The sequence below is a fragment of the Brevibacterium linens genome, assembly GCF_003999335.1.
GTDB classification, from domain to species: domain Bacteria; phylum Actinomycetota; class Actinomycetes; order Actinomycetales; family Brevibacteriaceae; genus Brevibacterium; species Brevibacterium linens.
Genome location: NZ_CP026734.1, coordinates 1,379,003 through 1,436,673, shown reverse-complemented (window position 1 = coordinate 1,436,673; position 57,671 = coordinate 1,379,003). Strand labels below are relative to the sequence as shown.

Below are 57,671 nucleotides of genomic sequence, written 5' to 3'. Positions count from 1 at the left end.
CGATCCGCGCCTACCCCGATGTCACTGCACGCCGCCTCGACGCTTCGGGCATCCTCGAAGTGGACGGACAGGTCATCGGCTGGACGAGCTCGGAGACGACCGCCGAGCCCCGCCCGCAGGGACTGCTCGTCGCGAACTCGACCCCGCTGCCGGGCGAGTGGCCGCGCTTCCTGCAGCACCTCCTCGGTGGTGGTGAAGTCCTGCTCACCAGCAGAGTCGACGATGCTCGCATCACGGACCTGGCCGCCGGGCTGGGAGTGGTCCATGGCACACTGGGCACATGGACAAAGTAGTTGATACCCCCGCAGCAGCGGTGGCCGACATTGCAGATGGATCATCGATCGCCGTGGGCGGCTTCGGTGTCGTGGGCGTGCCCGAATTCCTCATCCGGGCGCTCCAGGACCAGGGAGCGAAGGACCTCGAGGTGATCTCGAACAACGCCGGCGTCGACGGCCGCGGTCTGGGCATTCTGCTCGCCGACGGGCGGCTTCGCCGCATCATCGCCTCCTACGTCGGCGAGAACAAGGAATTCGCCCGTCAGTACCTCTCCGGTGAACTCGAGGTCGAACTCACCCCGCAGGGCACCCTGGCGGAGAAGCTGCGTGCAGGAGGTGCCGGAATCCCGGGCTTCTACACCATCACCGGCGCAGGCACCCAGGTCGCCGAGGGAGGCATGCCCTGGAAGTACGACTCGGACGGCAACGTCGTCACGGAGTCCCCGGCCAAGGAGACCAAGGTCTTCGACACCTTCGGCGAAGAGAAGGAATACGTCCTCGAGAAGTCCCTGGCCCCCGACTACGCACTTGTGCGTGCGGCAATCGGCGACCGGCACGGCAATCTCGTGTTCCACTCCTCGGCCAGGAACTTCAATCCCCCGGCCGCACAGTCGGCTCGCATCACCATCGCCGAGGTCGAAAAGCTCGTCGAACCCGGCGAGATCGATCCCGACATGGTCCACGTGCCGGGCGTCTTCGTCCACCGCGTGGTGCCGCTGACGCCCGAGCAGGTGGCGGACAAGCCCATCGAGAAGCGCACCGTACGAGAAGCCTGAGGAGACACAGAAATGTCATTGACACGCAATCAGATGGCGGCCCGTGCCGCCCAGGAACTCGAAGACGGCAGCTACGTCAACCTCGGCATCGGCATGCCGACCCTGGTTCCGAACTTCCTGCCCGAGGGCGTCCATCTCGTCCTCCAGTCGGAGAACGGGCTGCTCGGTGTCGGCCCCTACCCGACCGAGGACGAGATCGACCCCGACCTCATCAACGCGGGCAAGGAGATCGTGACGATGAACCCGGGCGCCGCGTACTTCGACTCGGCGGCGAGCTTCGGCATGATCCGCGGCGGCAAGATCAACGCCGCGATCCTCGGCGCCATGCAGGTGGCCACGAACGGCGACATCGCGAACTGGATGATCCCGGGCAAGATGGTCAAGGGCATGGGCGGCGCGATGGACCTCGTGCACGGCGCCCAGCGCGTCATCGTCATCATGGACCACGTCGCCAAGGACGGCTCGCACAAGTTGCTGAAGTCCTGCGACCTGCCGCTGACCGGAAAGGGCGTCGTCGAACGCATCATCACCGATATCGCAGTCCTCGATGTCAGCGGTGACGCCTTCACCCTCGTCGAGCTCGCCCCGGGCGTGACCGTCGACGAGGTCAAGGAGAAGACCGGCGCCGAGGTGATCGTCCCCGCCGACGTCCCCACCGTCGAGGTCGCCGCCTGAGCTCCAGGTGACCGGCAGGCGGCTCTGCCGTACGCGAGCAGTGTCCGAACGAGGACACCTGCCGATCGAACAGTGGTCACGTTCGGATGCTCTGAACGCGCAGCAGCATCCGTTTGTGACCACTGTTCTGTGTTCCGCCGCCGCAGAGGAGTCCGGTCCGTTCGCCGCAGACTCAGCGGCCGGCTGCTCCGGAGTTCAAGCCGGTGGTCGCCACGAACAGGTCGCCGTGGCCGTCTGCCGTCACTGTCGGTTCGTTCGCCGCGATGAAGGCGCTCTGCCCACGCTCGAGGGTGAGCGTCGAACCGAGCGAGCTGAGAGTGACAGTTCCCGCGGTGCACAGCGCGATCGCCGCACCGCGCCGCTGCACGGTCGTCATGCGCGGACACCGCAGCGCCTGCAGAGCGAAATCATCGGTGGGTCCGAGCAGCATTCTCGAGTGGTCGGGCTCGACCATGCGCGGGGTGCCGGCGCGGAAGTCCGTGATCGTCGCCAGCTGTTCGATGTCGATGTGCTTCGAGGTCAGCCCGCCGCGCACGACGTTGTCGCTCGAGGCCATGACCTCGATGCCTGTGCCGAAGAGGTAGGCATGCAGCACCCCGGCGTCCATGGTCAGCGCCTCACCCGGCTGCAGGTGGACCCGGTTGAGCATGAGTCCGACCAGAGTGCCCGGATCGTGGGGGTAGTCGGTGACGAGCTCACAGAACGTCTGCGCCGGGTCGACTTCGCTGCCGGATCGGCTGATGTGCCCGACCGGCTGTTCGTCGATTCCGTGGGCAGCCACCTCGTCGACGAGCCCGGGCGTCCGTGGGTCGCTGAGGATGATTTCGACGGCACGGGACAGCGCCTTGGACTCGCTGAAGGACTTCAGAGCGCCGATGATCGCGCCCAGGACGTCCAAGGACGGCGGAGTCAGCGGTTGAGAGAGCATCCGTTCGAACGTCGCCCGCACAGCCTTGCGCGGGCGGAATCCCGTGAGCGCGTGGAAGTCCGTGAGCGCGTAGATGAGCTCAGGTTTCGCCGAGGCGTCCTTGAAGTTCCGGTCGGGAGCGTCCAGAGCAGGACCGTTCGCTTCCTCGGCGGCGAATCCTGCCCGCGCCTGCTCGCGATTCGGGTGCACCTGGATCGACAGGGCCTTGCTGGCCGAGAGCACTTTGAGCAGGAACGGCAGTCGCGAGCCGAAGGACTCGAGGGAATCGTGGCCGAGCAGGCCCTCCGGGTCCCCCGCCAGATACTCGATGAGGTTGGGCCCGAGCCGAGGTTCGGCCTCGGTCGCGATACCGCCCGCCGTCCCCTGAGCGCCGAGGCGGTTCTGATGTTCCAGCGGAGCCTGGGTGCAGGTGCGACTGACGTCGAGCCGAGAGGGGCTGACCGGGTGAGCCCCGAGCCAGAGTTCAGCGCAGGGGGTGCCGTCCGGAGCAGTGCCGAGGATTGCGGGAATCGCGTCGGTGCTGCCCCATTCGAAGTTCTTGACCGTGTTGTGCAGACGATGCACTGCGGGCCCCCTTCTGACAGATGAGAGTCGTCATCACATCCGGTGTGTTCCGGGTGTGCTTCGACAAGCCTAGTCCCACCATCACACGCCGAGGCGGCACTTCACTGACTGTTCAACCGAAGTCACGATCAATTCACCGCTTGTCACCTGGGCTGATGCTTTCACCCGGTCACCATCGCCCGCAGGATCGTGGGGAGAACCAGAGAGTGCCCCGAGGGCAATCCGCAGTGGGATCGTCCTCGGGGCACTGTCTGGCAGACGCTGTCCGCCCTGTCCTCGAAGCCAGGTGTCAGCCGACGACGCGGATGACCTTGGCTCCGCGGTTCAGCATCCAACTGTAGCTGCGCTTCGTGGTGTTCGTCCGCGACGAACCGGCGTCGTACATCTGGCCCTTGGTCTCGGAGATGATTCCGATGTGACCGGGGATCCAGATGAGGTCGCCGGCCTTGGCGTCCTTGAGAGAGATCTCTTTGCCCGCGTAACGCTGCTGGCTGGTTGTGCGCGGCAGTTTGATGCCGTTCTTGCCATAGACGTACTGGGTGTAGCCCGAGCAGTCCCAACCGGTCTTCGGCGACGTGCCGCCCCAGACGTACCTGACGCCGAGGTTGGCCTTCGCGTCCTTGATGATGGACGCACGCTGGGCCGCGATCTTCTCGGCCTTGGACGGCTTGTCGTCCTTCTTGGAGTCATCCTTGGACTTATCATCCTTCTTGGAATCGTCCTTGGACTTATCATCCTTCTTGGAATCGTCCTTGGACTTATCATCCTTCTTGGAATCGTCCTTGGACTTATCATCCTTCTTGGAATCGTCCTTGGACTTGTCATCCTTCTTGGAATCGTCCTTGGACTTGTCGTCCTTCGAGTCCTTGTCGTCTGCAGAACCTTCCCCGGAGTCTGCAGGCGACTTGTCATCGGTGGAATCGTCTCCTGGCGGTGTCGTACCGCCCGGAGAGTTATCGTCGCTGACTCCCCCGGCGATCGACCCCTTGGGAGAGAACTCGGTGGTTCCGTAGCCTTCGGCCCAGACCAGACGTGCGCCCTGGAAGAGCTGCTCACCGCGGCCCTTCTTGTAGACCACGTCCTCCTTGGGGTAACCGAGGTGACCCTTGACGGTCCCCTTGTCACCCCAGTACTTCATGATGGTGCCGGAGGTGTAGTGAGCACCGGTGTCCTTCGACCAGTAGAACGAGCCCTTTTCGAAGCGCTGCGCGGCGCCCCCGCCCTTGAGGCCGCCCTTCTCCGCAGAGGTGGGCAGCCCCAAGTCGGTGACTGCATTGCCCTTGTACGCCGAGGCGATCGCCCCGGACAGGTGGTAAGCGCCGGTCTTCTTGGACCAGTAGACGGTGCCCTTCTCGAACTTCTGCGCCTTGGCGCCCGAGATGCCCTTGACGTCATATTCCTTGCCGAGAGCCTTGCCGAGCTTGTTCTTCTCGGCGTACTTCTCGATCGTGGTCTTCGCCTTCGGCTTCTCAGCCTTCTTGTCGTCGTCCTTCTTGGAGTCGTCCTTCTTAGAGTCGTCCTTCTTAGAGTCGTCCTTGCTGTCGCTGGGCTGCTCGCCGGTCTTCAGGATCGTGTTGACCGTCGAACGCATCTCGCCCAACTTGGCGTAGAAGGCATCACCCGGGCACTCGGTCTGTCCCAGGTCGCGGTGTCCGACCAGGCTCGACTTCGTCGCCTTCGAGATTCCGTTGATCGAGAACTTCCACGCGATCGCCGAGGCGACGGCATCGCGGGTCTTCTTCGGCGGAGCCGCGCTGTTATAGGTACCCAGCACGGAGATGCCGAAGGTTCCGGTGTTGTGCCCGGCGACGTGTGCGCCGATGACGGCCTTCGAGATGTCACCGCCGCGGGCCTGCCAGAGCCGACCGTACTTGTCTGCGACGACGTTGTATCCGATGTCGTTCCAGCCGCGACCCTGCTGGTGGTAGGCCTGGATACCACGGATGATTCCGGGAACGTCGGCCGCCGAGTAGCTGTTCGAGCCGGAGGTGTGGTGGACGACGGCCTGTTTGATGCCGCTGGCGTAGTCGGGGCTGCCGCGGTAGGCCTTGGCACCCCACGAGCTGCGTGAGCCGATCTTCGGCTTCGACACCTTCTTCGCCACGGTGTCGACCGTCGACGATCCGGGTACATAGTTCTGATTGGTCACGGTCGCACCGGCGGCCGCGTCGACGTTCTCTGCGGATGCCGCCTCGGCGTCGGTCGAGTTCTCGGTCGACTGCTCGGGCGCGGTTTCGGTGCCGGCGGTATCGCCGCCGACCTGATCGTCGAGTTCGACAGGATCGTTCTCGGCCACGGCCTGAGCATCGCCGGCGTCTCGCTTCGGGTCGACGAGCACGAGCTCGGCCTCACTCGGCGCGGAATCACCGAGGATGCGCATCTGCACAGCAGAGGCGTTCGAGACCGTCATCGGTTCCGAGCCCTGGTTCTGTGCCTCTTCCTGCTGCTCTTCGTCCAGGGTGTTCCAATTGCCCCATTCCGAGCCCTGCTTGGTGCGGACCTGGATGCGGATAGTGGACTTCGCCTGCGAGAACGTGAAGCCGATGAGGCTCGGGTTGTTCGCGGGAACGTCGAGGACATCGGAGATGAGCGCGATGTTCACTCCGTCTTCGGTCTTCTGACGGACCGAACCGGAGATGTCGTCTTCGCCCTCGGACTTCGACTCGTCGGACGAATCCTTCGCACCCTCGCCCCCGGCATCGTCGGACTTCTCGTCCTCGGACTTCGGGGATTCGTTCTCTGCGCCTTCGGCGGGAGCCTGTTCGGTCTCGGACGGAGCCGATCCCTCGGACGGCACGGCCTCGTCGGCTCCGGAGGTCAGTCCGGCGGAGACATTGTTGACTGAACCCGCAGACGCCGACGCCGAGGCGTTGACGATATCGGGCACCTTGGCCGATGCCAGGGCAGTCTGCGACTTGAAGATGTTCGGCAGATTGCTCGTGGCGCTCTGGTTGGCGGCAGTGGCCGTGGAATCACTGGAATCGCGGGCACCGGGGACGTTGAGTCCCTCTTTGCTGACGTTCAGCGCCTCTTTGGACACATCAGGCGACGTCGTGGCTGCGGTAGCCGACGGTGCCGTGACCGCTAAGGTGCCGACCAGCGCAACAGAAGCGCAGCCCGCAACAGTGGGCAATAGATATTTCATCGTTACAGCCTTTTCGAGGAAGACAGGGAAGTTCAGGCCTCGAGGTCTCCTTCACCGTTGGCAGAACGGTGGGCAACCCCAACATCTCAAAATTGTTACACATTTTCGGCGTGTCAGACTAGCCACAGAGCAGAATATTCTAATTACACGAGTGTGGTTCCCAGTATTGGCAAGGGACACACCGAGCAAAAGATTTTCGCGGAACGGTCATGGGATCGATCGATTCGGTCATCGGACTCGTCACGACCAGGCCCACAGCAGCGCCTCATGGCACGTAGCAGATCGCCTTTGCGTCGGCTTCTTCGCCGTTGTCAGAAGTGGAGTCGCCGGCACCCTGTGCCAGCAGCTGCGGCCCTGAACCGGGGTTCGGATCGAGTTCCGCATCGACTCCCGCAGCAGCTGACAGATCGCTTTCGGGAACCGAGAACGCGCCGTTGTCCTCGTCCGAGGATTTCGACGACTCCTCGATCTTATCGGCTACCAGCTGATGTGCCACATCGAAGTCGGGCCGCGACGGAGTGATACGCGGCGGGGTGAGATCAATTGATTCGATCTTCTGCGACTTCACCTTGAGTGCGAGGTCGACGAACGAATCCACCTGAGACGACGGGATGTCCGTCGACACGGCCCCCGGAGTGGCTTTCGCGATCGACTGATAGCGAGTGAGCACGGTGGCCGGGTCGAGCTGTTTGACCATCGCCGTCTGCACGCAGCGCTGACGGATCATCCGCTCATAGTCGCTGGAGAATTCCCGGGAGCGCGCGAACCACAGCGCGTGGAAGCCGTCGAGCTTCTGCTTGCCCGGTTCGATCCACCCCTTGACCGGCCCATGCTGGCCCGTGGTCGGATCGACCTTCGACGAGATCGGCACCCGCTCGCCGGAGACGAGGGTGATTCCACCGAGGGAGTCGATGAGGTTCTCGAACCCCTTGAGATTGATCATCGCGTAGTACTGGACCTCGAGACCGGTGACACCCGAGACGGCGTCCATCGTCGCCTGCTCGCCGGCTGTCTTCGGATCCTCGAACTCGTCCTTGTGCTGCTCGCCCTGCTGGAAGACGGCGTTGAGCAGACATTCGTCTCCGCAGTTGTACCCCTGCGGGTAGCGCTTGTGCAGCGGAGAGTCGTCGGGGAACGGCACATTCTCCATATTGCGCGGCAGACCGATGATGACGGACTTGCCGGTCTTCGCATCGATCGAGACCAGCGACAGGGAATCCGGGCGGATACCCGTCCGACCCATTCCGGCATCCGATCCCAGCAGCAGGATGTTGTACCGGCCGTCGACGGGCTTGAGCGCCTTGCCCGAGGCGAACAGGTCGCTCATCAGACCGCGCTGCGAGTTGAGAATCGTCGTCCCCCAGGCCAGGGGGCCCACAACGATGAGCAGGAGGGCGCAGAAGGCCGCCACGAAGCGTTTGCGTGCCTTCCGGGAGATCGTGACGATCCGGATGCGGCGCAGGGTGTCCAAGAGACACACCGCCCAGTTGATCGCGATGACGGGCACCCAGATGGTCAGGAAGGTGAGGATGAAGAGGTTCGTGCCGATCGTGAAGAGGAACGTCCGATTGATGAGGACGATCACACCGGCGATGAGAGCCAGGATCCAGCTGATGGCAGTGATCGACAAAGCGATCTTCGCCCAACGGCGGTTGCCGAAGAGAAGCTGCACTCCCCCGGGCACGAGGGCCGTGACGAGCAGCAGAAGCCACGCCCGCACATCACGCGTCGGCTGCGAAGCATACGACGGGTGGCGGATCGGGTCCACATATCTCGTTTCGGCCACTGACTTCCCTTCGCTTCGGGCTCTGCTCACGGACTGATTCCGGCGTCGACATCCGCGCGAAGCCACGCACAGGTCGCCTCGCCCCATCGAATGCCCACAGCAGACAACTGTGCCAAAGTCACTTCAGAGTCCACTGTGTTCACCTATTGTGTCGCGTGAGAACCGGCGTTTCCGGCACATCCGCGCCGCGCATGTCGCATTCTTCGCGTGTGCGATTCTTCACAGGCAGAAGAGCGGGCGCGACAGACTCCCACCCGGGGAATCTGCCGCGCCCGTTCGTCACCGACCGGCCGACACCGTACACGGCCTGCGGCGAAGAGTTCGGAAATCCGACTCAGGCGAGGAGCTTGCGCCCCATCACCATGCGCTGGATCTGGTTGGTGCCTTCGTAGATCTGCGTGATCTTCGCATCCCGCATCATCCGCTCCACCGGGTGGTCGACGACGTAGCCGGCTCCGCCGAGCAGCTGCACGGCATCCGTGGTGATCTCCATCGCGGCATCGGAGGCGAAGGCCTTCGCGGCGGCACCGAAGTAGGTGAGGTCGTCATCGCCGCGTTCGCTCTTGGCGGCGGCGGTGTAGGTGAGCTGACGAGCAGCCTCGAGCTTCATGCCCATATCGGCGAGCATGAACTGGATCGCCTGATTGTCGGCGATCGACTTCCCGAACTGCTGCCGGTCCTTGACGTAGGCAAGGGCGTAGTCGAGCGCGCCCTGAGCGACGCCGACGGCCTGCGCGGCGATCGTGACACGGGTGTGGTCAAGGGTGCGCAGGGCGATCTTCAGCCCCTCCCCGGGCTCGCCGACGATGCGATCACCGGGCAGGCGGACATTGTCGAAGAGGAGCTCCCGGGTGGGCGAGCCCTTGATGCCGAGCTTGCGCTCCTTCTCGCCGAAGGTGAAGCCCTCATCGGACTTCTCGACGACGAAGGCGGAGATGTTGCGCCCGCGTGCTCCGTCGGGGTCGGTCACGGCCATCACCGTGTAGTAGTCGGAGACTCCAGCATTCGTGATCCAGGTCTTGACGCCGTTGAGGATCCAGTCGTCGCCGTCGCGTTCGGCACGGGTCTTCATCGATGCGGTGTCCGATCCGGCTTCGCGCTCGGAAAGGCCGTAGGAGAATCCTGCTTCCCCGGCGGCCACGGACGGGAAGTACTTCTTCTTGATCTCTTCGCTCCCGCCGAGCTGGACTGGCATGCTGCCGAGCTTGTTCACAGCCGGAATGAGCGAGGACGAGACGCAGCCGCGTGCGACCTCTTCGATGATGATCGCCACTGCCAGCGCATCGGCGCCCATGCCCCCGTATTCTTCGGGGATGTGCGCCGCGAAGAAGTCCGTCTCGACGAGGGCCTCGTGCGCTTCCTGCGGGTAGCGGGAGTCCGCATCGACTTCGGCTGCGAACGGCGCGATCTTCTTCTCGACGACGTTGCGGACCGCGGCGCGGATCTCTTCGTGCTCGTCGCTGGGCTGGTACAGGTCGAACATCATTCTCCTCAGACTTATCAAACGTTCAGCAAGCTTTATTATTCCTGCAGCGCCCGCCCTTTGTCGAGAGCGACCTGCCGCAGCTGGCTCCGATATTCGTCGAGCCGGGTGCGCAGAGCCTCGGCTTCGACACCGTGACCTGCCCCGAGGATGCGCGCCGCCAGCAGGCCGGCGTTCTTCGCGCCGCCGATCGAGACGGTGGCCACGGGAACCCCGCCGGGCATCTGCACGATGGACAGCAGCGAGTCCATTCCATCGAGGTGCTTCAGGGGCACGGGAACACCGATGACCGGAAGCGAGGTCATCGACGCGATCATCCCGGGCAGGTGCGCCGCTCCGCCGGCACCGGCGATGATCACACGGATGCCGCGGTCGGCCGCGGATTTCGCCCAGGCGACCATGTCCTCGGGCATCCGGTGAGCGGAGACCACCTCGGCACTCGAGTCGATGCCGAGCTCGTCGAGGGCATCGGCGGCGGCCTTCATCGTCGGCCAGTCCGAGTCCGAGCCCATGACGATGCCGACGGCAGCCGCCGTGTCAGTGGAGCCTTCGTTCTCTGTGGTCATCTGTGCTTCCTTCGTTGCAGGCGGTTGGAATCCGTCGGTGCGGATGGGTGGCGGGTGATTCCGGAACTCAGCGTGTGCCGGATTCGCCCTCGGCCCGGAGGTCCTCCGGAGCGGGCATCTGCGGGTGCGGATCGACATCGACGCCGGCGATGAAGTCCGCGGCATGCCGCGCACGGGCGAGCACGAGCTGCCGATCCTCGCCGTAGGCATTGACGTGGCCGACCTTCCGCCCCGGCCGTACGCCCTTGCCGTAGAGGTGGACCTTCACAGCCGGATCGTGGGCCATGACGTGCAGGTACGGCTGATAGAGGTCGTCGTGATCGGCGCCGAGGATGTTGACCATCACGGACACGTCCTCCCGTGCCGCGGGGCTGCCGAGGGGAAGGTCGAGGACCGCGCGGAGGTGCTGCTCGAATTGGCTCGTCACCGCTCCGTCCTGGGTCCAGTGCCCAGTATTGTGCGGGCGCATCGCGAATTCGTTGATGAGGAAGCCCTCGTCGGTCTCGAACATCTCCATCGCCATGACGCCGGTGACCTCGAGGGTGCCGGCGACGGTGAGGATCGCTTCGGTGATGGCCCGCGCCTTCTCCCCGGACAGATCCGGCGCCGGGGCGATGGCCTCCTTGCACACGCCGTTCTGCTGCCAGGTCTCGACGACCGGCCACACGGCGGTCTGCCCCATCGGGGAGCGCCCGACCATGACGGCGAGCTCGCGGGTGAAGTCGACCTTCTCCTCGGCGAGCAGCTGAGGAACCTCGTTCAGCCATTCGACGGCCTCGTCGAGGTTGTCGATGACGCGCACGCCCTTGCCGTCATAGCCGCCGCGGGGTGTCTTGAGGATGAAGGGGTATCCGACGCGAGCGGCGAACGCCTCGACATCGGCGGCCGAGGTGATCTCCGCCCAGGCGGGGTTGGGCAGACCGAGTTCGTCCATCCTCCTGCGCATCCGGATCTTGTCCTGGGCGAAGATGAGGGCATCGGGCCCCGGGCGCACAGCGTGTCCGGCCTCGACGAGGGCCTGCAGGTGCTCCGGCGGGACGTGTTCGTGGTCGAAGGTGATGACGTCGACGGTCTCAGCGAAGGCCTTGAGCGTCGGATAGTCCGTGTAGTCACCGACGGTCACCTCACTGATGACCTGCGTGGCGGGGGCGTCGGCGGTCTCCGCGAGAACGGAGAAGCGGACGCCGAGGGCTTCTGCGGCGGGGGCGAGCATGCGTGCCAGTTGACCGCCGCCAATGACACCGATTCGAGGAAAAGTCACGTGCGCCATCCTATCGTGGGGGTTCAGACGAAAAGGAGCGGGATCTGCAGTTCCTGCTCCGTGGTGGAGCCGTGGTGGCCGATGAGCGCCAGCGCCGAGGCGGATTCCACATCCGAATCGACCACGGCGAAGCCGTCGGTGCAGATGACGAGGAAGTCCCCGATCCGCGGATGGACGTGCGGGGCGACGGGCCCGAAGTACCCGCGGGCGATCGCCGCGGACTTCGACAGAATGAGCCCGCGGTCGCCGATCGTCTCCTGCCAGGCCGAGAGCATGTCCGCCTCGGCGCCGACAGCGGCGTAGAGGTGCAGTGCTCGCGGCTCTCCGCCGACGTGGCGCAGACCGGCCTTGAGCTCGGGAAGCTCGGCGAGGTCGAGACGACGTTCGTGGTCGACGTCGACCATTCCGTGGTCGGCGGTGATGAGCATGGTCGCGTCATGCGGCAGGTCGGAGGCGAGTCGGGACAGAGCGAGATCGACGCGTTCGAGCTCTTCGGTCCAGGCAGCGGAGTCCGCACCGTGCACATGCCCGGTCTTGTCAAGGTTGCCCCAGTACAGGTAGACGAGGCGACGACCGGGAGCCTTCGCCTCGGCCAGGGCCTGAGCGCAGCGTTCTTCCAGGGTCTTCGAGTCCCGGAATCGGCCGCCGCGCAGCGATGCCCGGTTGAGCCCGCGCCCGGCGAACTTCTTCTCGCCGAGGCTGACCACATCGATCCCGGTGTCCGTGAGGCGCTCGAAGAGCGTCGCATCGGGAACCCAGGCGACCGGGTCGACATCGAGGTTCCACGTCAGCTGGTTGAACACTGCGTCCTTCTCCGGGTCGAGCACGCGGTAGCCGACCACCCCGTGTGCACCGGGCAGGCGGCCCGTGGCCAGAGATGACAGGGAGTTCGCCGTCGTCGACGGGAACCCGGCGGACAGTCTCCGGCGTGCCCCGGCCTGTGACCGGAAGAAGGGAGTGTATCCGCTGTAGCGGCGCAGCTGCTGCTCGCCGAGACCGTCGATGAGCACGACGATCGTCGCCCGGGATTCCCCGTCGAGCCCGAGAGTTCGGGCACGATCGGACATCGGCCCGTCGAGGGCCTCGGCCGCACCGAGTCCCAGCGCCGCAGCGGGGACGACATCGGAGAGCATCGGTCCGGCATAGTCCGGAGGCCCCAAGGGCTCAGCACCGGTTCGGGACGGCAGTCCGTGCCGCGTCGAGTCCTCGATCATCAGCGACGCGACCGCAGCCGGGCGTGGAAGACCGCGGCACGCAGCTTCCCGGCGAAGTCGGTCATGCGGTCGACGGCGGCCTGCCCCTCGGCTTCGGCCGAGACCCGGAGCATGACATCCTCGGCGAAGATCGATCCGCCGTATCCGTGATCGCCCACGCAGTTGGGATCTCCGCAGGTCTCGGGGAACGCCTCGATGCGCTTCGACGCGCCCCAGGACATCGTCAGCGAGACCTCGACTGGCTTGTCACCGGGTTCGAAGGCGGCGGGATCGGCGAAGGTGCGGCCGACCATCACGGTGCCGAGGCGATCGAGTTCGATGTCCTCGCTGCTCGTGACCGCGCGCGGCTTGGAACCGGGTTCCGCGTTCGGATCGTCATCGACATGGGCCAACAGCAGTCGGGTCTCGGTGAGCACGAAGGCGGTGACATGCCGGTGGATGGATTCGATGTCGACATGGGTGTCGATGTGGACGAAGTGAGCCAGCACCGGTTCGTCGTAGAGAGAGTCGGCGAGTATGCCTTGAGTGAGCTGCGGGTAGTAGCCGGCCGACTGCAGATCGTGAACGAGAACCTCGGGTAATGCCATGCCCACCATTGTGCCCCACTCCCCTGACACATCCCAGCGAGGACCGCCATAACCGGGCGTCCGACGCATATGCTGGAACCATGGAAGACTATCCTGCCGGGTGGGAAGCCGATGTCGTCCTCCGTGACGGCGGCACCGCCCATCTGCGTCCGATCACCCCCGACGATGCCGCTGCCCTGGCCCGCATGCACGAGGCCCAGTCACCGGAATCCGTCTATCTGCGCTTCTTCGCTCCGCTGCCCCGGCTGCCGCAGCGCGATCTCGATCGCTTCGTCAACGTCGACCACCGCGACCGGGTGGCGCTGATCATGCTCATCGGCGATGACATCATCGGCGTCGGTCGCTTCGACCGGATCAGCGACACCGACGCCGAGGTGGCGTTCAACATCGCTGATGCCCACCAGGGCCGCGGGATCGGTTCGATCCTGCTGGAGCACTTGGCCGCGGCCGCGCGCGAATCCGGGATCCAGCGCTTCACCGCCGAGGTGCTGCCCCAGAACCGTTCGATGCTGCAGGTCTTCCAGGCCGCCGGCTACGAAGTCTCCCGCGGATTCGACGACGGCGTCGTGGCCGTAAACTTCGATATCGATCCCACGGCACGGTCCATCGAAGTGCAGGCGTCTCGGGAGCACAGGGCCGAGGCCCTGAGCGTGCGCACGGTCCTCCACCCCACCTCGGTGGCGGTGATCGGCGCCAGCCGCAAACGCAACTCCACCGGCCATCTGCTCATCCGCAACATCACGGCCGCGAAGTTCACCGGCGACCTGTGGGTCGTCCACCCCGAAGCCGATCAGATCGCCGGAGTCCAGGCGTATCCGAGCCTCGACGCGCTGCCGGGCAAGGCCGACCTCGCGGTCATCGCCGTGCCCGCCGAATCCGTCACCGAGGTGGTCAAGGACTGTGCCGTGCACGGGGTCAAAGCCGTGCTCGTCATCTCCTCCGGATTCGCCGAGACCGGTCCCGAAGGGGCCGAACTCCAGCGCCGCATGGTCGCAACCTCCCGCGCCTACGGAATGCGCGTGGTCGGGCCGAACTCCTTCGGACTGGTCAACGAGGCCGCCGACATCTCGCTCAACGCCTCCCTGGCCCCGTTCCTCCCGGCGTCCGGTACGCTCGGGCTCTTCAGTCAGTCCGGGGCGCTGGGCACCGCCCTGCTCGCGGCAGCGAAGACCCGCGGACTGGGCATCTCCACCTTCGTCTCCGCAGGCAACCGCGCCGACCTCTCAGGCAACGACCTCCTCCAGTACTGGGAGGAGGATCCGGCCACGCAGACCGTCGGCCTCTACCTCGAATCCATCGGCAACCCGCGCAAGTTCTCGCGCATCGCCCGTCGAGTCTCCCGCGTCAAACCCGTCGTCGTCATCAAGTCCGACCTCACGGGGCGGGAGCTGCCGCCCGGGCATATCGTGCGCACCTCGTCCCTGGCGCCGAACACCCTCGACCAGGTGCTCGAGCAGGCGGGAGTGATCCGCGCGGATACGATCCACCAGCTCTTCGACCTCACCCAGGTGTTCTCGACCCAGAAGCTGCCGGCGGGCCGCCGGGTCGGTGTCATCGGCAACTCCGCGGCGATGAGCACCCTGATCATGCAGCGCGCCCGTTCCGAAGGTCTGCGCGTCGACACCGAGCCCGTGTCCCTGCACCCCGAGGTCGATGCGGAGACCTTCCGGACCGAACTCGATGCGATGTATGCCCGCGACGACGTCGACTCGGTCATCGTCACCTTCACCCCGTCGGCGGGAGCCGAGGAGTCGGAGATCGCCGCGCTGCTGTCCGAGGCCGCCGCACAGTCGGAGAAGACCACTGTGGCCTGCTTCCTCGGCATTCAAGGTGTCCGCGACGAACTGACCAGCTACCTCAAGGACCAGGACGGCAACCGCGTCTCCCGCACGGTGCCCAGCTACATCGGCCCGGAGGATGCCGTGTGGGCGCTGGCCAAGGCGACAGACTACTCGCGTTGGCGCGCCGCCGACCACGGTCGGTACGTCGAACTCGACGACATCGACGACAAAGCGGTACGTTCGATCATCGATTCGGCTCTCGACGGGGCGCCGCTGGGCACACCGGTTCGCCTCGAACGCGATGCAACGAGAGAACTGCTCCGCGCCTACGGGATCGAGGTCCTGCCTTATATCACTGCTTCCTCGGTCGACGAGGGGCTCGCCGCCGCCGAGAAGATCGGCTATCCCGTGGCGCTGAAGGCGGTGACGAACGTGCTCCGGCACCGCATGGAGCTCGGCGGGGTGCGCCTGAACATCGATTCGCCCGAAGAACTGGCCGAGGACTTCGCTGCCGTGCAGCGGATCATCACCCAGGTGATCGGCGACGACGAGCCCCTCGTCGACGTTCAGGCCATGGCCCCCCACGGTGTCCCGTGTGTCATCCGCGCCGGCGAGGACCCCCTCCTCGGACCGCTGCTGTCCTTCTCTCTGGCCGGGGACACGACCGAGCTGCTCGGCGACGTCTCGCACCGGGTCGCGCCGCTGACGGATCGGGAGGCCGACGACATGATCCGCACGGTCAAGGCCTCCCCGCGACTGTTCGGCTACCGTGGTCTTCCGCCGATGAACATCGACCCGCTCATCGACGTCCTCGAAAGGCTCTCGGTGCTCGTCGAACGTCATCCGCAGATCCTCGAACTCGTCATCCATCCGGTGATCGCTACGGAGACCGAGGGGCATGTGCTCAGCGCCCGTGTCGATCTGCTGCCCGACCCCACCCGCATCGACGGCACCCGCCGACTGCTGAGCTGAGACGGGGCGGAGCAGACACCCGCCCAGCTGAAAGGAGAATCCACGCCCGCCGCAGGACGCCTTCGACTTTCGGTGTCCCAGCGCCATATTGGCGCGTCTTATACCAATTCGCAGACTTGACGGGTAGTGTCTGTATCCGTTCACCACGAAATGTTATGAATTCGTGTTTTAATGAGTGGCCGCTCCGGCGGCCACTGTCTGTGGCCAGTCACTGGTCATCCACCGTCCCAGGCATTCGCGGTCAGCGGGTGTCCCACGAGAGCGAGGCCTCACAGTCATGATTTCGCGCAGAGACGTCGTCACCGACTCCGCGATCGCCGTAGTCGCCGAACAAGGAGTCCGCGGACTCACCCACAGGGCGGTCGACGCCCTGGCCGAACTGCCGGTGGGGTCGACTTCGAATGTCTACCGCACCCGCGATGCCCTGATCACCGGAATCATGGAGCGCATCGGAGAACTCAACTCCCAGCAGCTCGAACGCCTGCCGGAGCTTGTGCGCGTTCCGGGCGCGGACGCCATCGAAGTCGCCATCGACTTCTGCATGAACTGGCTGACCACCGACCGCAACCGGTTCTACACGATGACGATGCTCAGCCTGGATCCGGCGCTGCCGCCCGAGGCAGTGATCGCTAAGGAGAAGAACCTCCGCGCGATCAAGGAGTTCATCATGCGCTTCGCCGGCATCGACGCCGAATACGCCCAGCGGGTCAACAGCTCGGTCGCGGGCATGATGGTCAGCGAACTCGTCGCCGGCACCGCGGATCGTTCGCATGTCGAGGCGTACCTCAAGGAGTTCTTCCAGTGGCTGCGCGGCAGCCGCGACAGTGCCTGAGCTCCGACACGGACCCTCCGGGATCGCTCGATTGAGCGGGAGTTCGCAAATCGAACGCTAGAATCGACGGGTGCCCTCCCCCGCTGAGGTCCGGCTTCGGCGCGGGCGGGTGTTCGAATCGAACAGTTCGTGCGTCAAAGGAGTTCCATGCCCGAAGGCAGAGTCATCGAAGTCGACGTCTCCTCAGAGATGGAGAGCTCGTACCTCGAGTATGCGTATTCGGTCATCTACTCCCGTGCTCTGCCCGATGCCCGAGACGGTCTCAAACCCGTCCAGCGTCGAATCGTCTACCAGATGGGCGATATGGGGCTGCGGCCGGACCGCGGACATGTGAAGTCCTCCCGCATCGTCGGCGATGTCATGGGCAAGCTCCACCCGCACGGCGATTCGGCGATCTACGACGCTCTGGTGCGACTGAGCCAGGACTTCATCATGCGTGTGCCGCTCGTCGACGGCCACGGCAACTTCGGTTCCCTCGACGACGGTCCCGCTGCCCCGCGCTATACGGAGGCCCGGCTGACGACGGCGTCGATGCACATGATCGCCGGACTCGACGAAGATGTCGTCGACTTCGTGCCGAACTACGACAACACGCTGACCCAGCCGGAGGTTCTGCCCAGCGCCTTCCCGAACCTGCTCATCAACGGCGCCTCGGGCATCGCTGTGGGCATGGCCACGAACATGGCCCCGCACAACCCCGGGGAAGTCATCGCCGCCTGCGCCCACCTCATCCGCAATCCCGACGCCGGGCTCTCGGAGCTCATGCGCTTCATCCCCGGCCCGGACCTGCCCACAGGCGGACGGATCATCGGTCTCGACGGAGTGCGCGAGGCCTATGAGACCGGGCGCGGCACGTTCCGCACCCGCGCCACCGTCTCCATCGAGAACATCAGTGCCCGCCGCAAGGGCATCGTCGTCACCGAACTGCCCTATCTCGTGGGACCGGAGAAGGTCGTGTCGAAGGTCAAGGACGCGGTCGGGGCGAAGAAGCTGACCGGAATCGCCTCGATCGACGACTATTCGGACCGCAAGAACGGACTGCGGCTGGTCATCGGCATCAAGAACGGCTTCAACCCCGAGGCGGTGCTCGCCGAGCTCTACCGGCAGACTCCGCTCGAGGAGTCCTTCGGCATCAACAACGTCTGCCTCGTCGAGGGTCAGCCCTCGACCCTGGGACTGCGCGATCTGCTCATGGTCTACCTCTCCCACCGCATCGACGTGGTGCGCAGGCGCACGGTCTTCCAGCTGCGCAAGGCCAAGGATCGACTCCACCTCGTCGAGGGTCTGCTCATTGCGATCCTCGACATCGATGAGGTCATCCAGCTCATCCGCTCCTCGGATGATGCGGCCACGGCGCGCACCCGCCTCATGAACGTCTTCGAGCTCTCCGAGCTGCAGGCGACGTACATCCTCGATCTGCAGCTGCGTCGGCTCACGAAGTTCTCCCGTCTCGAACTCGAGGCCGAACGTGACGAGCTGAAGAAGAGAATCGACTACCTCGAATCGCTGCTGGCCGATGAGGCGAAGCTGCGTGAGCTCGTCGCCGCCGAGCTCGAGTCCACCGCCGAGATCATCGGCTCGCCTCGCCGCACCGTCCTCATCGAGGGGTCGATGAGGGAGCTGACCGCCAAGGGCAAGAAGGCTCCGACGAACCTCAAGATCGCCGATTCCCCCTGCCGGGTGCTGCTGTCGACCTCCGGACGCATTGCGCGGACCTCGGATGCCGCTCCGCTGGCACGCGAGGGTCGACGCTCCAGCCATGATGCGCTGGTCTCCGAGATCGTCACCACCACCCAGGGCAAGGTCGGTGCCATCACCACCACCGGTCGCCTGCACATGGTCGATGTCGTCGATCTGCCGGCCCTGCCGCCGGCCGCGGCACGGCCCAATGTCGCCGGCGGAGTGAAGATCGCCGAGTACGCGGCGCTGGAGAAGAACGAGAAGATCATCGGCCTGATCGACCTCGACCGCGAATTCGTGCTCGGCACCGCCGAGGGCGTCGTCAAGAGGGTGTCGGTGGCCGGTCGGCCGAACAAGAACGAGTGGGAGACCATCACGCTCAAGGGCAAGGACTCGGTCGTCGGAGTCGCTCAGCCCGAGGACATCGACGATTCCCTGGCCGTGTTCGTGACCTCGAATGCTCAGCTGCTCGCCTTCGATGCCTCCGGCCTGCGTGCGCAGGGCTGGAACGCCTCCGGTGTGGCCGGGATCAAGGTGGCCGCCGAGGCGAAGGTGATCTTCTTCGGAATGACCCCGAAGGCGGCGAAGTCCGACGAGGACGGTGCCGCGGATGCCGAACTCGGCAGTTTCGCCGTCGTCACGATCGCCAGCGGTGAGAATTTCTACGGCGCGCCGTCGTCCTCGATCAAGGTCAGCGAATTCTCAGAGTTCCCGACCAAGGGCCGAGCCACCTCCGGGGTGCGTGCCCACAAGTTCCTCAAGGGCGAGACCGAGCTGTCGCTGGCCTGGGTCGGCGACTCTCCCCAAGCCGCGGCCACCGCCGGCGGTGCACGCACGCTTCCGGCAGAACTGTCTCGTCGCGACGGAACGGGATCGCCGCTGGAGTCGAAGATCGATGTCATCGGCACCCTGCCCCGCCTCGGCGGCGCAGAAGCCCACGACCATTCTCCGAACGCCGACGATGACGCCTCCGCCGAGGCGACCGCAGAGGCCGCTTCCGGAACCGGCCACAAGGCGGCGACGTCAGGCGGAAAGCGATCGACCGGCAAGGGTCAGCGTGGTCAGCAGGGACTGGCCACGAGCCTCGATGAACTCGACCTCGACCTCGATGAGGCCAAGGATGAGATCGCCCGGTCGAAGTTCGACACCGACGGCGCCGTGATCGTCTCCCACGACGATGACGACGGAGACGACGACTCCGCCCTGTTCTGAGTTCTCTCAGCTCTCGGGTTCGTCGTCGAGGTCGAGGCGCATCTGAGCTGCGGTGCCGCGCTTCATCTCACCGATGGCGGTCTCACCGAGTCCGTGCAGCGAAATCGAATCCCGCGATTCGAAGACGTAGTCGTCCGAGGCCGAGAGCACCCGTGCGGTCTCCTCGTCGGTGAAGATCGTCCCGGGATCGGCCACGGCCGTCAGACGCGCGGCGAGGTTGACGCTGGATCCGAAGATATCGCCGAGGCGGGAGAGCACCCTGCCCCAGACGAAGCCGACGCGGGCCTGCGGCAGATCCTCGGCGGCGGTGACACGTTCCATCAGCGTCATGGCGATCTCGGCGCCGGCCAGCGGGGTCGACGCGGCGAAGAACACTTCATCGCCGACGGTCTTGATGACCCGTCCGCCGCCGGTGGCGACGATGTTGTAGGCCATGCCCTGGAACTCCTGGACCATGTCCGCCAACTGGCGCGGCTCCATCTTCTGCGACAGACGGGTGAAGGAGACGAGGTCGATGAATCCGACGGCGCGAGCCAACGGCATCGACGAGTCATACCAGCCCTGTCTGTTGTCCATGGCCAGTCCGTCGGAGACATTGACGTTGAGACGGCCCATGACGTCGGCGAGATTGCGCCGCCAGGAGTAGGTGAGCATCTTCTGCAGCGGGTCGATCATCTCCTCGACGACCGCTAGGGCGTCCCGTCTCGCTTCCGGGTCGGTCAGCCCCTTCTCCTCGGTGAGGAACTCGACGAGGGTCTCCATCTGCCAGACGACGAGGCGGTCCGTCGTCTGTCCGATGGCCCGGGCCAGGGACAGTGCGGTGGTCTGGTCGATGAGACCGTCGGCGACGGGTTTGGCCCAGATCCGCAGGGCATGCGCATCGCTGACGGTGTAGGCCTTGTCCGTCGGCTTCGCCTGGGACATGCCGAGTGCCCGCCACATCTTCCGGGCCGAGACCGTGGAGATCCCACCGAGTTTCGCGGCCTCCCGTCGGTCGAGCACGCGCTTGCCGTCGAGCAGGATCTCTTCGAGCCGTTCGGCCGCGGTCCTGGTCTCATAGATCGTGTCGTCGAAATCGGGACCGTCATCATCGACTGCATCGTCGGGGTCGTCGATGATCGGCAGCGCTGTGGTGCGCGGATCCTCACGCAGTCCGCTGAAGAAATCCTCATCGACGTCGATGCCGGGTTCCGCGTCGGCGGAACCCGTGTCGGCGGGAGCCGCACCGGCGGACGCCGGGTCCGGATCGGCCGTGACCTCGTCGGCGAGCTCAGCCCCGACCTCACCCGCCTGCGGAGCGGAGCCTGTCAGACCGCCGACAGGTTCGTCGTCGGCGACGTCGTCCAACAGGGCGTCCGCGCTCGACTCGTCGTCCTCGCCGGTGAGGGCATCCGCGGATCGGTCGTCCGCCTCGGTGCGGGCTGGGGATTCGCGCTCCGGCTGTGCCGCATCGTCAGACAGCTGGCCGTCCGTGGAGGCGCCTTCGCCGTCGGCGACCTCAGCGCTGCCCAGCTGGTCGGGTTCGACGATGTCGAAACCGGCGGTGAAGTCCGAAACCGCCATCAGCGATCGCTCCTTCCCGGAGCTGTCGGGGACGCTGCGGGACGCAGATGATGGACGTCTCCGGCGCTTAAGCACACACGATCGTCGATGATGAGGTCGGCACCGGAGTCCAGCCCCGTGGCGATGCCGATGATGTCGGAGCCGTCGGGCTTCTCCACGCGGACCTTCGAACCGAGCGTCACCATATGATCACGCACTCTCCGCGCTGTGCGGCTGTCGCGGAAATCCTCATCTCCAAAGTCGATCAGCTCTCTGTAGCAGGGGATCAATGTGCTCAGAATTGAGACTAGCAACGCTTCATGATCAATTTCTGAACCGTCGACTCCGGTTTCGATCGCCAGAGAGCTCGCGTCCTCCCGCGGCAGATCCGCCGGCTCCGAACGGGTATTCAGCCCCATGCCCAAGACGATCTGGGCACCGCCGGCCAGGGGTTCGACACGTGCGAGGATTCCGCACAGCTTCCTGCCGTCGGCGGTGAGCACGTCATTGGGCCATTTGATCGCGGCGGGCACCCCCGCCTCGGTGACGGCGGAGTGCACGGCCTCACCGGCGATGAGCGGGATCCATCCCCACTGGGAGAATTCGGCCGGTGGAGTGAGGAGTATCGACCATGTCAGGGACCGGCGGGCGGGCACCGTCCAGGTCCGGCCCAGACGGCCGTGTCCGGCGTTCTGAAAATCTGTGCCGCGGATGGTGAACTCGGCCGCCGGCGACTTCGTGCCGGCTGCTTCCCGAACCACTCGCGCAAGTTCGTCATTCGTCGAAGCGCAGGTATCGTCCCAGATCAGCGGTGGGAGCGAGAGACCACGATCCGCAGCGGTGCGGCGCACTGAGTCGACGTCGACGAGAAGAGAAGTGTGTTGGCTGTTCACCAGTCCACTCTAGATTCTTTTGGTGAGAGTGCACAATGAAGTCTCACGTCATCGTTATTGTGGAGACATGACGGATACTCCACGGACCACAGCCGAGCGCATCGACGCTTTCACCCAGCGCAGGGAAGCCGCCCACACGGGCAATCAGCGCTCGGTGGACAATCAGCACAAGCGCGGCAAGCAGACCGCCCGTGAACGCATTGCGGATCTCCTCGATGCCGACTCCTTCCAGGAGATCGACGAATTCGCCCGCCACCACAATCACCAGTTCGGGATGCAGGACAACCGCCCCGACGGTGACGGAGTCGTCTGTGGTCTGGGCACGATCGAAGGCAAGACCGTCGCGGTCTTCGCCCACGACTTCACCGTCCTCGGCGGGTCGCTGGCCGAGGCGAACGGACGCAAGATCGTCAAGGTCCAAAAGCTCGCACTCAAGCTCGGCTGCCCGATCATCGGCATCAACGACTCCGGCGGCGCCCGGATCCAGGAAGGCGTCGGGTCGATTGCGCTCTTCGCCGAGATCTTCCGCCTCAACGTCGCTTCCTCGGGTGTGATCCCGCAGATCTCGCTGATCATGGGTCCCTCCGCCGGCGGAGCCGTGTACTCCCCCGCACTGACCGATGTCACGATCATGGTCGACCAGATCAGCCACATGTACATCACCGGTCCCGACGTCATCAAAACCGTGACCGGCGAATCGGTCGGCCATGAGGAGCTCGGCGGCGGACGGACGAACAACACCGTGTCCGGAAACGCCCACTACCTGGCCTCCGATGAGGATGACGCGCTCAACTATGTCCGCGATCTGCTCTCGTTCCTGCCGCAGAACAACCTCGATCCGGCCGATTCCGACGAGTTTGTCTCCGACCTGTCGCTGACACCCGAGGACGAGGCGCTGGATACGCTCATGCCGGATTCGCCCTCGCAGCCCTACGACATCCTCGACGTCGTCACCACGATCCTCGACGACGGCGAATTCCTGCAGGTCTCGGAGCTCTTCGCCCCGAACGTCGTCACCGGCTTCGGCCGCGTCGAGGGCGTCAGCGTCGGCATCATCGCCAACCAGCCCATGCAGCTGGCCGGCACCCTCGACATCGATGCCTCGGAGAAGGCCGCCCGCTTCGTGCGCCTCTGCGATGCCTTCAATCTGCCGATCCTCACCTTCGTCGATGTGCCCGGATTCCTGCCCGGCACCGATCAGGAGTACGGCGGCATCATCCGCCGCGGTGCGAAGCTCATCTACGCCTATGGCGAGGCCACGGTTCCGCTCGTCACCCTCATCACCCGCAAGGCCTACGGGGGTGCGTACTGCGTGATGGGGTCGAAGCAGCTCGGTGCCGATATCAACCTCGCCTGGCCGAGCGCGCAGATCGCGGTCATGGGTGCTCAGGGTGCGGCGAACATCGTCTACCGACGCAAGCTCAAGGCCGTCGAAGAGGCCGGTGAGGATGTCGAAGCGGCACGTGCCGAACTCATTCAGGACTACGAGGATGCGCTGCTCAACCCGTATCTGGCCGCCGAGGAGGGCTATATCGACGCCGTCATCAGGCCGAGCGAGACCCGCAGCCGGATCGTCCGTTCCCTGCGTGCGCTGAAGAACAAGCACGTCGACGCTCCCGCGCGCAAGCACGGTAACATCCCCCTATGAGCGATGATCTGCAGACCGGCGCCGAGGCGAACCTGCCCGGCGAAGTCGACTCCTCGGTGACCGTGCCCGGTGAGGATTCCGTCGCCGAGGCGGCCTCGACCTCGGACGAGGCGCTGCGGCTGCCCTCGGTGGAAGGACGGTCACAGGTGCGCGCCGATGACGGCGAACCGATCAGTGACGAGATGGCCAGTGCGGCGGCTGTGGCCGCGGTCGTCGCGATCCGTCAGGTGGCGATCGCCTACGCCGCTCAGCAGGCCAGCGCGGAGGCCGAGTCCGAGACCCGCAAAGGCGATCGGGCCGGTTTCCGGGCACCGCGCCGCAATGTGCGCAGGCGTCTCCCCCAGACCTGGGACCAGCACCTGGGCCGCTGAAGCCCCGCCGCCGACCACCGTCGGACTCCCGTACCGGGGTCGGACTCGCGTGCCGACTGTCGCCGCAAGTGGCAGCGGCGACCGACGGCCTCAGTTCCAGTCGGCTGCCTCCCTAATCGGCTTCTTCGCGGAAGAGTGAGCGCAGTTCGTCGAAGAGTCTGTCGATCACGGGGCCCGGATCGCCGTCGACCCGCCGCATCCGGGTGAACGTCGCCTTGAGCGCCATCATCGCCAAGGCGGCGACGGCCTCGGCTCGCGGAGAGACTTCGATATCGTCGTCGACGCCGTCACCGGTTTGAGCCCCCATGACATCCACCGGCGCCGAGGAGGTCCCGTCGAGCCGGCGTTGGATGATCTGTCGGAAGAGCCGTTCGTTGTTGCCCATCCGCGACATCTGCAGCGGAATCAGCGACGGGTCCTGTTTGAGCATGAGATGGTACTGATGCATGTCGTCGCGCTTTTCCATCCGGGTGGCGACGATGAACGCGAGCAGATGTTCGAGGTCGGCGACGAGGCGACCATGGGGTCCCCCGGCCTCGAACTCCTCGATGGCCGGTTGGTCCTCTTCGTCGAAGACGGTGTCCGCACGACCGAGCAGCGCTTCTTCCTTCGATGAGTAGTAGTTGAAGAACGTTCGCCGCGAGACTCCGCAGCGCTCACAGATGTCTTCGACGGTGACGTTGTGGTAGCCCTTCTCCAGGGCGAGGTCGATGGCTGCACGGCGCAGTGCCTGCCCGCGCTCGCGCTTCTTGCGTTCGCGCAGACCCTCGACCGGCGGCGACGCTTGGACCTCTGAACCAGAACTCATGAGAACAGTATTGCAGTCGGCGCATTTTCACCGGAAATGCGTCGGCCGCACGATTCGCAGTCAGTACCCGAGTCTGGCGTTCGTGAGCACCGGAACCGTCTCTGCCGCGGTGTCGGCCGCACTGAGATCGACGTCGACGATCTCGAGCCGTTCGGCGCCGTCGAGTGAGTTGAGCACCTTACCCAGGGGGTCGGAGACCAGACTGTGGCCGACTCCGGTCGGCCCTTTCTTCGGCACCGGGACCCCGGTGACTTCGGGGTCGGCTTGGCCGAGTGCGGCGATGAACATGTTCGAATCCAGGGCCCGGGCCCGGGCGAGGATCTCCCACTGTTCGGCCTTGCGCGGTCCTGCACCCCAGGAGGCGGCGACGACGGTCAGGCGTGCGCCGCGACGGCTGAGTTCGGCGAAGAGCTTCGGGAAGCGGATGTCGTAGCACAGCGCCAGGCCGATGTCCTCGCCGTCGACGGTGAAGAGCACCGGCTCCTCCCCCGCCGCGACGGTGTCGGATTCCTTGAAGCCGAAGGCATCGTAGAGGTGGATCTTCGCATAGTCGCTGCGCCGGCCGTCAGGGTAATAGACGGCGAGCAGGTTGATGACCTTGTCTTCCGTGGCCGCGAATTCGCCGACGACGACGGTGATCCCGGTCTCGACGGCGAGCTCACTCAGCACCTGTCTCCACGACTCGGTGTGCTCCTCGGCGATGGCGCGCAGTCCGGATCCGAAGGCCGACATCGTCGCTTCTGGGAAGACGACGAACCGGGCTCCCGTCGCAGCCGCCTGACGGGCATGGGAACGGACCTTCTCGAGGTTGTCGGCCACCTCGGTGGTGGTGTTGATCTGAGCGAGCGCGAACTTCATCCTCATCCTCCCGGGGCGGCAGACTTTGGGGACTCAAGCCTATCGCGACCACCCCTCCCCGTTGCTACCTGACGGCGGCTCAGCAACCTGGCGCGAGGTTGCTGAGCCGCCGTCAGGTAGCAATAAGGGGTGTCAGGTGAGGTATTCGCGGCCGGGGCGACCGCCTCGGCGACGTCCGTGCACCCACACGTACACGCCGATGGCGACCACGACGAGTCCGGCGCAGACCAGGAACATGCCGTTTCCACCGGTGAACGGGTAGAGGAAGCCGAGGACGACGGGGCCGATGCCGGACCCCGCGTCGAGGAGCAGGAAGAACGACGCGGTGGCGACGGGGACGCGGTTCATCGGCACGGATTTGACGGTGATGGCCTGCATGCATGGCATCAGGGAGCCGAAGCCGAGACCGATGAGCACTCCGGCCAGGACGATGCCCGTCATCGTCGGCCACAGCGCCAGCAGGACGTTGCCGGCGATATCGGCGATGAAGACGGGGAAGATCACCGCATTGTCTCCGAGCGTGTCCTGCAGCCGGCCGACGAACAGGCGGGCGAACAGCGACGCCACGGCGAAGGCCACGAAGAACAGGGACGCGGCCGAGGCGACGCCGTGTTCGGCCGCATATCCGGCGAGGAACACCAGCGCCGCGGCGTAGGCGGTGCCCGCCAGAAGCATGACCGAGCCGATCCGCAGTCCGTCCCGGTCGACGAGGGTGCCGAGCTTGAGATGCCATTTCGTCCGCCGCTGGTAGTCGCTGATCTCCTGCACCGGAAGCCGAATGAGGAGACAGCAGATGAGGGCGAGGACGGACATGAACGCCGAGGCGACGAAGAGCATGACGAAGTCGAACTCACGGGGCAGGATGACCCCCAGGTACGGTCCGAGCGCCGTCGACAGGGTCGTCGCCGTGCCGAAGTATCCGGTGCCCTCGCCTCGGCGAGAGGCGGGGATGATGCTCTGGATCGCCGTCATGATCGCCGTGTTCCCGGCACCGAAGGCGATTCCGTGGACGATGCGCAGCGTCAGCAGCAGAGTGAGGTCGCCGGCGAAGATATAGGCCAGTGAGGCGAGCACGGAGACCGCCATGGTGATGATGAGCAGCTTGCGGCGACCGATGAAGTCGAGGTACTTGCCCGTCAGCACGCGAGCGATCACGGCACCGACGACGAACGATGAGGAGGCGAAGCCGGCAGCGGCCTCACCGGCGGAGAACCGTGCCACCGCGTACCCGGCCATCGATGTCATGAGCAGGTAGAAGACCATCGACATCGTCAGGTTGAGCCCGATTCCGACGATGAAGTCCTTCGTCCACAGCTTCGCTCGTGCCACGGGAATTCGGTCTCTCTTTCTGCTGTCGGCGGGGAACAGTGACACATTAGCGGGTTCCCCGCGATTGCGCGGTCCGGTCCACCGCGGATGTGACTCAGCTCGCGATAGGGTGGTCATCATGACTGAGAAGAGAACCCCCTCCGCCGTCGATGCGGTCGCCGAAGACTACGTCGATGACATGCTCGCCCTCTCCCCCTCGCTCGCCCTCTACCTCGGACTCGACGGTGCGCAGGGCTTCGACGACTTCTCTCCGGCCGGGCTCTCCGCGGTCAACGAGGTCACCGTCCGGACCCTGGCCCGCCTCGATGAGGTTGAGGCCGGCTCCGACCTCGACGATGTCGACCTCGTGACCATCGACGCGATGCGTGATCGTCTCGGCGTCGATCGGGACTATTTCGCCGCCGGGATCAAGCACGCCAGCCTCAATGTCATCGAATCCCCGCTGCAGCAGGTCCGTGACTCCTTCGACCTCATGCCCACGGAGACCACGGCCGATTGGGAGACGATCTCGACCACTCTGGCCGCTGTGCCCGGCTCGCTGGCCGGCTACCAGGAATCCCTGGCGATGGCGCGCGACAACGGCCGCGTCGCTGCCCGCATCCAGGTCGAGAAGGTCATCGAACAGGCCCGTGCCCTGGCCGAGCCCGGCAGCAACTTCGATCGTCTCGTCGCCGGAGCCGAGGTTCCCGACGCTCTGCGTTCGGATCTCGACACCCACGCCGAGGCGGCCCGCAAGTCCGCCGCGGGACTGGCCGATTTCCTCGGCGAAGAGGTGCTGCCTGCCGCCGGCGAGGACGAAGCGTGCGGTCGCGACGCCTATGCGCTCTACTCCCGGGACTTCCTCGGTGCGCAGGTGGACTTCGACGAAACCTATGCCTGGGGTCTCGGCGAACTCGAGCGCATCGATGCCGAGCAGCGCGAGGTGGCTGCGACGATCATGCCCGGCGCCGATCTGTTCGAGGTTATGGACGCGCTGAACAACGATCCGCAGCGGACCCTGAACGGCGCCGAGGCGCTGCGGACCTGGATGCAGGACGTGGCCGATGAGGCCATCCGCGAACTCGGCAAGTCCCATTTCGATATTCCCGAACCCGTGCGCACGATCGAGTGCATGATCGCGCCCTCAGCCACCGGCGGCATCTACTACACGGGCCCGACCGACGACTTCTCCCGCCCCGGCCGCATGTGGTGGTCGGTGCCCGAAGGCGTCACCGAATTCGCCACCTGGCAGGAGAAGACCACCGTCTACCACGAGGGTGTGCCCGGCCACCATCTGCAAGTCGGCCAGGCCACCTACGTCTCCGACACACTCAACCGCTGGCGCCGCCTCATGTGCTGGGTGTCCGGCCACGGTGAGGGGTGGGCACTGTACGCGGAGAAACTCATGGCCGATCTCGGATTCCTCGACGACCCCGGCGATTATCTGGGCATGCTCGATTCGCAGCGGCTGCGTGCCGCTCGCGTGGTCCTCGACATCGGCTTCCACTTGCGTCTTCAGGCACCTGAGAGCCTCGGCGGAGGAATCTGGAACCGGGAGAAGGCCTGGCAGTTCCTCACGGACAATGTGGCCATGGACCGGTCGTTCCTGGCCTTCGAACTCGACCGCTACCTCGGTTGGCCCGGACAGGCGCCGAGTTACAAGATCGGCCAGCGGCTGTGGGAGCAGTACCGTGACGAGGCGAAGTCTGCGGCAGGATCCGACTTCGATCTCAAGGACTTCCACACTCGGGCATTGGGACTCGGCTCGGTCGGGCTCGATACTCTGGGCCGCGCCATGAAGCGCTCACGGTGAGGGACCGGATGAAATCTGCTGAGAGTCCCCAGTCGGAGACCGTTCGGGTCACCGAGGCGTTGCGCAATGAGATCATCGAAGGCCATCGTCGACCGGGTTCGCGTCTGGTCGAACGCAACCTCGCCACCGAGCTCGGCGTCTCCAGGGTGCCCATCCGCGAGGCGCTGAAGAAGCTGGCCTCGGAAGGGCTGGTGACGAACCGTCCGAACACCTGGTCGACGGTCAGGGAGTTCTCCCCCAGCGACATCGCCGACCTCAACGAGGTGCGCACGGTCTTCGACGTCCTCTCCTTCGAACTCGCCGCTCAGCGCCATACAAGGGAGGGGCTGGCCCGGTTGGAGGCCACGATGCTCAAGGGCCGGGAGCTCGCCGACGCCGGGGACGTCGCCGGTGCCCATCGCTGTGCCGCGGAGTTCCATACCATCGTCACCGAGCTCTCGGGCAATGAACTCCTCGGTGAGATCGGTGCCCTGCTGGATTCGCGGATGCGGTGGCAGCTGAGTCAGCATGATGACCTCGCGGTCGTCGCCACCGAGCATGCCGAACTCTTCGACGCCATCGCCCGCCGGGATCAGGCGCTGGCCGGATCACTGGCCGGCCGCCACCTGGGAACGAGTCAGGAGCAGCACGACAAGCATTCGAAGCGGTTGGCCGAAGTCGGCCCCGAGGAAGCTCAGGCCGACCCGGCCGGCGCCGACTGACCGAACGGCCAGCCGCTGAGCTTCTTCTCCCGGGCAGGAGCAAAGGTGCGCACCTTCGACGTGCTCAGCCCCAGTCCGACGAGAGATTCGGCCAGGCGCACAGCGGCCGTGACTCCGTCGACGACGGGCACGGCACTGCGCTGCGTGATCGTCTCGCCGAGCTCCGCCATTCCCCCGCAGCCGAGCACGATGACTTCGGCACGGTCACGGTCGACCGCCTCGGCGGCCTGATCGGCGATCGCCTCGATCGCGGCCTGCGGGTTCTCCTCGAGCTCGAGCACGGCCATCCCCGATGCCCGCACGGACACGCAGTGGGCGTCGAAGCCGGCCAACAGCAGTCGGTCCTCGATGAGCGGAACGGTCCGATCGAGCGTGGTGACGACCGAGAAGCGACGCCCGAGGAACATCGCCAGGGCCGCCCCCGCCTCGGTGATGTCGATGACCGGCACGTCCAGCAGCTCCTGCAGGCCTTCGCGGCCGTGCTCGCCGTACCCGGCTTGGATCACGGCATCGAACTCGCCGGGGTATTTCAGAACCGCATCCATGACGCCGAGGGCTGCAAGATGGCTTTCGACGTTGCCTTCACAGGATTCGGCGCCGAAGTCGGGAGTCAGACCGATGATCTCGGTTCCCGCCGAGGCGGCCTGCCGTGCCGCGCGGGCGATGCCCTCGGTCATCGACTCGGTCGTGTTGACGTTGACGACGAGGATTCTCATAGGTCGGCTCCGATCAGTGGTGGGTCGGGACGGCGATCTCCTCACCGTCGACCTCGCGGAATGTGAAGTCGCGGCGGGCGATGACGAAGTAGATGAGGGCGGCGATCGCGGCCCCGGAGAACCAGGAGAACTCGGAGATGCCGGAGAAGGCGGGCACGAGAGCGAAGACGAGTGAGATCGCCGAGGCGGGGATGAAGGCTCCGATGGCTCTCCAGTTGACCCCGCGGTGGTAGAAGTACTCTCCGTCGCCGGCCTCGGTGTAGAGCTGGGGCACGTTGACCTTCGTCTTGCGCACCACCCAGTAGTCGACCATGATCACGCCGAACAGGGGTCCGAGCAGGGCGCCGAGTCCGCCGAGGAAGTAGACGATGACCACCGGGGAGTCGTACAGGTTCCACGGCAGGATGACGAAGCCGATGACGGCGGAGATGAGAACCAGGCGATGGCGACGATGCCCCTCACCGAGGCGGCCAGTTGGGCCCCATGGATGCCGAAGGAGATCCGGCTCATCACCGGATAGGGCACTCCCGTCTTGTATCCCATGAAACCGGAGAGGGTGAGCAGGAAGAACAGCAGAGCGGCACCGACGAGGAGCGCCACGAGGATCTGCCAGGCTCCGAGGCCGAGAGCGAAGAGTCCCAGTGCGAACCCGTAGTTGCCCAGGGAGTGGACATCGTTGGCCCACAGGGTGAAGACGCTGTAGGCCGTCCAGCTGCGCCCCTCCTTACGGGACGGGGCGAGGTCCGCATTGTAGAAGCGCGGACTGATGCGGTGAGCCGCCAGCTGATCGGGGCTGGGCCCCAGGCGGGTGGGCACGGGTGCCTCCGCCGACTCGGTCTTCCTCATGCAGTCCACTCCTTGGATCCGATCAATGCCCAACTGGGATACCAAAAAAGTAAACACAGCACTGCGGCACGGCGATCTGACGAATTCAGAGTAACCCAGCTCACATCCCGGTGGCAATGAATCGCGCCGGGAGATTTCGCCTAGCCCCTCTATTCGCGCCGATCGGCCACGACCGCCTGGACGGGGACGCGATCGCACCACAGCCGATATGCCACTTCGTGTAATGGCATACCATTCACGCTCTGTTTGGCCGTTTCCCCTGGTCTTGGGCGTTTCAGCCGGTCGTCGGCGACAGACACAGTGGTGAGGCGAGAACACTCAGCGAGACTCTCAGCTCTCGTGTTCGACGTCCTTGGCGGTCGGGTCCCAGGCGACGATGCCGACGGCGATCGCGCCGGCCAGCGGTGCGCAGGCGACGATCCAGAACACTCCGGTGCCCAGGGACGCCGCGAGGATCGGGAACATGATGAGCGAGACGATCGAGAACGCGCGCAGGACAGACTGGTTGAATCCGATGCCGATTCCGCGCAGCCGCGTCGGATAGGACAGGGTCGCATAGTTCATGAGGTTCGCTCCCGGCCCGCCGGCCTGAGCGAAGACGAAGGCCGCGAGCATGGCCACGGCGACGAGGACGAGAGCCCCGTTCGGGATGCCCACCAGGGCCAGCGTTCCCAGAGCCAGAGCCTGGATGACGAATCCGATGAGGGTGATCTTCCGGGTGCCGAAGCGGTTGACGATGCTCATGCCCAACAGGCCGCCGATCGTTCCGAAGCCCAGGTTGATGACCAGTGAGGCGATGATCGTGATCAGCGGGGTCTGGTGGAAGAGCGTGGTGATGATGAGCGGGGTGCCGTAGGCGACGGCGTTGTAGCCGAAGGTCGAGAACACGGAGACGCAGAGCGCGACGATCGTGCGCACCCGGTAGCGCGGGGAGAAGAGTTCGGCGAAGCCGGCCCACCGTCCGCCCTTGACCGGCGCGGACGAAGCGTTCGGGGTCTCGCGGGCGTCGGCGGGAGCGAGTTCGACGTTGAGGTTGTGGTGGCTGCGCATGACTTCGACGGCGCCTCGCAGGTCGCCCTGGTTGGCCAGCCATTCGGGTGATTCGGCAAGGTAGCGGCGGCGGACGAGGAGGACGATGAGGGCGGGGACGGCACCGAATCCGACGACGATGCGCCACAGGATCGCATGCTGGTCATACGGCAGGGTGATGAAGATGATGAGCACGATGACGTAGCCCATGCCGGTGGCGAAGTACCAGGCCGGCGACCAGGCGTTGACCCGCTGTGAGCGATTGCCTCTGCCTTTGAGCTTCGAGAATTCGGCGAGGAACGCCATCGCCACCGGCAGATCGAGTCCGACGCCGATGCCCATGACGAAGCGGAAGGCGATGAGGACCCATTCGTTCGGTGCCACGGCACAGCCGATGGCGGCGACGACGAAGAAGACCATATCGGCCATGAAGAGCCTGTAGCGTCCGAACCGATCGACGAGGTATCCGCCGAAGAGTGCGCCGATGACGGCTCCGACCATGATCGCGGCGTTGACGAGTCCGGTCATGAAGCCGTTCAGGCCGAATTGCTCCTGGATGGCGGTGATGCCGAAGGCCAGGGAGGAGAAGTCGTAGGCATCCATGAAGATCCCGCCGAGAGCGAGAATGATCACGGCCGTCGTCTTCGTCCCCTGGGAGCCGAATTCGGCGAGGATCGAGTGGATATCGGACGCCGAGGAGACGATGCGCGGAGCCTGCATCGCCGCCTGTCCGTTCCGGGAGGATGGTGTCTGTGCCGCGTTCGCGGCGGGATCTGTCGAAGTCACAGTCGATAAGTATCCGACTCCCGCGGCTGATCACCGGCGCCCGTTGTCATACTTCGTCACCGACTGAGGCCTCGGTCACCGGACCGACGAACGGCCGCAGACCAGAATGGTCCACGGCCGTTCCCGGTGAGTCAGTTCGTGTTCGATCACACGCGAGCACCCTCGCCGAGGCGGTACCTGGCACCCGTGTGGTCCTCGGCCAGACGGGGTCCGCCTCCGGTGAGCTGTTCGCGCACGGTGGCACCGGCGACCGGTTCGGGCAGGAGTCCGCGGCGGCGCAGCTCCGGCGAGACGTACTTCGTGAAGCGTTCGGCATCGGCCGGGCGCACGGCCGCGGCGATGTTGAATCCGTCGATATCTGCTTCATCCATCCACCGCTGGAATTCGTCGACGATGGTCTCCGGCGATCCGGTGATGACCGGCCCGCGTCCGCCGAGGGCGACGAACTCCGCGAGGTCCCGGATCGTCCACGGCTTGTCCCCGGCCATGGTGGTGAAGGAGGCGAGTGCGGACTGGTTGGCGTCGGTCGACACGTATTCGAGGGTGTCATCGGGTGAGGCCCCGGACAGGTCGACGCCGGTCCATCCGCCGAACAGGGAGAGTGCGGATTCGGTGTCGACGTAGCGACGATAGTCGGCAAGTCGCGCCTCGGCGGCGTCGTCCGTGTCGTCGACGATGACGGTGGCCAGCGCGAAGATCTTCACAGCGTCGCGGGCGCGTCCGCGCTCTTCGAGTCCGTCGCGGACCTTGTCGACCCAGCTGCGCAGGATCTCCGGTGTCGGCCCGGAGAAGAAGATCGCCTCGGCGTGGTCGAGGGCGAATTCCTGTCCGCGCTTGGATGCGCCGGCCTGGAAGAGCAGTGGGGTGCCCTGCGGTCCGGGGACGGCGAGCGCCTGACCGGGAACGGTGAAGAACTTGCCATCGTGGTCGATGTCGCGCACCTCATTCGGGTCGACGAATACGTTGGCGTCGGCATCGGCTTTGAGCGCGTCCGGGGTGATCGAGCCCTCGAACAGCTTGTACATGACCTCCATGAACTCGTCGGCCCGGTCGTAGCGCTCATCGTGCGGGATCTGGCCCTTGAGCCCGAGGTTGCGGGCGGCGGAGTCGACATAGCTGGTGACGATGTTCCAGGCGACTCGACCGTTGGTGAAGTGGTCGAGGGTGGTCAGGGTGCGGGCGAGCAGGTAGGGCTTCTCGTAGGTCACCGAGGCGGTCACGCCGAATCCCAGCGTCTTCGTGGCCGCGGCCATGGCCGGGACTGCGACGAGGGGGTCGAGCAGCGGGAACTGCACTCCCCCGCGGTTCGTGATGTCGGCGTTGCCGCCGTACACGTCGTAGACGCCGAGGATGTCGGCGAGGAAGAGCGAGGAGAATCCTCCGTCTTCGAGGGTCTTGGCCAGGTCGGTCCAGAAGGACAGCTGAGTGAACTCGTCGACCCGTGATTCCGGGTGGCGCCACAGTCCGGGCGACTGATGGACCGGGGTCATCATGTCGAAGGCGTTGAGCAGGATCGGTTTCGTCATGGGTGTCTCCTAATCGTGGTGGTGCGATGAGCGTGGGGCCGACGAAGCGGCGGGTGCGTTCAGTCCGCGGTGCGTGCGAGCTCTCGGGCAGGGTCCTTTGCGCCGATGGCGGCGATGAGCGAGAGGACGCACAGCAGGGTGAGGTAACCGCAGATGAGCCAGGGCGAGTGCCCTCCGGCGACGTAGAGCAGGGCTGCAACCATCGGCATGATTCCGCCGCCGATGACGGTGCCCAGCTGGTAGCCCATATTCACGCCCGAGTAGCGGACCTCGATGGGGAACTGTTCGGCGAACCACGCGGCCTGCGGGCCGTAGATCGCATCGTGGGCGAGGTTCATGCCGAGGATGACGATGATGGGCAGGAATGCCAAGGGGCCCGAGTCGAGGAAGGCGAAGAAGATCCAGCCGAAGACGGCGACGCCGATGATGCCGCCGATGGTCACGCGTTTGCGACCGACCTTGTCCGAGACCCACCCCCAGAGAGGCCCGGTGAACAGTCCGATCGCCGAGGCGATCATGACGGCCGTGACACCCGAGGTCGAGTCGCCGCGGTTCTCCGACAGGTAGCTGAGCATGTAGACGGTGATGAGGTAGAAGACGCTGTTCTGCGCCAGGCGGAGTCCGATGGTGGCGAGGAGGACCCGTGGGTGTTTGGTCAGCACGTCGCGCAGCGGCGCCTTGGCGACATCGCCGGAGGCTTTGAGCTCCTGGAATTCCGGAGCATCGGAGACGCCGAGGCGGACCCAGAGTCCCAGCGCGACGAGCAGAGCGGAGGCGAGGAAGGGGATGCGCCAGCCGAAGGCTTCGAACTGTTCGTCGGTGAGCAGGCTCTGGACGGCGAAGAAGGCGCCGGTGGCCAAGAGCATTCCCGCAGCCGAGCCGATCTGGGTGAAGGAGCCGAACAGTCCGCGCTTGCTCGCCGGTGCGTGTTCGACCGAGAGCAGTGCCGAGCCGCCCCATTCCGCTCCGGCCGAGAGTCCCTGCACGATGCGCAGGACGACGAGGGCAGCAGCTGCCCACCAGCCGATCGCACTGAAGTTCGGGACGAGTCCGATGAGCGTCGACGCGATTCCCATGGACAGCAGGGAGACGACGAGAAGAGCCTTTCTGCCCACCCGGTCGCCGAGATGGCCGGCGATGATGCCGCCCAGTGGTCGGGCGAAGAAGCCGACGGCGAGGCTGGCGAAGGCGGCGAGACTGCTGCCCAGCTCACTGTGGCTGGGGAAGAACTGGACATTGAAGATCAGGGCCGCGGCGGTGCCGTAGAGGTAGAAGTCGTACCACTCGATCGTCGTTCCGGCGAAGGCCGAAGCCAGCACCCGCTTCTTCCCCGACAAGAGCCGCTGCGGTGGGTCCTGGGTTCTCGGTGCGGTGACCGACGTCTGCGTCATGTGATGCTCCTCTGCGGCGGGGTTCGGTCGGCTCGCTGCCAGGCGAGTCCGTGTTTCGCTGAGCAATCTATGCCCGGACCTCGCAGGCACCTGCACTTTAGTGTCACGTCCCGACGCTCAGCTTCATATGTGGTCATAAGTCGTCTTCGTATGACCTTGGCCACGATGGAAACGGTTCCGATTTGCAATGATCGACTTCATAGGCACTCGCAGACGACCTCGTCGACCTTGTCTGCTCAACAGATCAGCAGGCGCCCGAGACTCCGACGACCACACGAAGACAGAGGTGAAGGAATGACGCTCTTGGCAGACCCCACCACACAATCACCGGCACCGGTGACCCCCGCAACACCTGAGACCCTCCGCGAGACCTTCTCCCACTTCCCTCAGGGCGTTGCCTTCATCGGGGCCGAGGTCGATGCGGCACCCCTCGGCCTCGTCGCCTCCACGCTCACCGTCGGCGTCTCCCTCGACCCGCCGTTGGTCAGCGTCGCGGTCCAGAACTCGTCGACCACCTGGCCCACCCTGCGCCGGGCACCTGAGCTCGGGATCTCCCTCCTCGGCTCCGACCAGGAGCACCTGGCCCGGCAGCTGGCGTCGAAGGACCGCAGTCGACGCTTCACCGGCGTCAGCCCCGAGGTCACGGCCGGAGGCGGGCTGACGATTCCCGGCAGCTCCGCATTCCTCTGGACCCGGCTCTACGAGGAGGTCGCAGCCGGCGATCATACCGTGGCCCTGCTCGAGATCCTCGGCACCCGCAACGACGACGGACCCGAGGCGCTGGTCTTCCACCGCAGCGAGTTCAAGGGTCTGCGCGTCTCCTGAGCCTGGCTGATCACGGCGCCCCACCCTTGACTCCGATTCGAACTCATGTTCGAATGAAGTCATGCGGTGGAACGAAACGAGTGACGACACCGACTCGGGCTCCCCGGTCCTCTTCGGAACGAAGGGACTGATCCGGTCGGTGCAGACGCCGGAATTCTCAGGAATCACCTTCCACGAGGTACTGGCGAAGTCCGCTCTCAACAACGTCCCGCGGTCCAGTTCGATGCCGTTTTCCTGGACGGTCAACCCCTACCGCGGCTGCTCGCACGCCTGCGTGTACTGCTTCGCAAGGAACACCCACCGCTACCTCGATCTCGACTCCGGGACCGACTTCGATCGCCAGGTCGTCGTCAAGGTCAATGTCGCCGAAGTCCTCGCCGCCGAACTGATACGCCCGAAGTGGGCGCGTGACCATGTCGCCCTGGGCACGAACACCGACCCCTATCAGCGGGCCGAAGGCCGCTACTGCCTGATGCCGGGAATCATCACTGCCCTGGCCGAGCAGTCGACACCGATGTCGATTCTGACCAAGGGCACGCTGCTGCGCCGCGATCTGCCGCTGCTGGCCCGCGTCGCCGAAGACGCTCCGGTGGAAATCAGCACGTCGATCGCCGTCCACGACGACGCCCTGCAGCAGAGCATCGAGCCCGGCACGCCGACGACGAAGGCCCGACTGGCCACCGTACGCGCGGCCGCCGAGCTCGGGTTCGACGTCACCGTCTTCATGATGCCGATCATGCCGAAGCTCACCGACTCCCGCGACCACCTCGAATCCGCACTCCGAGCGATCAAGGACGCGGGTGCCGCACGAGTCGTCTACGGAGCGCTGCACCTGCGCCCCGGCGCCCGCGAGTGGTTCTTCGAGTGGCTCGAACGCGAACACCCCGAGCTCCTCCCCCGCTACCGCACGATGTATGCCCGGTCCTCCTACGCGTCGAAGGAGTATCGACGGTGGCTCGGTGAGCGCATCAACCCGCTCATCGACCGCTTCGGATTGCGAGGCCGCAGCGATGACGACTATCCGGCGACTTCCCGGATGCGCGGACGCAGGGAATCGAACCGAACCCCGCGGCAGCCAAGCCTGCAGACGGCACCGGCCCAGCAGTTCGCCGCCCCGGCGCAGCAGGCGCTGTTCTGAATCGGACCGGAATATCCGCGCGTCGGGCCCGGTTGGCATTGATATGAAGATTGAGATCTGGTCGGACATCGCCTGCCCCTGGTGCTATATCGGAAAACGTCGCTTCGAGGATGCCCTCGGTACGTTTGCCCATAAGGACGATGTCGACGTCCAGTGGCGCAGCTTCCAGCTGGACCCGAGCCTGCCCGATCACTTTGACGGCACCGAGACCGAATACCTCAGCCAGATGAAGGGCATGCCCGCCGCTCAGGTGCGGCAGATGTTCGACCATGTCACGCAGCAGGCCGCCGCAGTCGGTCTGAACTACGACTTCGATTCGATCGTCGTGGCCAACAGCTTCACCGCCCATCGCTTCCTCCACTTCGCCAAGACTCACGGGCTCATGTCACAGGCCAAGGAAGCGCTGCTGTCGGGGCACTTCGAGAAGGGGCGCGACATCGGTGACATCGATTATCTCGCCGAGGTGGGGCGTGAGATCGGCCTCGATTCCGACGAAGTCCGTCGCGTCCTCGCAACCGATGAGTACTCCGAGGAGGTGCGGTCCGATATCAGCGAGGCACGCTCGCTCGGCGCCAACGGCGTCCCGTTCTTCGTCATCGACCGCAAGTACGGCATCTCCGGGGCGCAGTCGGCCGACGTCTTCACCCAGGCCCTCGAGACGGCATGGGTTGAGGGCCAGAAGCTCACGGTGCTCGCCGGCCCTCCGCAGTCAGCCGACAAAGACAAGGCAGATGAACTCACCGAGGGCGCAGTCTGCGGCCCGGACGGCTGCCACTAAAAGCCCCCCTCCCTTATTGCTACCTGACGGCGGCCCAGCAACCTCGCGCGAGGTTGCTGGGCCGCCGTCAGGTAGCAACTAGGGGGTTGGGTGGGGCTATGGTGAAGTGACTATGGTCAACTCCTCGTCGTTTGAGAACATCCTGGGCAGCGCAGGACTGCTCCAGGCCGGTCTGCTGCTGGCCAGCTTCGTCCTGTGCTCATTCATCGGCTTCGAACGACAGTTCAGGCAGAAGGCTGCCGGCTACCGCACCCACGTGCTCGTCGGCATCGGCACCTGCGCCTTCACGCTGATCTCCGCCTATGGGTTCGAAGGCGTGCTCGACAACGACGTCCGCCTCGATCCTTCACGGATCTCCGCGCAGATCGTCTCCGGCATCGGCTTCCTCGGCGCCGGAGTGATCTTCAAGGGACGCAACATGGTCCGCGGGCTCACCACTGCCGCGACGATCTGGGTCACGGCCGCCGTCGGTATGGCCTGCGGCGCCGGGATGCTGCTCTTGGCGACGATGCTCACTGCCCTCCACCTGTTCACGCTCTTCGTCATCGCTCCCCTGATCCGCAAGATCCCCAACAGCGACCACCGCAAACTGCTGCGGGTGTCCTACCGCGACGGAGCGGGAGTCCTCCGCGAGATCCTCGCCCTCGCCGGCCAAATGGGATTCAAGAACACCATCGTCGATTCGCGGCGGTTCGAGTCCGCCGACGGGACGCGGATGGTCCAGGTCGACGTGAGATTCAACGGAAAACGACCCCTGCACCTGCTTGTGGCCCCGCTCATGGAGCTGAACGGAGTCGAAACGGTGAGCATGCGCGAAGACCGCGTCCATTCGGTCGATGACGACGGCGACTCCGTCTGAGCAGCGGAGGAACGAAGAAGTCGACGCTGACTCAGAACTCGATGTTAGAGAGCACGGCTTCGATTCCGGCACGGACTCGCACTCTGGAGGGTTCGCCGAAGACGGTCGACTGGACGACTGCGCCCTGGATCATGGCCAGCAGGCCGGGCACCAGAACCGCGGCCCGAGCCCGCGCGGTCTCTGCATCCACTCCCCGTTGGTCCTGCAAGTAGAGAGCGAGGTAGTCGGTGAACTCTGCGATGAGCGTTTCGAAGGTACCCCTGGCGAAATTCGCGAACTCCATGTCGTAGGAGGACTCACCCCACACCTGAACCATCACCGGTGAGAACGGGTTGTCGATGAGCAGTGAATCGATGATCTCGACGAACACCTCCGCAGGAGCCGTCACCTCACCACCGGATGTGGCTGCATCGAGCACCGCCATGCGCGGCCCCATCACCCGGCGGGCGACGTCGATCATCAGGTCGGCCTTCGACGCATAGTAGACATAGACGGCTCCGGCCGACAGCCCCGCCTCCTTGACGATATCGGCCATCGACGCACCGGCGAATCCTTTGCGGGCAAAGCATGTCAGAGCCGCATCTTGGATCCTGGTACGCATCGCGGCCTTGTGCTCCTCGGTGACCTTCGGCACTTCTCCCCCTAAAAACGAATGGCCATTCTTGATATATCCTAGCCGATGGTTTCATAATGAACGAGTATTCGTTTTCGATGATTGGACAGACATGCCGACCCAGATACTCGGCCGAGAAGACGCGGCCGACCGTTCGGCCGCGAGCACGACACCGGCGACGACAGCCCAGGATGCTCCCCCGCAGTTCGGACGGGCCGTCCTCGTCGCCGCCCTTGCCGCAGCCGTCGTCAGCCTCGTACTGCTCGCCTTCAGCTGGCCGACCGTGACCTCGGATCCCAAGGATCTGCCGATCGCCGCCGTCGGTGATGAAGAGCAGATCGACCGGATCTCCGGCAACGCCCCCGACGGCATGCTCGATCTCAAGCGCGTCGATTCCCGCGCCGAGGCGGTGCAGCTCATCAAGGAGCGTGAGGTCTACGGAGCCTTCGTCCTCGAGGACGAACCGGAGATCCTCATCGCCAAGGCCGCCTCCCCAGCAGTCGCGCAGCAGCTCAGCGGAATCGGCACCCAGATGCAGCACAACATCGACCAGCAGGCGATCTCGGGCCTTCAGGAAGGCACGAAGAAGATGCAGGAGCAGATGCAGAAGGCCCTCGAAGCCGCGGCCGCCGGCCAGGCCCCACCCCAGAGCAACCCGGCGGGAGAAGGCGCCGATCCGGCCGCCTCGGCGATGGAGATTCCGCAGGTGAAGATCACCGACGTCGTTCCGCTCTCCGATGACGATCCCTCCGGCGCGGGACTGGCCATCGCGGGACTGCCCCTGACCCTCGGCGGAATCGTCGGAGGTGTGCTCACCAGCATGGGCATCCGCTCGCGGCGGATGCGCCTGGTCGGCACCGTCGTCTACGGAATCGTCGGCGGACTGGCCCTGGCGCTGATCATGCAGACCTGGTTCGGGATCCTGCAGGGGAATTTCGGCCTCAACGCACTGGCGATCGGGCTCTCGATCGCGGCGACGGTCGGGCTGATCAACGGCTTCGTTTCGCTCATCGGTCCTGCCGGCATCGCCATCGGTGCGGTGCTGACGATGCTGATCGGCAACCCGATCGCCTCGCTCAACCAGCCGAAGGAGTTCCTCGCCGGTTCATGGGGTGACATCGGCCAGTTCTTCGTCCCGGGTGCTGCGGGCACCCTGCTGCTCGATCTCTCCTACTTCCCCGACGCGCCCATGGCGCTCCAGTGGTGGGTGCTCAGCGCCTGGCTCGCCGGCGGCATCGCGCTCATCCTCGTCGGCCATGTCATCGCCCACAGGAAGGCGCACGCCGCCGCACACTGACGGGCCGCGCAGCGGTGGGACTCCCACCGATCCTGGTCTTCACTTCATGTGAGGACTAGGCTCGGTGGGAGTCTGTGGTTTCACGTGTGGGACCGAGAGGATGACATGGTGGCATTATCCGATGTGACGATCTGCCGCACCTGCGGGGTGGAGACGACGACCCCTCTGCCCGACTTGTGCCCGATCTGCGAGGATGACCGGCAGTGGGTCCCTGCCTCCGGCCAGCAGTGGACGACGCGGACGGAACTCGAGTCCGAGGGCCACCGCCTCACCATTTCCGAACGCGAACCCGGCCTCTTCGCCATCCGCGTCGAACCGAAGCTCGGAATCGGCCAGACCTGTTATCTCGCCTGCACCGATGCCGGCAATATGCTCTTCGACGTGCCCGCCTATATCGACGCCGAGGCGGTTACAGCGGTCCGTGACCTCGGCGGAGTCGCCGGCATCGCCGCCAGCCACCCGCATATGTTCGGCACCCAGTTGGAGTGGAGTGCCGCTTTCGACGATGCCCCCGTCTTCGTGTGCCGAGCCGATCTCGACTGGGTGCAGCGGACTGGGCGGGCCATCTGCCCCTATTTCCACGAGGCGGAACCGGTCCCCGGAGTGAGACTCCGACGCACCGGCGGTCATTTCCCGGGCAGCGCTGTAGCGGTATGGACGGGCGCCGACGGCACCGGGGTCATGCTCAGCGGAGATTCCATCGGTCCGGTGGCGCGGTCGGGATGGGTGACATTCATGCGCAGCTTCCCGAACTACCTGCCGCTGTCGGCGGCAGTCGTTCGGCGCATCGCAGCCTCGGTGAACGATCTCGACTTCGACCGCATGTACGGCAACTTCGGCCAGTCGATCGCCTCCGAAGCTCACTCAGCGGTGCAGACGTCGGCCAAGCGCTATGCCGAATGGGTCTCCGGTGAACACGATCGGCTCACCTGAGCTCTCCCGACTGTCTGCCAGTGCGCACGGACCGGACGTCGGTGTCTCAGCGCGACCGGAACTGCGCTGTGATGGGGCAGTCGAAGGGGTCTGCTTCGCCGAGGCCCACCCGGTTGAGGTAGGCGATGATGATCTTGTAGGACTCGAGCAGAGTCGTCTCGGTGTAGGTGATGTCCTTCTGGCGGCAGTATTCGCGGACCATCGGCTGCACCCGGTGCAGGTTGACGCTCGGCATGCTGGGGAACAGATGGTGTTCGATCTGATAGTTCAGACCGCCCATGAGGAATCCCATGAAGCGACCGCCGGAGATATTGCGTGACATCAGCGTCTGACGGCGCAGGAAGTCGATCTTCACATCTTTGGGTACGATCGGCTGGCCTTTGTGGTTGGGGGCAAAAGATCCGCCCATATGCACGCCGAAGACGGCGAGCTGGACGAGGAAGAAGACGCTGCCGATGAGAGGACCTGCCGCCCAGATGGCGAGCGCGGGGAACCCGATGAGGCGGATTCCGATGAAGACGCCTTCGATCCAACGGCGTTTGATCGACGACTGTCCCCGGACGATGGCTTTGACGGATTCGACGTGCAGCTGGAGGCCGGCCAGGGTCAGCAGCGGCAGGAAGAACCAGCCCTGACGTGCGGCGAACCATTTGGCCAGGCCTGTGCGTTCACATGCATCCTCGGGAGTGAAGACGAGGGCGCCGGGAGCGATGTCTCCGTCGACTCCGGCCTTGTTCGGATTGGCATGGTGAAGCGCATTGTGCTTCTTCAGCCACCATCCGTAGCTCAGACCGATGAAGAGGTTGCCGATGATCGTCGACACCCACTCCCCTGTCTTTCCATTGGTGAAGATCTGGCGGTGCGCCGCGTCATGGGCGACATAGGCGGTCTGAGTGAACAGTGCACCGAAGACGACCGCAGTCGCCATCTGCCACCAACTCTCACCGATGAGGAAGAGCATTCCGAAAGCCACAACGTAACCGAGCCCGAGGAGGACGAAGCGCAGCGTGTTCCAACCCGGCCGCCTGGCCAGCAGTCCCGCTTCCTTGACCTGAGCCATCAGCGCGCTGAAGTCGCTGGTGAATTCCTGTTCGGCGGTCCCCCTCTTCGCTCGCCTGCGTTCGAGCACCTCGGCCCGGGACGCGCGATCCGGTGCCGGAGTCGACAACGGCGTCGCAGCTGGGGAAGTCGGTTCAGATGTCATGAGGTCAGACGGGTTCATGGTTCCCACCGTATGGAGATCCGCCCGGTTTTTCGTCACCCCAGGGAGCCGTTCTTCACCCCCTACTCGGGTAGGGGGTGCGAGACGAAGACGAGCGCTCGGACTCAGCTGTTGGGAATGACGAGACCGGATTCGTAGGCGGCGATGACTGCTTGGGCGCGGTCGCGGGCATCGAGTTTGTACAGGATCCGGGAGACGTGGGTCTTCACGGTCTGCACCGCGATGTGCAGGCTCGACGCGATCTCTGTGTTCGAAGCTCCGCGTGCGACTTGGATGAGGATCTCGCGTTCCCGGTCCGTGAGTTCGGGCAGCGCTGTGCGGTTGGCCGTCTTCCCACCGGTAGCGAAGTGCTCGATGACTCGCTTGGTCACGCTCGGGGCCAGCAGCGCTTCGCCTCCCGCGACGATGCGGACCGCCTCGGCGAGTTCAGCGGGCGGAGCATCCTTGAGGAGGAATCCGCTGGCCCCGGCACGGATGGCGTCGAAGACATAGTCGTCGATGTCGAAGGTGGTGAGCATGATGATCCGGGTCGCGGCATTCGCGGCGACGATCGTGCGAGTCGCTTCGATTCCGTCCATGAGCGGCATCCGGACGTCCATGAGGACGATGTCGGGGGCAAGGTCGACGACGAGATCGACGCTTTGTGCACCGTCTTCGGCCTGTCCGACGACCTCGATATCGGCATGGGCGTTCAGCAGTGCGGCGAAACCGGCGCGCACCATCGCCTGGTCATCGGCGATGACGATTCTGATCATGGGGTCTCCTTGTCCGTCACCGGTGCGTCGGTGGTCGATTCGCTGCCGTCGGTGGGGCGTTCGCGGGGCGCGAGCGGCAGCACCGCTTCGACCTCGAATCCCCCGTCGGCTGTGGCCCCGGTGCGGATCTCCCCGCCTACGGAGGCTGCGCGTTCGCGCATGCCGATCAGTCCCTGCCGGTCGTGCTTGTCGTGCTTCGCCGCTTCGCTGGGACCGTCGCCGTGGTCGTTGGTGACGCTGATCCAGACGGCTGAGCTGGCCCCACGAATGCGGATGGCGATGGCGGAGTTGCGGGCGTGGCGTATCGCGTTGCTCAGGGCCTCTTGGATGATGCGGTAGCCGGCGAGTCCGGTGCTGTCGCGCATGAGGTGGTCGATCGGTTCGCCGCTGCGTTCAACGGTGACCTGCACTCCGGCGTGTCGGGCCTTCTCGATGAGAGCATCGATCTCGGAGAACTTCGGCTGCGGTGCCAGTTCGCCTCCGCCCTCATCGTTGCGCAGGACGCTGAGCAGTCCGCGCATCTCTGTCAGCGCGGTGCGGGCGGAAGTGGAGATGTCTTCGAACTCTTTGGCCACCTCCGCGTCGATTCCGGAGTGGCGGAACGGTGCGCTGGAGGCTTGGATGTTGATGATCGACATGCTGTGGGCGACGATGTCGTGGAGTTCCCGGGCGATGCGCGCCTTCTCCTCGATGGTCACGCGTTTGGAGTGCTCCTCCGCGGTGTTCTCCTTCTCCTGGACCAGTTGGGAGCGGATGAGCTGCCATTGCTGGACGATGACTGCGGCGAGATACACGCCGCCGGCGATGCAGGAGTAGATGAGGATGTTGACGATTGCGCCGTCGGTACGGGTGTCTGCCACCAGCAGATGAGTGATGAGCACCGCGGCTGCCGAGCCCCCGATGCTGCCGAGCAGTGCGGCCAAGGCCACTCCCCAGTGGGCCCGGAGTCCGTTGATGAGGATGATGACGATCTGCGTGATCATCATCGGAACCATCCACGGCCACGGCACACCGGACACGTGAGGCCCCAACAGCGGCAGCACCGTGCAGGCGCCGATCGACATGAGCGTGCCGAAGAGCGGGCGCAACATCGACAGCGGCATGGACCCGACGTGGACGATCGTGACGACGAAGGCCAATGCGACGGGAGCCTCGTTGACCGAGACGGCGATCGACGATTCCACCGCGAGCATGACGATGGCGAGAACGATCACCGCAACCCAGGCCAGCGCCTCGGGATTGAGTCGACGGTTCGGTGGCATGAACCTGTCGAAGATTACCATCACAGACACCGGGTTCCCTTCTGTGATTCCGGCCGACCGGTGCGATCATAGCGTGTGGACTGCTTCATCACCTGGGAACGGCACATGGTGGTCAGGCTACGACCGTAAACAGACAGGCCGCGTTCAGTCTCCGCGGATCCCTTCGGACAGGTGCGCGTGTTCCGTTGTCGCGAACTTCTCCCGACTGCTCCAGGACAGCGCGAGGTAGAGCACGAAGGAGCTGGCGAAGGACGGGATCGTCGCTCCTATCGGGCTCGGATAGGCGTAGGTGAGCACGTAGGAAGCCAGTGCCCCGAGGACCCACACCCCGACGGCCACCCAATTGATTCCGCGCGTGTAGGAGTAGAGGCCGCCGGAGTCCTTGAGGATGTCGGGTGAGTAGGCACGGCGTTTGATGATGTAGTAGTCGACGATGAGGATGGCGAACACGGGGACGAAGAACGCTCCGATCATCACCAGGAAGTCGGTGTACTGGTCGAGCAGGGCCAACCATGTCGAACCGATGATCGAGATCGCGCCGAGGATGAGCGCCGTGGGCAGGAACTTCAGCTTCGTTCGGCTCTGTGCGCCGACGACGGAGTTGACCATTCCGTAGACGACCATCGTGTTCGTGGCCATGACGGAGAGGAAGATGACGATGGCCAATGCCCACCCGAACTCGGCGGCCAGCGCAGTCGGGTCGAACGCGGCCGGGTCTCCCCCATCGAGCAGGATGAAGCTGAAGGCAGTGAGCCCCAGCAGCATCGCCAGCACGGTCGAAGTCAGGTAGCCCAACCCCGATCCGACGATTCCGGCTTTCTGGGTGCCGGCCAAACGGTTGAGGTCACCGGAGAGCACGGTCCAGGAGATGGCCGTGGAGATGACGATGTCGAGTGCGAGGACCGGAGTGAACTCGAGTGCCGGGAGGCTTTCGATTCCCGCGTACTCGCTCGGTGAGTGTCCGGTGAAGGCGATGACGAAGATATAAGCCATGACCAGCAGGATGAGAAGAGCGAACCACGGTTCGGCCTTCTCGATGCCCTCATGGCCGAGAATCGCCAACCCGACAACGAGCGCCTGGCAGAGCACGGAGAAGAGGATCGGGTTGGAGAATCCCGTCGTCTGGGCGACCACATAGTTGACGCTGATTCCCGCCAACATGGCCTGCACCCAGCTCCAGCCCATGAGGATGATGACATTGGCGGCGACCGGCAGGAAGCTGCCCTTGGCGCCGAAGGCACCGCGGGTGATGGCCATGGTCGCCAAGCCCGTACGGGTGCCGATGTTGCCGATGAGCGTGAGCACGATGGTGCCGATGGCCGTCCCGAGAATGATGACGATGACCGCTGTGGTGAAGTCGATGCCGGGAACGAACAGAGTTCCGGTCAGCAGGGTCGTGACGACGAGGTTCGCGGCCAGCCAGATCATGAACATCCGTCCCCCGCTCAGGGTCCCGCGGATGACTCCGGAATCGTGCCCGGATTCCAATCGCTGTTCAAGACGGCGGTACCAGTTCACAGTGCGGCCTCCTCGGTGTCGGGTGTGCTCTCGGCGGCACTGGGACCAGGCGCCGACGAGCCGTCGGCAGGGTCCGGGACCGTGGAGAGGTGTTCGTGGATGGCGATGAGTTCACCGTCACCGAGGCGGCGGAAGACGATCGATTCGCGTTCCCGGTACGATTCCCGCCCGTCTGCGGTGTTCACGGTCGTATCGACGGTGTGGGAGAAGACGGCTCCGCCGGGGAAGGTCTGCACGAGCCGGTCCGATGAGGTGCAAGCGGCCGCTGACCAACCGTCGGCCAACCACGAAGCCCACTCCCTTTCATATTCCGCACGAGTGTTCAGGCGTCGCGTTTCGGGGTGGAAGACGAAGGAGGCGTCCTCGGCGAACCGGGAGAAATACGACTGAGTGTCCGTGGCGGCGAAGGCATCGACGATCGCCGAGGCGGCCGTGAGCACATCTGATTCGCTGGGCTCCGGTGTGGATTCGTTCATGATCGACGGCGACCTTTCGCAGACTGAGAGAAGGAGGATGCCGCGCTGAGTCCAAACGACTCACGTGCGGCCCGATGAAGCTGAATGACACACTAACGAGTCTGTGACCGTCCGCATTATCCGCGATGGACGAATTCTGCCCTCAGTTATACGAAGCGGCGAATCGGCGCGTGAATTCTTCCGATGAGCGTCGCTGTGAGTTCATATGCCGAATGGACCTGATCGCACCAGGTGACATGCATGAATTTGAGTCACATGCCCGTGTGCCGCCGGACATTCCCCGGCTGACGTTCGGAGGAGAAGCTGAACTCATGAGTGCAGAACTGATCTGCGTAATCGTCCTCGGACTGATGTTCATCATCGGAACCTGGCGAGACATCAACATGGGACTCCTCGGCTTCCTCGCAGCTGCCGGGGTCGGCGGCCTCGTCCTCCACCAAGCACCCGACGAGTTCCTTGCAGGATTTCCCGTTGATCTCTTCCTCACCCTTGTGGGCCTGACCTACCTCTTCGGATTCGCCCAGAACAACGGCGCCATCGAAGTGATCGTCCGCTGGTGCGTGAAGCTCGTCGGCGGGCGCGTCGGACTCATGCCGTGGATCTTCTTCGCACTGACGGCTGTCCTCATCTCGCTGGGAGCGCTCTTCGCGGTGGCCATCATCGCCCCGTTGGCGCTGTCGTTCGCACGCCGGCACCGGATCAATCAGTTCATGGTCGGTCTGCTCGTCGTGCACGGAGCATTGGCCGGCGCGTTCTCCCCGATCAGCGTCTACGGCATCTTCATCAATGACTATCTGACCACGAACGGTCTCACACCGACGCCGCTGACCTTGTTCCTCGCTCCGTTCGTGTTCAACGCCGCCTTCGCTGTCGTCGTCTGGTTCGTCCTCCATCGCAGGCCCGGATTGCGCGCCGAAGCCGACGACGCACTCACCCAAACCGAGTCCGTCGGCAACGACGGAACCACCATCCGGCTCACACGCTCTCAGATCCCGACCCTCATCGGGCTCATCGCCATGGCGCTCTCAGTGATCATCTTCAGCTGGGATGTGGGCCTGGTGACCATCACGATCTCGGTGATCCTCGCCGCCATCGATCCCGCCGCAGGCAAAGCCGCGATGTCGAAGGTCTCGTGGTCGATCGTCATCCTCATCTGCGGTGTGCTCACCTACATCGCAGTTCTTCAGGAAGCCGGAACCGTCGAATGGGTGTCGGCCGGAATCTCAGCGATCGGCGTACCGCTGTTGGCGGCGCTGCTCCTGTTCTACATGTCGGGTCTGATCTCAGCGCTGGCGTCGTCTCTGGCGATCATCGGGGTCGTCATCGCTCTGGCGGTGCCGTTCCTCGAATCGGGAGACGTCCATGTCGGCGGATTCGTCGCGGCTCTGGCGATCGCCGCGACCATCGTCGACATCAGTCCGTTCTCCACCAACGGCGCCATGCTCCTGGCGAACGTCCATCCGAGCATTCGCGACCGCTACTACAGACAGATGATCGGCTACGCCGGTCTCATGTGCCTCATCGGGCCCGGGCTCGCCTGGGTGGTCGCGGCAGCACGGACCATCATCGGCAGCTGAACCGGCGGGGCCGTACGGCCCCGCAGCTGATCACATGTGACCGGTCGTAAGGAAATTCTCGTGCCAGGACAGAGCCTCGGCGAGGATGTGCGGGGTGTGCCGACCGGTCGGGTTCGCCGCGATCGCACGTTCGAGGTAGTCGGTGAGACGGTCCCGGTAGTCCGGGTGGGCGCAGTTGTCGATGATCTTCCGTGCCCTGGCCACCGGCGGCAGTCCGCGCAGATCGGCCAGGCCCCGTTCGGTGACGAGGATCTGAGTGTCGTGTTCGGTGTGGTCGATATGGCTGGCGAACGGCACGATCGCAGAAATCGCTCCCGCTTTGGCCTGCGAACTCGACACGAAGAAGTTGAGGTAGGCGTTGCGGGCGAAGTCACCGGAGCCGCCGATGCCGTTGATGATCGACGATCCGGTCACGTGCGTGGAGTTCACGTTGCCGTAGATATCGGCTTCGACCATCCCGTTGATGGCGATGATGCCGAGGCGGCGGATCGCTTCGGGGTGGTTCGACATCTCCTGGGTGCGCAGCAGGATCCGGCCCTTGTACGACTCGATCCGGTCGTTGAAGTCCGCTGCCCGTTCGGCCGAGAGTGAGAACGCCGTCGCCGACACCGAGGTGAGCTTTCCGCTGTCGATGAGGTCGAGCATTCCGTCCTGGATGACTTCCGTATAGGCGGTCAGTCCCGCGAACTCGCTGTCAGCGAGATTGCCCATCACCGCGTTGGCGACATTGCCGACACCTGACTGCAGCGGCAGCAGCTCCGGTGGCAGTCGATCGGCTGCGATCTCATGACGAAGGAAATCAACGAGGTGGCTCGCAATCGCCTTCGAATCCTCGTCGGCGGGTTTGAACGGCAGGTTCCGGTCCGGCGCGTTCGTCTCCACCACGGCGACGACCTTCGCCGGGTCGACACGCAGATAGGGGTCACCGATGCGCTGCATCGGCTCGAGCAGCTGGATCGGCAGCCGCTCGGGCGGGCGCCGGGTTCCGTAGTAGACGTCGTGGAAGCCTTCGTACCCACGCGGGTGCCAATCGTTGACTTCGAGGATGACCTTATCGGCCAGGTCGAGCCACGTCTTCGAGTTCCCGACGGAGCTGCCGGGCACCAGCAGACCGTTGGGCAGGATCGCCGCGACTTCGACGACGGCGACGTCGAGGTTGCCGTAGAAGCCGAACCACGCCTGCTGCGCCGCATGGCTGAGGTGAGTATCGACATAAGCGGTGTCGCCGGAATTGATCGAGACCCGCATCGCCGGATCGGATTGGAACGGCAGACGCTTGCTCACCGCGTTCGCTTCGGCCAGCACTCCGTCGAGTTCCGGTGCCGTCGAAGCTCCCGTCCACAGTTCGACGCGGAAGTCTTCGCCCTTCTCGTGTGCGGCCCGAGCGCGTGCGGCCACTGCCCCCGGCACTGCCTTCGGGTAGCCCGAACCGGTGAAACCGCTCATCGCCACGCGTTGGCCATTGTCGATATGGCGGGCCGCAACGTCTGCGGTGACACTCTTCGTGCTCAGTTCGGGGCAGGTGATTCTCGACATGACTTGAAGTCTATCGGGCGACAATATGCTCGGCCGAGGCGGTCCTGCTGTCGCCGTCGGACGCACCGCGGCCGTCGTCGACGCGCCCGACCTCGACGAAGCCGAATGCCGACTCGGATTCGCTGCGTCGGATCACAGGCTCAGCCTTCGACTGTCGAATCGCCGTCTGAGACAGGCTCGGCACTGGAATCGCGACGATCGTCGCCAACAGCAGAGCCAAGGTGAAGATCATCGTGCCGATGACCAGAGGCATACTCAGCGCCAGCACCCCGACGATGGCAGCCGGCGCACCGGCGCCGGCGTAGAAGGCGAGATAGAGTGCCGCGGATATGCCGGCACGGTTCTTCGGCGGAGTGAGCACGTCGATCTCCCGGTTGGCTCCCCAGTAGCTCAGCCCGTGACCGACGCCCGTGGCCACGGCTGCGAACACCATGATGATCTTCACCGCCGAAGGGCTGATCTCCGGCAGATTCGATGACAGCAGAAGAGCCGCTCCGAGTCCCATGAGCGTCAGCCCCAGGGTCTGCGCCGCGCGAGGCTGGAGCTTCGGCGCTATCAGCTGGCTCGCGGCCGAGACGACCAGAACCGAGCCGACGATGAGTCCGGAGGTCAGGGTGCCCGATTTCGGGATGATCGATTGCGCCATCGACGGCAGCAGAGCAAGGAAGAGACCAAGAGCCGTCCAGCCGATGAAGCCGGTCAGTGCGGCGATGTTGAAGCTTGTGCGCATGGCTCCCGGCACGGACGGCCACGTCGGCCTCCATCGCTGGCGTGTGATCGGCCGCTGCAGCGGCATCATCGCGATGAGGACCATGACGATGACGATGAGGACCACCATGACGAGGAACGGCAGAAAGAGCGGCGCGGTCGACAGCGAGGAGACGACACCGGCGAGTATCGGGCCGAGTCCCGACCCCAGGACGAACGAGACCGTCGCCAGAGTCGATCCCAACCAGACTCTTCGTGCCGGTGAAGCCTCGACCATCAGAGCGATTCCGGCACCTGTGCCGAGCCCGAGTCCGATGCCGACCAGTGCCCTGCCGATGAACAGGCCGGCGATTCCCGCCGTGTCGATCCCGAAGATCGCCGTGCCGAACCCGACCAGACCGATCGCGGCCAGCAGCACCGGCTTGCGACCGAAGGTATCCGCCGCCGATCCGAACAGCAGCAGAGACGGCAGACAGCTGAAGACATACGTAGCGTAGAGCGACGTCATCAGAGATTCCGACATACCGTGCGCTTCTTGCAGCAGCGGATACAGAGGGCTGGCCATATTCGCGGCCGCAGAGAGGATGAGCAGGACCAGCGCACCGAACCACAGCTGTCGCCTCGTCCCTCTGATACGTGCGTTCTCAGCCAATCGGAACCTCCATCTCTTCGCCTCGGCATCTGTGGTCACAGGAGCTGCAGGTGCGTCCCCAAGTCGGATCTGCGGATCGTGGAGACCACTTCGTCGCGCCCTGTCGGTTCCATGATGGAGCCACGCGAGTATTGTTGTCTATCGTAAGAACTTATACGTAACCATTCGATAGGATCACATGATCGACAGTCGGCTCACCATGTTGAGCATGATCCAACGACACGGCACGGTCACGGCCGCAGCACACTCATTGCGCTACTCGCCGTCGACGGTGTCCCATCAGGTCAAGCAGCTCGCCGCGGAGCTCGCGGTCACTCTGCTCGAACAGCATGGACGCAATGTCAGGCTCACTCCGGCGGCCGAGGCGCTGCTGCGACATGTCGATGTCATGTCAGCGGAGTGGGAGTTGGCGCTGGCCGATCTCGGTCGGTTCTCCGAAACTGTGTCCGGCTCGTTGGGTCTGTGCGGTTTCTCCACCGCCGCCAGTCTGCTGCTGCCGCCGACGATGCGGGCTCTCAACAAGCAGTTCCCGCATATGCAGACCCAGACGATCGAAGCCGAACCCAGCGAATCCTTCGACTATCTGCTCTCCGGAGATGCCGATATCGGCATCATTGTCGCGGCCCCCGACATCCCCGCAGGCGGTGATGATCGGTTCAGTCACCACTTCCTCATCGACGATCCGCTCGATCTCATGGTTCCCCTCGACCACCAGTTGGCAGACCGCGCATTGGTCACGATCGCCGAGACCGTCGACGAGACATGGATTCTGGGCAGACCCGGCACCGGATACCACCAACTCGTCATGGCCAGTTGCGCGGCGGCCGGGTTCGCGCCCCGCATCGGGCATTTCGCCGATGATTGGAACACGGGAACCGCACTCGTCCACGGCGGCTTCGGAGTATGTGTGGCCTCACGGATGTCGCGGTCGCAGGATCTTCACCCGGTGCGGCGGATCCCCATCAGCGGCGACAATGCCCCGTCACGGCACATCACGGCCGTGACTCGGACCGGAGCAGATGCCCGTGAGACGGTGGCTTTTGCGCTCGAGACCTTGTCGGTCGAGACGGAGCGCCTGATGAGCCGCCTCGGAGAGGGACTCCGAGGTTGACTACAGCGCTCAGTGTGCCTCTCTGACGACCCGGAATCCGATATTCGACGCCGAGGAATCCGGTGTGTTCGAGGAGCGGGCTGCCACCCGATAGCGGTTGCAGTAGGAGTCGTGGCACAGGAACGATCCTCCGCGCATGATCCGCTTCTCTCCGGTGTCGGGACCGCGGGGATCGGAGTGCGGGGAATGCTGGTAGTAGTCGCGAGCGAACCAGTCGGCGCACCATTCCCATACATTGCCGACGGTGTTGTACAGGCCCAGACCGTTGGGGGTGAACTGTCGGGCCGGCGCGGTGCCGACGAACCCGTCGTCGAGGGTGTTCGTGCGCGGGAATTCGCCCTGCCAGATATTGCAGTTCCATTCCCCGTCGATCAGCAGCCGGTTGCCCCACGGATAACGGCGGCCCTTGAGTCCGCCGCGAGCCGCGAGTTCCCACTCGGCCTCGCTCGGCAGCCGTGTTCCGGACCATGCGCAGAAGGCGCGGGCATCGTCCCAGCTGATGTGGACGACGGGATGGTCGCCCCGACTGTCGATGGTGGATCCGGGCCCTTCGGGCGCGGCCCAGTTCGCCCCTGAGACTTCCACCCACCAAGGCACACCCGGCGCCTGCCCGAGGACGTGAGCTCGTGCTCCGGGATTGGATTCCAGGAGCATTGTGAACACCGCCGAGGTGCCCAGGTGCTCAGCCGTGGTGACATACCCGGTGTCAGCGACGAACCGGGCGAAATCATCGTTCGTCACGCTTGTCGTCGCGATCTCGAATTCGGTGAGGCTCACGCGGTGACGCGGTCCCTCACCGTCGGAGGGGTGCCCGTCGCCGAAGGGATCGCCCATGTCGAAGGTGCCGCCGGAAGTCACGAAGTCGAAGCTCAACGCAGGCATCGATTCCGAGCGCACAGCAGGACGAACAACGGGGCTCGAAGGATGACTGCCCGCCGCCTCGGCACGGCTGACCGCCGGGGCGCAGCACGAATGGTCGTTCTGTTCCCCGGCGGCGCTCAGATCTCCGGTCGTCGTCACGTCTGGGCTCCCTTGTCTCTCCGGTTCCGCCTCTGTGTCGGGCAGAGTCTGGGTTCACCTTATGACCTCGGCAGGGGTCGGGGACAGTCCGGGTCATCTCGCTCAGGTGAAGAAAGCTGACTCCGCGGACAACTCAGACCATCGCCGCCGAGATCGAGGCAGGTCTGCTCACCGTCGACGATACGACCTCGTTGCGACTGCGGCCGGTCTCCTCGCCGAACATGGGCGCTGATCCGAGATCACACGGTCGATGGCTTCCCCGACTACCCTGTGGCCATGACTGATTTCCTCAAACTGCGGAAGTCCGCCCCGGACGGCTTCTTCGCCGCCGAGGCCGCGGGGCTGAAATGGTTGGCCGAACCGGGTGTGGTCCCGGTCGTCGAAGTGCTCGAACATGGGCCGGATTTTCTGCGGCTGCGCCGTCTCGAAGAAACCGGTCCCGACGCCGAGGCGGCCGCCGCCTTCGGTCGCGACCTCGCTCGGCTCCACGATGCCGGTGCTCCCGGGTTCGGATGGTCACCGGCCCCGCAGGCATTCTTCGGCCCCCTCGATCATCCCTTTGAGGTGCCCGCCGAGTCCGTCGGCGATTTCACCGGCTATTGGGCCGAGCAGCGCCTGCGCCCTTTGGTCACAGCGGTTGCCGGGGATCTCGAGGGTGAGGATCGGGCCATGATCGCCTCGGCGATCGATACCATCGCGTCGGGTGCCTTTGCCGGGATCTGTGGTGAGGGCGAGGAGGCACCGGCGCGCATCCATGGGGACCTGTGGGCGGGTAACCTCATGTGGACACCGACCGGGGTGACTCTCATCGATCCGGCCGCACACGGCGGTCACCGACTGGAAGACCTCGCCCTGCTCGCGCTCTTCGGCACCCCGTTCCTCGAGGAGATCTTCTCCGGCTACGAACGCGCCCACCCGATGCCGGACGGCTGGCAGGAGGACCTGCCGGCGCACAGCTTCTTCGCGCTGCTCGCTCACATTCGTCTGTTCGGGCGCGGGTTCCTCGGACAGACGGTCCGTGCCGCCCGGTCGGTCATCGCCCGGGCGGCACAGCTGGATCGGTGAGGTCACTTCAGGGAGATCTCCACCGGGTCGGAGAACAGTCCGCCGACGAAGGTCAGTGTGGTCGGGTCGACGTCTTCGGGCACATCGAAGACGAGGACGCCCTCAGCGGTGTTTCCGGGATTGATCTCTTCGAGGAAGAGGATGTTGTCCTCGGCCGCATAGATGCCGGCTTCTGAATCCGCAGAGTAGGTGTTGCCGGAATCATCACCGAGTTTGATGTCGTCTTCGAAGAAGAAGCTCGGATCCGATCCGGTGTTCTTCACCGACAGTTCGACCTGGACGAACTGTCCCTGTGCCTGGGCGTTGAGGAATTCGTCACCGACCTGCGAGACACCATCGTCGACCTTGGCGACGGTGATCTCCCAGTCATCGGCAGCCACGGTGTCTCCGATACCGTACGAAGCGTCCTCGGCAGGCTTGTCCGCGGCTTCCTTCTCAGCGGCCTCATTCTCCGCAGCCTCCCCCGACTGCTGGGCGTCGGACGAGCCGCCTTCCGCCGTGCCGGTGTCGTCTCCCCCACCTCCGATCGCGCTGGCAACGGCGATGATGATGACGACGACGAGCAGCCAGAACCACCAGCGCTTCAGCAGCGGCTTCTTCTGCTTCGGCGGCTTCTGCCCGTAGGGCTGCTGCTGGTAGCCGCCGGCTCCATAGGCTGGTGCGTTCTGGGCGGGTGCCCATTGCTGGGGGTCGAAGTTCTGGGCCGGTTGCTGGTGGTGGGTGTTGTGAGGGGGTTGGTGCTGCGGGGACCATTGGTGCTGCGGCTGTGGTGACTGCGGCTGCTGCGGGGTGTTCTGGGGATTCCGCGAGTGGGACATGACGCTCCTTCGAAGATCGGATCTGACTGACTGCTCCAGCTTCGTCCCATCAGCGCCCCGGCACGTCCGCAATCGGGCTGGATCACTCCAGCCGATCGGTTGACCTCGTCCAGCCGGAAGGTGGACTACGTGTGTCAGCCCCCGCGGTTACGATTCCCTTGTGTCAGAACACTCCGCCCCTCGCCGCAGAATGCCACGCGGCGTCCGCGTCGCCGGCAGCATCCTCATCGGCGTCATTGCCTACCTCTTCGGGTTCCTCACCTCGTCGATGGCGGTGACGGCGAACGCCTGGGCCTTCTCCGACGGCGAACTCAACGACACCGGGCTCGTGGCCATCCTGCTGCTGTTCTTCGTGTGGGGGCTCGTCTTCCTCCGACACCGATGGCCGTGGGTGCCCTTCATCGCCGGCGGACTGCTCACAGCGGGATGGGGCGATGCGCTGATGCTGCTCATTGCGGTCTTCCACCTCGTCATCCGAGCATCCCGGCGGCAGGCGATCGCCGCCTCGGCGGTGGGCACCGGACTGATCGCGTTCTCGACGTTGAGGATGTGTCTGGCACCGGCCGAGCACAATCCCTTCAGCATCTTCTTCCTGCCCGACCCGGCACAGGTCACGGGCCTCGAGGCGTCCATCCCGCCGGAGGATTCGCACTTGGCGATCAGAATCATCACGATCGCGGCCGCAGTCATCGGACTGTGTACGGCTCTGGGCGTCGGCGCGCTGCTGCGGCGGACACGGCGGATGAGAGCGGTCGAATCGATCGCCGAACGTGAAGCCCTGCGCAATGAGTCGCTGTCCGCCGAGATCGCTCGGCAGTCCGAACGAGAGCTCTTGGCACGCGAGCTTCACGACACGCTCTCCCACCGGCTGTCGGTGATCTCTCTGCATACCGGCGCCCTTGAGGTCGGAGCAGGCACCGACCCCGAAGTCGCGTCGACGGCGTCTGCCCTGCGGCAGGAGGCCCGCGCGTCCATGGAGGATCTGCGCCATCTTGTCGGTGGCGTGCGGAACGGCGATCTGGCGTCTTCGCGACCGGACCATGGCAGCTCGTCACCACCGAGCCGCGCGACGATGTCAGCGATTCCCGAACTCATCTCCTCCGTGGCCTCCACCGGCACAGTCATCCGCCCGCTCATCGTCATCCAGGACGTGGAATCATGCCCGCCTGCGCTCGACCGTGCGGCCTATCGCATTGTTCAGGAGGCTCTGACGAACGCGATGAAACATGCACCGAACCTGCCGGTGACGGTGGACGTCGCCGTTTCGGCAGCTCGCGGAATCCAGATCTCGGTGAGCAATCCGCTTCCTGGTGTTTCAGGTTCGGTCGATGTTCCGCCTCGTCCTCGATACGCACCGAGTTCTGCGCGGGAACCCGATGCCGGTGTGCCCGCTCACGGATGGTCGCCGCCCGGGTCGAATCCGGTGCCGCAGGGAGCTCACTTAAAGTCGACCGGGTCGGGATCCGGGCTGATCGGCATCCAGGAGCGCGCCGCGATGTTCGGCGGCGAAGCCTCGATCGGGGTAGTCGGCAATG

At 64.9% G+C, this 57,671-nt stretch carries 47 protein-coding genes and 1 pseudogene (2 of these 48 running past the window's edge); 20 read left to right on the top strand and 28 right to left on the bottom strand.

Annotation, left to right across the window (positions count from 1 at the left end):
* The 3 genes in view from CXR29_RS06355 to CXR29_RS06345 are tightly spaced (at most 12 nt apart) and all read left to right on the top strand, a layout consistent with a single transcriptional unit that may run on beyond the window.
* Positions 1-293 carry the end of a hypothetical protein gene (locus CXR29_RS06355; RefSeq protein WP_127364168.1) on the top strand. 400 nt of this gene lie to the left of the window's left edge, so the window shows 293 of its 693 coding nt (coding positions 401-693); its start codon lies off the left edge, out of view; its stop codon occupies positions 291-293.
* Positions 281-1,051 (top strand): CoA transferase subunit A, encoded by a 771-nt coding sequence (locus CXR29_RS06350; RefSeq protein ID WP_127364167.1) that lies wholly within the window; start codon positions 281-283, stop codon positions 1,049-1,051. The genes CXR29_RS06355 and CXR29_RS06350 overlap by 13 nt, the downstream gene beginning before the upstream one ends.
* A gap of 12 nt (positions 1,052-1,063) precedes the next feature.
* The gene (locus CXR29_RS06345) at positions 1,064-1,726 is read left to right on the top strand and encodes a CoA transferase subunit B (RefSeq protein ID WP_025777157.1); all 663 of its coding nucleotides are present in this window, start codon (positions 1,064-1,066) and stop codon (positions 1,724-1,726) included.
* Positions 1,727-1,898: 172 nt separating this feature from the next.
* Here CXR29_RS06345 and manA read toward each other — a convergent pair whose 3' ends face one another.
* The 8 genes from manA to CXR29_RS06305 form a co-directional block, all read right to left on the bottom strand.
* Positions 1,899-3,218, bottom strand: a complete 1,320-nt coding sequence (gene manA, locus CXR29_RS06340; RefSeq protein ID WP_127364166.1) for a mannose-6-phosphate isomerase, class I — start codon at positions 3,216-3,218, stop codon at positions 1,899-1,901.
* A gap of 289 nt (positions 3,219-3,507) precedes the next feature.
* Positions 3,508-6,363: an NlpC/P60 family protein gene (locus CXR29_RS06335; RefSeq protein ID WP_241241620.1), complete on the bottom strand. Its 2,856-nt coding sequence runs from the start codon at positions 6,361-6,363 to the stop codon at positions 3,508-3,510.
* A 265-nt stretch (positions 6,364-6,628) separates the two neighbouring features.
* Entirely contained in the window at positions 6,629-8,149 is a 1,521-nt protein-coding gene (locus CXR29_RS06330) for an LCP family protein (protein ID WP_101555167.1), read from the bottom strand.
* Between the two features lie 334 nt (positions 8,150-8,483).
* Positions 8,484-9,632: an acyl-CoA dehydrogenase family protein gene (locus CXR29_RS06325; RefSeq protein ID WP_035319754.1), complete on the bottom strand. Its 1,149-nt coding sequence runs from the start codon at positions 9,630-9,632 to the stop codon at positions 8,484-8,486.
* A 38-nt stretch (positions 9,633-9,670) separates the two neighbouring features.
* On the bottom strand, positions 9,671-10,198 hold the full coding sequence (purE, locus tag CXR29_RS06320) for a 5-(carboxyamino)imidazole ribonucleotide mutase (RefSeq protein WP_101594817.1): 528 nt from the start codon (positions 10,196-10,198) through the stop codon (positions 9,671-9,673).
* A 67-nt stretch (positions 10,199-10,265) separates the two neighbouring features.
* Entirely contained in the window at positions 10,266-11,468 is a 1,203-nt protein-coding gene (locus CXR29_RS06315; protein WP_127364165.1) for a 5-(carboxyamino)imidazole ribonucleotide synthase, read from the bottom strand.
* A gap of 14 nt (positions 11,469-11,482) precedes the next feature.
* Positions 11,483-12,673, bottom strand: a complete 1,191-nt coding sequence (locus tag CXR29_RS06310) for an alkaline phosphatase family protein (RefSeq protein WP_127364164.1) — start codon at positions 12,671-12,673, stop codon at positions 11,483-11,485.
* Positions 12,673-13,260: a DUF5998 family protein gene (locus tag CXR29_RS06305; RefSeq protein WP_101555183.1), complete on the bottom strand. Its 588-nt coding sequence runs from the start codon at positions 13,258-13,260 to the stop codon at positions 12,673-12,675. The genes CXR29_RS06310 and CXR29_RS06305 overlap by 1 nt, the downstream gene beginning before the upstream one ends.
* Positions 13,261-13,340: 80 nt before the next feature.
* On the opposite strand from CXR29_RS06305, the gene CXR29_RS06300 reads away from it, so the two are divergent.
* The 3 genes from CXR29_RS06300 to CXR29_RS06290 all read left to right on the top strand — a co-directional run bounded on the left by CXR29_RS06300 (position 13,341) and on the right by CXR29_RS06290 (position 19,737).
* On the top strand, positions 13,341-16,013 hold the full coding sequence (locus CXR29_RS06300) for a bifunctional acetate--CoA ligase family protein/GNAT family N-acetyltransferase (protein WP_127364163.1): 2,673 nt from the start codon (positions 13,341-13,343) through the stop codon (positions 16,011-16,013).
* A gap of 277 nt (positions 16,014-16,290) precedes the next feature.
* On the top strand, positions 16,291-16,845 hold the full coding sequence (locus CXR29_RS06295; protein ID WP_127364162.1) for a TetR/AcrR family transcriptional regulator: 555 nt from the start codon (positions 16,291-16,293) through the stop codon (positions 16,843-16,845).
* A 147-nt stretch (positions 16,846-16,992) separates the two neighbouring features.
* On the top strand, positions 16,993-19,737 hold the full coding sequence (locus CXR29_RS06290) for a DNA gyrase/topoisomerase IV subunit A (RefSeq protein ID WP_127364161.1): 2,745 nt from the start codon (positions 16,993-16,995) through the stop codon (positions 19,735-19,737).
* 6 nt (positions 19,738-19,743) lie between these two features.
* Here CXR29_RS06290 and CXR29_RS06285 read toward each other — a convergent pair whose 3' ends face one another.
* Positions 19,744-21,300, bottom strand: coding sequence for an adenylate/guanylate cyclase domain-containing protein (locus CXR29_RS06285; RefSeq protein WP_241241619.1), 1,557 nt, complete (start codon positions 21,298-21,300; stop codon positions 19,744-19,746).
* Positions 21,300-22,172 (bottom strand): biotin--[acetyl-CoA-carboxylase] ligase, encoded by an 873-nt coding sequence (locus CXR29_RS06280; protein ID WP_101555160.1) that lies wholly within the window; start codon positions 22,170-22,172, stop codon positions 21,300-21,302. Before CXR29_RS06280 ends, CXR29_RS06285 begins: the two co-directional genes overlap by 1 nt.
* Positions 22,173-22,239: 67 nt before the next feature.
* Between CXR29_RS06280 and CXR29_RS06275 the strand changes: the two genes are divergently transcribed.
* Together CXR29_RS06275 and CXR29_RS06270 are read left to right on the top strand one after the other, a co-directional pair.
* Positions 22,240-23,820 carry an acyl-CoA carboxylase subunit beta gene (locus tag CXR29_RS06275; RefSeq protein WP_101555159.1) on the top strand — a complete coding sequence of 527 codons (1,581 nt, stop codon included), beginning with the start codon at positions 22,240-22,242 and terminating at the stop codon, positions 23,818-23,820.
* Positions 23,817-24,191 carry a hypothetical protein gene (locus CXR29_RS06270; RefSeq protein WP_240812094.1) on the top strand — a complete coding sequence of 125 codons (375 nt, stop codon included), beginning with the start codon at positions 23,817-23,819 and terminating at the stop codon, positions 24,189-24,191. Before CXR29_RS06275 ends, CXR29_RS06270 begins: the two co-directional genes overlap by 4 nt.
* A gap of 112 nt (positions 24,192-24,303) precedes the next feature.
* Here CXR29_RS06270 and CXR29_RS06265 read toward each other — a convergent pair whose 3' ends face one another.
* The 3 genes from CXR29_RS06265 to CXR29_RS06255 all read right to left on the bottom strand — a co-directional run bounded on the left by CXR29_RS06265 (position 24,304) and on the right by CXR29_RS06255 (position 27,186).
* Positions 24,304-24,999: a TetR/AcrR family transcriptional regulator gene (locus CXR29_RS06265; RefSeq protein WP_101594837.1), complete on the bottom strand. Its 696-nt coding sequence runs from the start codon at positions 24,997-24,999 to the stop codon at positions 24,304-24,306.
* Positions 25,000-25,059: 60 nt separating this feature from the next.
* A complete protein-coding gene (locus CXR29_RS06260) occupies positions 25,060-25,857 on the bottom strand; it encodes a carbon-nitrogen hydrolase family protein (protein WP_127364160.1) in 798 nt (265 codons plus the stop codon).
* A 132-nt stretch (positions 25,858-25,989) separates the two neighbouring features.
* Entirely contained in the window at positions 25,990-27,186 is a 1,197-nt protein-coding gene (locus CXR29_RS06255) for an MFS transporter (protein WP_101555156.1), read from the bottom strand.
* Positions 27,187-27,304: 118 nt separating this feature from the next.
* On the opposite strand from CXR29_RS06255, the gene CXR29_RS06250 reads away from it, so the two are divergent.
* The gene (locus CXR29_RS06250) at positions 27,305-28,978 is read left to right on the top strand and encodes a DUF885 domain-containing protein (protein ID WP_127364159.1); all 1,674 of its coding nucleotides are present in this window, start codon (positions 27,305-27,307) and stop codon (positions 28,976-28,978) included.
* 8 nt (positions 28,979-28,986) lie between these two features.
* Positions 28,987-29,679: a GntR family transcriptional regulator gene (locus tag CXR29_RS06245; RefSeq protein WP_127364158.1), complete on the top strand. Its 693-nt coding sequence runs from the start codon at positions 28,987-28,989 to the stop codon at positions 29,677-29,679.
* Here CXR29_RS06245 and CXR29_RS06240 read toward each other — a convergent pair.
* From CXR29_RS06240 to CXR29_RS06220, 5 genes and pseudogenes are all read right to left on the bottom strand, one after another.
* Positions 29,652-30,395: an aspartate/glutamate racemase family protein gene (locus CXR29_RS06240; protein WP_127364157.1), complete on the bottom strand. Its 744-nt coding sequence runs from the start codon at positions 30,393-30,395 to the stop codon at positions 29,652-29,654. The two genes, CXR29_RS06245 and CXR29_RS06240, sit on opposite strands and share 28 nt — an antisense overlap.
* A 13-nt stretch (positions 30,396-30,408) precedes the next feature.
* A pseudogene (locus CXR29_RS06235) lies at positions 30,409-31,241 on the bottom strand (cytosine permease).
* A gap of 330 nt (positions 31,242-31,571) precedes the next feature.
* The gene (locus CXR29_RS06230; RefSeq protein WP_241241618.1) at positions 31,572-33,056 is read right to left on the bottom strand and encodes an MFS transporter; all 1,485 of its coding nucleotides are present in this window, start codon (positions 33,054-33,056) and stop codon (positions 31,572-31,574) included.
* 146 nt (positions 33,057-33,202) lie between these two features.
* Complete coding sequence (locus CXR29_RS06225) at positions 33,203-34,582, bottom strand: LLM class flavin-dependent oxidoreductase (protein ID WP_127364156.1); 1,380 nt, start codon at positions 34,580-34,582, stop codon at positions 33,203-33,205.
* 59 nt (positions 34,583-34,641) lie between these two features.
* Positions 34,642-35,973 (bottom strand): MFS transporter, encoded by a 1,332-nt coding sequence (locus tag CXR29_RS06220; RefSeq protein ID WP_127364155.1) that lies wholly within the window; start codon positions 35,971-35,973, stop codon positions 34,642-34,644.
* Between the two features lie 294 nt (positions 35,974-36,267).
* Between CXR29_RS06220 and CXR29_RS06215 the strand changes: the two genes are divergently transcribed.
* The 4 genes from CXR29_RS06215 (at position 36,268) to CXR29_RS06200 (ending at position 39,573) form a co-directional block, all read left to right on the top strand.
* Positions 36,268-36,798, top strand: a complete 531-nt coding sequence (locus tag CXR29_RS06215) for a flavin reductase family protein (protein ID WP_083532606.1) — start codon at positions 36,268-36,270, stop codon at positions 36,796-36,798.
* 61 nt (positions 36,799-36,859) lie between these two features.
* Positions 36,860-37,936, top strand: a complete 1,077-nt coding sequence (locus tag CXR29_RS06210; protein WP_127364154.1) for an Rv2578c family radical SAM protein — start codon at positions 36,860-36,862, stop codon at positions 37,934-37,936.
* A 43-nt stretch (positions 37,937-37,979) separates the two neighbouring features.
* A complete protein-coding gene (locus CXR29_RS06205; protein WP_101555151.1) occupies positions 37,980-38,714 on the top strand; it encodes a DsbA family oxidoreductase in 735 nt (244 codons plus the stop codon).
* Positions 38,715-38,826: 112 nt separating this feature from the next.
* Positions 38,827-39,573, top strand: coding sequence for an MgtC/SapB family protein (locus CXR29_RS06200; protein ID WP_127365283.1), 747 nt, complete (start codon positions 38,827-38,829; stop codon positions 39,571-39,573).
* 31 nt (positions 39,574-39,604) lie between these two features.
* On the opposite strand, the gene CXR29_RS17275 is transcribed toward CXR29_RS06200, so the two are convergent.
* The gene (locus tag CXR29_RS17275; RefSeq protein WP_164742785.1) at positions 39,605-40,207 is read right to left on the bottom strand and encodes a TetR/AcrR family transcriptional regulator; all 603 of its coding nucleotides are present in this window, start codon (positions 40,205-40,207) and stop codon (positions 39,605-39,607) included.
* A 91-nt stretch (positions 40,208-40,298) separates the two neighbouring features.
* Here CXR29_RS17275 and CXR29_RS06190 point away from each other — a divergent pair, with 91 nt between their 5' ends.
* The gene (locus CXR29_RS06190; protein WP_127364153.1) at positions 40,299-41,483 is read left to right on the top strand and encodes an ABC transporter permease; all 1,185 of its coding nucleotides are present in this window, start codon (positions 40,299-40,301) and stop codon (positions 41,481-41,483) included.
* A 105-nt stretch (positions 41,484-41,588) separates the two neighbouring features.
* On the top strand, positions 41,589-42,416 hold the full coding sequence (locus CXR29_RS06185) for an MBL fold metallo-hydrolase (protein ID WP_206516259.1): 828 nt from the start codon (positions 41,589-41,591) through the stop codon (positions 42,414-42,416).
* A 46-nt stretch (positions 42,417-42,462) separates the two neighbouring features.
* Here the strand turns inward: CXR29_RS06185 and CXR29_RS06180 are convergent, their stop codons facing one another.
* From CXR29_RS06180 to CXR29_RS06160, 5 genes are all read right to left on the bottom strand, one after another.
* A complete protein-coding gene (locus CXR29_RS06180) occupies positions 42,463-43,620 on the bottom strand; it encodes a fatty acid desaturase family protein (protein WP_241241617.1) in 1,158 nt (385 codons plus the stop codon).
* A 122-nt stretch (positions 43,621-43,742) separates the two neighbouring features.
* Positions 43,743-44,393 (bottom strand): response regulator transcription factor, encoded by a 651-nt coding sequence (locus CXR29_RS06175; protein WP_127364152.1) that lies wholly within the window; start codon positions 44,391-44,393, stop codon positions 43,743-43,745.
* Positions 44,390-45,655: a sensor histidine kinase gene (locus CXR29_RS06170; RefSeq protein WP_164742784.1), complete on the bottom strand. Its 1,266-nt coding sequence runs from the start codon at positions 45,653-45,655 to the stop codon at positions 44,390-44,392. Before CXR29_RS06170 ends, CXR29_RS06175 begins: the two co-directional genes overlap by 4 nt.
* Positions 45,656-45,799: 144 nt before the next feature.
* Positions 45,800-47,173 carry a purine-cytosine permease family protein gene (locus CXR29_RS06165; RefSeq protein WP_241241616.1) on the bottom strand — a complete coding sequence of 458 codons (1,374 nt, stop codon included), beginning with the start codon at positions 47,171-47,173 and terminating at the stop codon, positions 45,800-45,802.
* Positions 47,170-47,649, bottom strand: coding sequence for a YybH family protein (locus CXR29_RS06160; protein ID WP_127364150.1), 480 nt, complete (start codon positions 47,647-47,649; stop codon positions 47,170-47,172). Before CXR29_RS06160 ends, CXR29_RS06165 begins: the two co-directional genes overlap by 4 nt.
* Positions 47,650-47,960: 311 nt before the next feature.
* Here CXR29_RS06160 and CXR29_RS06155 point away from each other — a divergent pair, with 311 nt between their 5' ends.
* On the top strand, positions 47,961-49,226 hold the full coding sequence (locus CXR29_RS06155) for an SLC13 family permease (RefSeq protein ID WP_127364149.1): 1,266 nt from the start codon (positions 47,961-47,963) through the stop codon (positions 49,224-49,226).
* A 30-nt stretch (positions 49,227-49,256) separates the two neighbouring features.
* Here CXR29_RS06155 and CXR29_RS06150 read toward each other — a convergent pair whose 3' ends face one another.
* On the bottom strand, positions 49,257-50,762 hold the full coding sequence (locus tag CXR29_RS06150) for an acetyl-CoA hydrolase/transferase family protein (protein WP_127364148.1): 1,506 nt from the start codon (positions 50,760-50,762) through the stop codon (positions 49,257-49,259).
* Positions 50,763-50,772: 10 nt separating this feature from the next.
* On the bottom strand, positions 50,773-52,122 hold the full coding sequence (locus CXR29_RS06145) for an MFS transporter (protein ID WP_127364147.1): 1,350 nt from the start codon (positions 52,120-52,122) through the stop codon (positions 50,773-50,775).
* 178 nt (positions 52,123-52,300) lie between these two features.
* On the opposite strand from CXR29_RS06145, the gene CXR29_RS06140 reads away from it, so the two are divergent.
* Complete coding sequence (locus CXR29_RS06140) at positions 52,301-53,233, top strand: LysR family transcriptional regulator (protein WP_127364146.1); 933 nt, start codon at positions 52,301-52,303, stop codon at positions 53,231-53,233.
* 9 nt (positions 53,234-53,242) lie between these two features.
* Here the strand turns inward: CXR29_RS06140 and CXR29_RS06135 are convergent, their stop codons facing one another.
* The gene (locus CXR29_RS06135; RefSeq protein ID WP_420897593.1) at positions 53,243-54,253 is read right to left on the bottom strand and encodes a formylglycine-generating enzyme family protein; all 1,011 of its coding nucleotides are present in this window, start codon (positions 54,251-54,253) and stop codon (positions 53,243-53,245) included.
* A gap of 276 nt (positions 54,254-54,529) precedes the next feature.
* Here CXR29_RS06135 and CXR29_RS06130 point away from each other — a divergent pair, with 276 nt between their 5' ends.
* Positions 54,530-55,318, top strand: a complete 789-nt coding sequence (locus CXR29_RS06130; protein ID WP_101555141.1) for a fructosamine kinase family protein — start codon at positions 54,530-54,532, stop codon at positions 55,316-55,318.
* Positions 55,319-55,320: 2 nt separating this feature from the next.
* On the opposite strand, the gene CXR29_RS06125 is transcribed toward CXR29_RS06130, so the two are convergent.
* Positions 55,321-56,136 carry a DUF4352 domain-containing protein gene (locus CXR29_RS06125; RefSeq protein WP_127364145.1) on the bottom strand — a complete coding sequence of 272 codons (816 nt, stop codon included), beginning with the start codon at positions 56,134-56,136 and terminating at the stop codon, positions 55,321-55,323.
* 160 nt (positions 56,137-56,296) lie between these two features.
* On the opposite strand from CXR29_RS06125, the gene CXR29_RS06120 reads away from it, so the two are divergent.
* A protein-coding gene (locus CXR29_RS06120; RefSeq protein ID WP_241241613.1) for a histidine kinase crosses the window boundary here: on the top strand, positions 56,297-57,671 show its 5' portion. The gene runs 74 nt beyond the window's last position; the window shows 1,375 of its 1,449 coding nt (coding positions 1-1,375); it begins with the start codon at positions 56,297-56,299; its stop codon lies beyond the right edge, outside the window.

Coding starts and splice junctions, on each gene's coding strand:
- CXR29_RS06180 (WP_241241617.1), bottom strand. CDS start 43,620: ATGACATCTGAACCGACTTCCCCAGCTGCGACGCCGTTGTCGACTCCG.
- CXR29_RS06130 (WP_101555141.1), top strand. CDS start 54,530: ATGACTGATTTCCTCAAACTGCGGAAGTCCGCCCCGGACGGCTTCTTC.
- CXR29_RS06285 (WP_241241619.1), bottom strand. CDS start 21,300: ATGGCGGTTTCGGACTTCACCGCCGGTTTCGACATCGTCGAACCCGAC.
- CXR29_RS06170 (WP_164742784.1), bottom strand. CDS start 45,655: ATGCCACCGAACCGTCGACTCAATCCCGAGGCGCTGGCCTGGGTTGCG.
- purE (WP_101594817.1), bottom strand. CDS start 10,198: ATGACCACAGAGAACGAAGGCTCCACTGACACGGCGGCTGCCGTCGGC.
- CXR29_RS06265 (WP_101594837.1), bottom strand. CDS start 24,999: ATGAGTTCTGGTTCAGAGGTCCAAGCGTCGCCGCCGGTCGAGGGTCTG.
- CXR29_RS06160 (WP_127364150.1), bottom strand. CDS start 47,649: ATGAACGAATCCACACCGGAGCCCAGCGAATCAGATGTGCTCACGGCC.
- CXR29_RS06240 (WP_127364157.1), bottom strand. CDS start 30,395: ATGAGAATCCTCGTCGTCAACGTCAACACGACCGAGTCGATGACCGAG.
- CXR29_RS06315 (WP_127364165.1), bottom strand. CDS start 11,468: ATGGCGCACGTGACTTTTCCTCGAATCGGTGTCATTGGCGGCGGTCAA.
- CXR29_RS06345 (WP_025777157.1), top strand. CDS start 1,064: ATGTCATTGACACGCAATCAGATGGCGGCCCGTGCCGCCCAGGAACTC.
- CXR29_RS06295 (WP_127364162.1), top strand. CDS start 16,291: ATGATTTCGCGCAGAGACGTCGTCACCGACTCCGCGATCGCCGTAGTC.
- CXR29_RS06275 (WP_101555159.1), top strand. CDS start 22,240: ATGACGGATACTCCACGGACCACAGCCGAGCGCATCGACGCTTTCACC.
- CXR29_RS06190 (WP_127364153.1), top strand. CDS start 40,299: ATGCCGACCCAGATACTCGGCCGAGAAGACGCGGCCGACCGTTCGGCC.
- CXR29_RS06185 (WP_206516259.1), top strand. CDS start 41,589: ATGGTGGCATTATCCGATGTGACGATCTGCCGCACCTGCGGGGTGGAG.
- CXR29_RS06290 (WP_127364161.1), top strand. CDS start 16,993: ATGCCCGAAGGCAGAGTCATCGAAGTCGACGTCTCCTCAGAGATGGAG.
- CXR29_RS06140 (WP_127364146.1), top strand. CDS start 52,301: ATGATCGACAGTCGGCTCACCATGTTGAGCATGATCCAACGACACGGC.
- CXR29_RS06200 (WP_127365283.1), top strand. CDS start 38,827: ATGGTCAACTCCTCGTCGTTTGAGAACATCCTGGGCAGCGCAGGACTG.
- CXR29_RS06150 (WP_127364148.1), bottom strand. CDS start 50,762: ATGTCGAGAATCACCTGCCCCGAACTGAGCACGAAGAGTGTCACCGCA.
- CXR29_RS06305 (WP_101555183.1), bottom strand. CDS start 13,260: ATGGCATTACCCGAGGTTCTCGTTCACGATCTGCAGTCGGCCGGCTAC.
- CXR29_RS06300 (WP_127364163.1), top strand. CDS start 13,341: ATGGAAGACTATCCTGCCGGGTGGGAAGCCGATGTCGTCCTCCGTGAC.
- CXR29_RS06250 (WP_127364159.1), top strand. CDS start 27,305: ATGACTGAGAAGAGAACCCCCTCCGCCGTCGATGCGGTCGCCGAAGAC.
- CXR29_RS06220 (WP_127364155.1), bottom strand. CDS start 35,973: ATGACGCAGACGTCGGTCACCGCACCGAGAACCCAGGACCCACCGCAG.
- CXR29_RS06310 (WP_127364164.1), bottom strand. CDS start 12,673: ATGATCGAGGACTCGACGCGGCACGGACTGCCGTCCCGAACCGGTGCT.
- CXR29_RS06335 (WP_241241620.1), bottom strand. CDS start 6,363: ATGAAATATCTATTGCCCACTGTTGCGGGCTGCGCTTCTGTTGCGCTG.
- CXR29_RS06205 (WP_101555151.1), top strand. CDS start 37,980: ATGAAGATTGAGATCTGGTCGGACATCGCCTGCCCCTGGTGCTATATC.
- CXR29_RS06325 (WP_035319754.1), bottom strand. CDS start 9,632: ATGTTCGACCTGTACCAGCCCAGCGACGAGCACGAAGAGATCCGCGCC.
- CXR29_RS06245 (WP_127364158.1), top strand. CDS start 28,987: ATGAAATCTGCTGAGAGTCCCCAGTCGGAGACCGTTCGGGTCACCGAG.
- CXR29_RS06210 (WP_127364154.1), top strand. CDS start 36,860: ATGCGGTGGAACGAAACGAGTGACGACACCGACTCGGGCTCCCCGGTC.
- CXR29_RS06215 (WP_083532606.1), top strand. CDS start 36,268: ATGACGCTCTTGGCAGACCCCACCACACAATCACCGGCACCGGTGACC.
- CXR29_RS06175 (WP_127364152.1), bottom strand. CDS start 44,393: ATGATCAGAATCGTCATCGCCGATGACCAGGCGATGGTGCGCGCCGGT.
- CXR29_RS06225 (WP_127364156.1), bottom strand. CDS start 34,582: ATGACGAAACCGATCCTGCTCAACGCCTTCGACATGATGACCCCGGTC.
- CXR29_RS06260 (WP_127364160.1), bottom strand. CDS start 25,857: ATGAAGTTCGCGCTCGCTCAGATCAACACCACCACCGAGGTGGCCGAC.
- CXR29_RS06270 (WP_240812094.1), top strand. CDS start 23,817: ATGAGCGATGATCTGCAGACCGGCGCCGAGGCGAACCTGCCCGGCGAA.
- CXR29_RS06125 (WP_127364145.1), bottom strand. CDS start 56,136: ATGTCCCACTCGCGGAATCCCCAGAACACCCCGCAGCAGCCGCAGTCA.
- CXR29_RS06350 (WP_127364167.1), top strand. CDS start 281: ATGGACAAAGTAGTTGATACCCCCGCAGCAGCGGTGGCCGACATTGCA.
- CXR29_RS06155 (WP_127364149.1), top strand. CDS start 47,961: ATGAGTGCAGAACTGATCTGCGTAATCGTCCTCGGACTGATGTTCATC.